Origin of the sequence: Pedobacter sp. 22226 (assembly GCF_052045455.1) — a bacterium.
Taxonomy (GTDB): Bacteria; Bacteroidota; Bacteroidia; order Sphingobacteriales; family Sphingobacteriaceae; genus Pedobacter; species Pedobacter jeongneungensis.
In genome coordinates, this window is record NZ_JBQEPB010000010.1 from 1 (window position 1) to 57,671 (window position 57,671).

At 39.9% G+C, this 57,671-nt stretch carries 34 protein-coding genes and 1 rRNA gene (1 of these 35 running past the window's edge); 9 read left to right on the top strand and 26 right to left on the bottom strand.

The genetic code is table 11. The features are described from left to right. A 5S ribosomal RNA gene (gene rrf / locus ACTJKC_RS20955) occupies positions 1–94 on the top strand; the annotation flags it as partial. Between the two features lie 852 nt (positions 95–946). Continuing rightward, positions 947–1,927, top strand: a complete 981-nt coding sequence (locus ACTJKC_RS20960; RefSeq protein ID WP_025144634.1) for an acyl-ACP desaturase — start codon at positions 947–949, stop codon at positions 1,925–1,927. A gap of 235 nt (positions 1,928–2,162) precedes the next feature. Here the strand turns inward: ACTJKC_RS20960 and ACTJKC_RS20965 are convergent, their stop codons facing one another. The 4 genes from ACTJKC_RS20965 to pafA all read right to left on the bottom strand — a co-directional run bounded on the left by ACTJKC_RS20965 (position 2,163) and on the right by pafA (position 8,932). Next, a complete protein-coding gene (locus ACTJKC_RS20965; protein ID WP_440795005.1) occupies positions 2,163–3,086 on the bottom strand; it encodes an MBL fold metallo-hydrolase in 924 nt (307 codons plus the stop codon). Continuing rightward, positions 3,087–6,476, bottom strand: coding sequence for a methylmalonyl-CoA mutase family protein (locus ACTJKC_RS20970; RefSeq protein ID WP_440795007.1), 3,390 nt, complete (start codon positions 6,474–6,476; stop codon positions 3,087–3,089). A gap of 130 nt (positions 6,477–6,606) precedes the next feature. Continuing rightward, positions 6,607–6,975 carry a VOC family protein gene (locus ACTJKC_RS20975; RefSeq protein WP_440795009.1) on the bottom strand — a complete coding sequence of 123 codons (369 nt, stop codon included), beginning with the start codon at positions 6,973–6,975 and terminating at the stop codon, positions 6,607–6,609. A 298-nt stretch (positions 6,976–7,273) separates the two neighbouring features. Beyond that, complete coding sequence (pafA, locus tag ACTJKC_RS20980; RefSeq protein WP_344850292.1) at positions 7,274–8,932, bottom strand: alkaline phosphatase PafA; 1,659 nt, start codon at positions 8,930–8,932, stop codon at positions 7,274–7,276. 355 nt (positions 8,933–9,287) lie between these two features. On the opposite strand from pafA, the gene ACTJKC_RS20985 reads away from it, so the two are divergent. Beyond that, positions 9,288–10,946 carry a DUF3472 domain-containing protein gene (locus ACTJKC_RS20985; RefSeq protein WP_440795011.1) on the top strand — a complete coding sequence of 553 codons (1,659 nt, stop codon included), beginning with the start codon at positions 9,288–9,290 and terminating at the stop codon, positions 10,944–10,946. Positions 10,947–10,989: 43 nt separating this feature from the next. Here ACTJKC_RS20985 and ACTJKC_RS20990 read toward each other — a convergent pair whose 3' ends face one another. From ACTJKC_RS20990 to ACTJKC_RS21030, 9 genes are all read right to left on the bottom strand, one after another. Beyond that, positions 10,990–12,279 (bottom strand): bifunctional folylpolyglutamate synthase/dihydrofolate synthase, encoded by a 1,290-nt coding sequence (locus tag ACTJKC_RS20990; RefSeq protein WP_440795013.1) that lies wholly within the window; start codon positions 12,277–12,279, stop codon positions 10,990–10,992. A gap of 354 nt (positions 12,280–12,633) precedes the next feature. Continuing rightward, the gene (locus ACTJKC_RS20995; protein WP_440795015.1) at positions 12,634–13,473 is read right to left on the bottom strand and encodes an energy transducer TonB; all 840 of its coding nucleotides are present in this window, start codon (positions 13,471–13,473) and stop codon (positions 12,634–12,636) included. Then, positions 13,473–13,874 (bottom strand): ExbD/TolR family protein, encoded by a 402-nt coding sequence (locus tag ACTJKC_RS21000; protein ID WP_025144642.1) that lies wholly within the window; start codon positions 13,872–13,874, stop codon positions 13,473–13,475. Before ACTJKC_RS21000 ends, ACTJKC_RS20995 begins: the two co-directional genes overlap by 1 nt. Then, the gene (locus ACTJKC_RS21005; RefSeq protein WP_344850298.1) at positions 13,874–14,578 is read right to left on the bottom strand and encodes a MotA/TolQ/ExbB proton channel family protein; all 705 of its coding nucleotides are present in this window, start codon (positions 14,576–14,578) and stop codon (positions 13,874–13,876) included. Before ACTJKC_RS21005 ends, ACTJKC_RS21000 begins: the two co-directional genes overlap by 1 nt. Beyond that, positions 14,578–16,455, bottom strand: a complete 1,878-nt coding sequence (locus ACTJKC_RS21010) for an SPOR domain-containing protein (protein WP_440795018.1) — start codon at positions 16,453–16,455, stop codon at positions 14,578–14,580. Before ACTJKC_RS21010 ends, ACTJKC_RS21005 begins: the two co-directional genes overlap by 1 nt. A gap of 357 nt (positions 16,456–16,812) precedes the next feature. Then, the gene (locus tag ACTJKC_RS21015; RefSeq protein ID WP_440795020.1) at positions 16,813–17,778 is read right to left on the bottom strand and encodes an endo-beta-N-acetylglucosaminidase H; all 966 of its coding nucleotides are present in this window, start codon (positions 17,776–17,778) and stop codon (positions 16,813–16,815) included. A 229-nt stretch (positions 17,779–18,007) separates the two neighbouring features. Further along, on the bottom strand, positions 18,008–19,648 hold the full coding sequence (locus tag ACTJKC_RS21020; RefSeq protein ID WP_440795022.1) for a SusD/RagB family nutrient-binding outer membrane lipoprotein: 1,641 nt from the start codon (positions 19,646–19,648) through the stop codon (positions 18,008–18,010). An 11-nt stretch (positions 19,649–19,659) separates the two neighbouring features. Continuing rightward, complete coding sequence (locus tag ACTJKC_RS21025; RefSeq protein WP_440795024.1) at positions 19,660–22,770, bottom strand: SusC/RagA family TonB-linked outer membrane protein; 3,111 nt, start codon at positions 22,768–22,770, stop codon at positions 19,660–19,662. Between the two features lie 344 nt (positions 22,771–23,114). Then, on the bottom strand, positions 23,115–26,255 hold the full coding sequence (locus ACTJKC_RS21030) for a GH92 family glycosyl hydrolase (RefSeq protein ID WP_440795026.1): 3,141 nt from the start codon (positions 26,253–26,255) through the stop codon (positions 23,115–23,117). Positions 26,256–26,526: 271 nt separating this feature from the next. On the opposite strand from ACTJKC_RS21030, the gene ACTJKC_RS21035 reads away from it, so the two are divergent. Beyond that, on the top strand, positions 26,527–27,819 hold the full coding sequence (locus ACTJKC_RS21035; RefSeq protein ID WP_440795027.1) for a hypothetical protein: 1,293 nt from the start codon (positions 26,527–26,529) through the stop codon (positions 27,817–27,819). A gap of 209 nt (positions 27,820–28,028) precedes the next feature. Here the strand turns inward: ACTJKC_RS21035 and ACTJKC_RS21040 are convergent, their stop codons facing one another. From ACTJKC_RS21040 to ACTJKC_RS21050, 3 genes are all read right to left on the bottom strand, one after another. Beyond that, the gene (locus ACTJKC_RS21040) at positions 28,029–30,371 is read right to left on the bottom strand and encodes a GH92 family glycosyl hydrolase (protein WP_440795029.1); all 2,343 of its coding nucleotides are present in this window, start codon (positions 30,369–30,371) and stop codon (positions 28,029–28,031) included. A 17-nt stretch (positions 30,372–30,388) separates the two neighbouring features. Further along, complete coding sequence (locus ACTJKC_RS21045) at positions 30,389–31,789, bottom strand: sugar porter family MFS transporter (protein WP_440795031.1); 1,401 nt, start codon at positions 31,787–31,789, stop codon at positions 30,389–30,391. Between the two features lie 857 nt (positions 31,790–32,646). Next, the gene (locus ACTJKC_RS21050; protein WP_440795033.1) at positions 32,647–34,491 is read right to left on the bottom strand and encodes a class I mannose-6-phosphate isomerase; all 1,845 of its coding nucleotides are present in this window, start codon (positions 34,489–34,491) and stop codon (positions 32,647–32,649) included. Between the two features lie 260 nt (positions 34,492–34,751). On the opposite strand from ACTJKC_RS21050, the gene ACTJKC_RS21055 reads away from it, so the two are divergent. Beyond that, a complete protein-coding gene (locus tag ACTJKC_RS21055; RefSeq protein ID WP_440795035.1) occupies positions 34,752–35,483 on the top strand; it encodes a GntR family transcriptional regulator in 732 nt (243 codons plus the stop codon). A 418-nt stretch (positions 35,484–35,901) separates the two neighbouring features. Here ACTJKC_RS21055 and ACTJKC_RS21060 read toward each other — a convergent pair whose 3' ends face one another. Continuing rightward, the gene (locus tag ACTJKC_RS21060) at positions 35,902–36,837 is read right to left on the bottom strand and encodes an ROK family protein (RefSeq protein ID WP_440795037.1); all 936 of its coding nucleotides are present in this window, start codon (positions 36,835–36,837) and stop codon (positions 35,902–35,904) included. A gap of 110 nt (positions 36,838–36,947) precedes the next feature. Here ACTJKC_RS21060 and ACTJKC_RS21065 point away from each other — a divergent pair, with 110 nt between their 5' ends. Genes ACTJKC_RS21065 through ACTJKC_RS21080 form a run of 4 tightly spaced genes read left to right on the top strand, consistent with a single transcriptional unit; the run spans position 36,948 to position 43,385 of the window. Next, complete coding sequence (locus ACTJKC_RS21065) at positions 36,948–37,595, top strand: RNA polymerase sigma-70 factor (protein ID WP_440795039.1); 648 nt, start codon at positions 36,948–36,950, stop codon at positions 37,593–37,595. A 47-nt stretch (positions 37,596–37,642) separates the two neighbouring features. After that, the gene (locus ACTJKC_RS21070; RefSeq protein ID WP_440795041.1) at positions 37,643–38,647 is read left to right on the top strand and encodes a FecR family protein; all 1,005 of its coding nucleotides are present in this window, start codon (positions 37,643–37,645) and stop codon (positions 38,645–38,647) included. A 33-nt stretch (positions 38,648–38,680) separates the two neighbouring features. Continuing rightward, the gene (locus ACTJKC_RS21075; protein ID WP_440795043.1) at positions 38,681–41,782 is read left to right on the top strand and encodes a SusC/RagA family TonB-linked outer membrane protein; all 3,102 of its coding nucleotides are present in this window, start codon (positions 38,681–38,683) and stop codon (positions 41,780–41,782) included. 7 nt (positions 41,783–41,789) lie between these two features. After that, the gene (locus tag ACTJKC_RS21080; RefSeq protein WP_440795045.1) at positions 41,790–43,385 is read left to right on the top strand and encodes a SusD/RagB family nutrient-binding outer membrane lipoprotein; all 1,596 of its coding nucleotides are present in this window, start codon (positions 41,790–41,792) and stop codon (positions 43,383–43,385) included. Between the two features lie 205 nt (positions 43,386–43,590). Here ACTJKC_RS21080 and ACTJKC_RS21085 read toward each other — a convergent pair whose 3' ends face one another. The 9 genes from ACTJKC_RS21085 to ACTJKC_RS21125 form a co-directional block, all read right to left on the bottom strand. After that, a complete protein-coding gene (locus ACTJKC_RS21085) occupies positions 43,591–45,288 on the bottom strand; it encodes a hypothetical protein (protein ID WP_440795047.1) in 1,698 nt (565 codons plus the stop codon). 4 nt (positions 45,289–45,292) lie between these two features. Further along, a complete protein-coding gene (locus ACTJKC_RS21090; RefSeq protein ID WP_344850332.1) occupies positions 45,293–48,316 on the bottom strand; it encodes a tetratricopeptide repeat protein in 3,024 nt (1,007 codons plus the stop codon). A gap of 395 nt (positions 48,317–48,711) precedes the next feature. Then, positions 48,712–49,641, bottom strand: a complete 930-nt coding sequence (locus ACTJKC_RS21095; RefSeq protein WP_029279355.1) for an aspartate carbamoyltransferase catalytic subunit — start codon at positions 49,639–49,641, stop codon at positions 48,712–48,714. Between the two features lie 2 nt (positions 49,642–49,643). Continuing rightward, a complete protein-coding gene (gene pyrR, locus ACTJKC_RS21100; RefSeq protein WP_344850336.1) occupies positions 49,644–50,192 on the bottom strand; it encodes a bifunctional pyr operon transcriptional regulator/uracil phosphoribosyltransferase PyrR in 549 nt (182 codons plus the stop codon). Between the two features lie 286 nt (positions 50,193–50,478). Continuing rightward, positions 50,479–50,685: a hypothetical protein gene (locus ACTJKC_RS21105; protein WP_344850338.1), complete on the bottom strand. Its 207-nt coding sequence runs from the start codon at positions 50,683–50,685 to the stop codon at positions 50,479–50,481. Between the two features lie 120 nt (positions 50,686–50,805). Continuing rightward, a complete protein-coding gene (locus ACTJKC_RS21110) occupies positions 50,806–52,470 on the bottom strand; it encodes a beta-N-acetylhexosaminidase (RefSeq protein WP_440795051.1) in 1,665 nt (554 codons plus the stop codon). Positions 52,471–52,895: 425 nt separating this feature from the next. Further along, positions 52,896–54,830 (bottom strand): 30S ribosomal protein S1, encoded by a 1,935-nt coding sequence (gene rpsA / locus ACTJKC_RS21115; RefSeq protein ID WP_010600211.1) that lies wholly within the window; start codon positions 54,828–54,830, stop codon positions 52,896–52,898. Between the two features lie 609 nt (positions 54,831–55,439). Further along, positions 55,440–56,417, bottom strand: a complete 978-nt coding sequence (locus ACTJKC_RS21120) for an SH3 domain-containing protein (protein ID WP_440795053.1) — start codon at positions 56,415–56,417, stop codon at positions 55,440–55,442. 186 nt (positions 56,418–56,603) lie between these two features. Further along, positions 56,604–57,671, bottom strand: partial view of a hypothetical protein gene (locus ACTJKC_RS21125; protein WP_440795055.1) — the 3' portion only. Its footprint extends 3 nt past the window's final position; only the last 1,068 of its 1,071 coding nucleotides appear in the window; its start codon lies beyond the right edge, outside the window; it ends in the stop codon at positions 56,604–56,606.

Below are 57,671 nucleotides of genomic sequence, written 5' to 3' on the forward strand. Positions count from 1 at the left end.
GGTGTCCACCTCTTCCCATTCCGAACAGAGAAGTTAAGCCCACCAGAGCCGATGGTACTGCGGTAACACGTGGGAGAGTAGGTCGGTGCCAAATCTTAAAAGAAACCCTTTAACAGAAATGTTAAAGGGTTTTCTTCGTTTACAGGGGGGTGTATTGCCTTCTCTCCATTAAGGAGTTAAGATAAGTTAAGGGTTGTTCCCGCAGATCATGCTGATCGCCGCAGAGGCCATTCCATCATCCATTTTACATCTTTCAGTGAAAGAGATGAGTTAAGTTCTTTTTCTTAATGCCCTTAACTTCTTAATGATAAAAGGAACCTAAAGTATTTCTCACCATTAAGGAGTTAAGATAAGTTAAGGGTTGTTCCCGCAGATCATGCTGATCGCCACAGAAGCCGTTCCATCATCTGTTCCATCTTCCAATTGTAGCGTTGAGATAAGTTAAGCTTCTTCTTCTTAATGGCCTTAACTTCTTAATGTTAAAACTCATCACGTATTTATCTACCATTAAGAAGTTAAGATAAGTTAAGGGTTGTTCCTGCAGATAGCGCTGATAGTCGCAGAGGCTGTTCCATTATCTATCTTCCATCATCCGTTTTACATTTTCCATCATACCTCTATCCCTGGTTAAATAGCCCTGATGGAAGCGATATCCCTTTTGGGCAAAGATGATTGCTTATGTTAGAATGATTTCCCCAAAAGGATTAAGCGTACAGCAGGACGGAACCCAACCCACACGCACAGAAACCTGCGCTCCAAAAAAATATCAATATTTGATGATCTAAACCCGCTTTGCCCAATCTGTAAACTACGCCTATACCAATTTAAGCCAATGTTAATAATTTAGGTCACTTTTAAAACTGATTTAGCGCTAAATATGTTAATATCATAAGGTTTGCCACAATATTTGGTTATCTTTGTTGTTAACAATATATAAACAAAAATAATGAGTTTTTTTGCAGATAAAAGAAGGGAAGTAATGGTGCATATAGAAAAGTATATGCTGGAGATGATGGACACCTATCTTAAACCAATCGATACTAACTGGCAACCGTCTGATTTCCTTCCTGATTCTACTAGCGATACATTTTATCAAGATATCAGAATTCTAAGGGATAATGCAAAGGATCTTTCTTATGACCTGGTAGCGGTATTAATCGGAGATACCATTACAGAAGAAGCTTTACCTACATACGAATCGTGGTTAGCCATGGTACAAGGCCCGAGTATGAAAGAAGATGGCGGCTGGATGAAGTGGAACAGGCACTGGACTGCAGAGGAAAACCGTCACGGTGATTTGTTAAATAAATATTTATACCTGTCTGGTCGTGTTGATATGCGCCAAATGGAAATTTCTACGCAATACCTTATTGCTGATGGCTTCGATATCGGAACTGGTCATGATCCTTACCGTAACTTTATCTATACTTCTTTTCAGGAGATGGCAACCAATATTTCGCACAGAAGGGTAGCTTCGTTAGCTAAAAAAGATGGCGATACATTATTATCAAGAATGTGTGGTGTAATTGCATCGGATGAAGCGAGACATGCAAAAGCATATAAAGATTTTATGAACCGTATTTTCGAGGTTGATCCTAATGAAGCGATGCTGGCTTTTGAAGATATGATGCGCCAGAAAATTGTTATGCCAGCACATTTTTTACGTGAGGTAGGTTTAAAAATCGGTCAAACCTTTGGCCATTTTACGGATGCTGCACAACGTTTGGGTGTTTACACCGCAATTGACTATGTTGAAATTATGCAACAGTTAATTGTTGACTGGAAAATTGAGGGAATGCGTGATTTAAATGAGGCTGGTGAAAAAGCCCGTGATTATATTATGGCTTTACCTTCGCGTTTATTACGTGTTGCCGAAAGAATGAAAAACCCAACAATAGATTATAAATTTAGCTGGATTGCCGGATAATAGCATTTAACAGATATATGAAGGCCCCGATTTTACATCGGGGCTTTTTTGTGCGTTGCGTATTGTCATCCCGACTGAAGGGAAGTCCAGAATGTTCGGGAAAGAGATCTATCTCGATAGATTTTGCTTCGCAGAGCCTTCGGGTTCTCGTCTGCGCTGCACTCCGCTCTAAATGACGACTTCTTGCGACTTACTATCGCCATTTCATTTTTTTTGAATAAAAGATGATCTCTATTTAATAATAGACATCTCCTTGTTTTGCGAAGTTAAATCCATTTTTCAAAACCTGTTTTTGGGTGGTTGAATCCCAAAGCATAGGATTGGTATGGTTAAAATGGATCAGAAAGATCTTACTTTTAATGTTGCGGGCCTCTTTGCTGAACAATTCTTCCGTTTCGGTTACGAGTGGGTGTGGAACTTCGGCAATTGGCCTGTTTCCAAGCTCGGTATTGCTGTAAAAAGTAGCATCTATCATCGCTACATCGACTTTTTTTACCTCATCAATGATATTTTTATTCCACTTGCTCCATTTATCTATGTCAGGAATAAAGAGATACCTCTTGGTTGGTGTTTCGATTTTAAAACCAGCTGTCTCCGAAAATTCATCTCTATGCAGAACAGTAAAAGCAGTTATTTTATTATCAGCGATGTTTATAGGCTGATCAGCGTTTAAGGTAATCAGGTTAATATTATTGAGTTTTACCAATTGGCTCCAGGGACCGTTCTGTTCGATAAAGGATTTTAATTTAGGCAGCATATAAACCTTTAAACCATTTGTAGACATTACTTCTCTTCCAAATTCCATTAATCCGGTATAGTGGCCGATATGAGCGTGGGTAATAAAAATACCCTCAGGTAAATAGGGATAAGCTTCGTTGGTACTCTTTCTAAAATCCTGTAGCTGTTGTTTTATATCTGGTGTAGCCTCAAACAACCACCATTTTTTTGTTTGTGGATCTACTAATGCGAGTGAAACGACATTTTTTCTTAAATTTTCATTTTTCCATGCCATTTTACAACAGTTTTTCTGACAGCCCATATGTGGGTAACCGCCATCTTGTGCAACGCCCAATACCAGAATAAAAGATGACTTTGGTGCTTCCTGCGCCCAGGTTTTGAATGAAAAACTGAGCATGAAAAATAATACTATTGCTCTCATTTACATGTTTCTTCTATATTGACCGCCTACTTCATAAAGTGCTTTGCTAATCTGACCTAAGGAGCAGATTTTGCAGATTTCCATCAGCTGTTCGAAAATGTTATCACCAGCAATGGCTGATTTTTGCAATTGTTTCAGTAAATCTGCCGAACGATCTGCATTACGGTCCTGGAATTTTTGCAGTGCCGAAATCTGATATTGTTTTTCATCTTCTGTGGCCCGAATTACTTCTCCGGGAACAATGGTGGGGGAGCCATTTTTGTTTAAAAATGTATTAACGCCTACAATCGGATATTCGCCGGTATGTTTTAAAGTTTCATAATACAAACTTTCTTCCTGGATTTTTCCTCGCTGGTACATGGTTTCCATCGCACCTAAAACGCCGCCACGATCGTTGATGCGTTTAAATTCGGCTAGAACGGCATCCTCAACCAAATCGGTTAGTTCTTCGATGATAAATGCACCTTGTAACGGATTTTCGTTTTTGGCGAGGCCCAATTCCCTGTTTATGATCAACTGGATGGCCATGGCTCTTCTTACCGATTCTTCAGTTGGTGTGGTAATGGCTTCATCGTAAGCGTTGGTGTGCAGCGAATTGCAGTTATCGTATATGGCATAAAGTGCCTGCAAAGTTGTACGGATATCGTTAAAATCGATCTCCTGAGCATGTAATGAGCGGCCTGAAGTTTGGATATGGTATTTAAGCTTTTGTGAGCGATCGTTTCCTTTATATTTATTCTTGATCGCCTTGGCCCAGATTCTTCTGGCTACGCGACCAATAACGGCATATTCAGGATCAATCCCGTTGGAGAAAAAGAAAGACAGATTTGGTGCAAAATCATCAATGTGCATGCCCCGGCTTAAATAATACTCTACAAAAGTAAAACCGTTACTCAGGGTAAAAGCAAGTTGCGAAATGGGGTTGGCACCTGCTTCGGCAATATGATAGCCCGAAATGGATACCGAATAGAAGTTCCGTACTTTTTCGTCAATGAAATATTTCTGGATATCGCCCATCATCCGCAAGGCAAATTCAGTAGAAAATATACAGGTATTCTGCGCCTGATCTTCTTTTAAAATATCAGCCTGAACGGTCCCACGAACTGAGCTGATGGCTTTAGCCCGGATCTTAGCATAAACATCTGCCGGTAAAACCTGATCGCCGGTTACGCCCAAAAGCATTAAGCCTAAGCCATTGTTTCCTTCAGGCAAAGTTCCGTTATAAGTTGGTCGCGGTATTTTTTTAGCTTTATAGATGGCATTAATTTTAGCCTCAACTTCTTTGGTTAAATCATTTTCGATGATGTATTTTTCACATTGCTGATCAATTGCGGCATTCATGAAAAAGCCCAGTAACATGGGCGCCGGGCCGTTAATGGTCATGGAAACTGAAGTTGATGGCGCACAAAGATCGAAACCGGAGTATAGTTTTTTGGCATCGTCCAAAGTGGCAATACTCACCCCTGAATTACCGATTTTCCCATAAATATCAAGGCGGACGTGCGGATCTTCGCCATACAGGGTAACGGAATCAAAGGCGGTAGATAAACGGTGCGCCGGCTGACCTAAAGAAACATAGTGAAAACGTTTATTAGTCCGTTCGGGGCCACCTTCACCTGCAAACATCCGTGTTGGGTCTTCGCCATCTCTTTTTAAGGGGAATACCCCAGCTGCATAAGGAAATTCGCCGGGAAGGTTTTCGGTTAGCAACCACCTTAAAATATCGCCCCAATCTTCGTATCTCGGTAAAGATACTTTAGGGATATTCAGTTTGGAAAGTGATTCGTAAAATAAGGGTTGTTTTATCTCTTTATCGCGTACTTTATAAATGAAAAATTCTTCTTTATAAGCCCTTTTGGTTTCGGGCCATTGGCGGAGCAGGCGTTTGCATTCGCCATCCAATTGTTCTTCGAAGAAAGCATAAACTTCCTCTAAATCTCCGCCTGCTGGGGAGACTTTTGATTTGTCAGGTAAATTTGCCTCACTTAACAGATCAATTACACCTTTGAGTTGATACATTTTCCGGGCAATGGTTGCCTGTTTATCTACCCATTCGTTATACATTTGGCTCGCTTCGGCAATTTCTGCTAGGTAACGGATGCGATCGGGAGGAATGATGTAGATTTTTTCGGATTGATCGGAAGTTAATTCCATTTTGGCCTTAAAATCGGTTCCGGTTTTTAATTTAATCTGGTCCATTAAGGCCACGAACAGGTTATTCATGCCCGGATCGTTAAACTGCGATGCCATGGTGCCATAAACCGGAATTTCATCGTCTTTGGCATCGAAAATATTATGGTTGCGTTTGTATTGCTTGCGTACATCACGCAGGGCATCTAAAGCACCGCGTTTATCAAATTTATTGATGGCCACGAGATCGGCAAAATCTAACATGTCGATTTTTTCGAGCTGTGTAGCTGCTCCAAATTCAGGGGTCATTACATATAAGGAAACATCACAGTGTTCGGTAATTTCGGTATCTGACTGGCCAATCCCTGAGGTTTCTACGATAATTAAATCGTAACCAGCTGCTTTACAGATATCGATGCTTTCCTGTACGTTTTTTGATAAAGCCAGGTTTGCCTGACGGGTGGCCAAAGAGCGCATATACACCCGTGGATTATTGATGGCATTCATCCGGATGCGGTCGCCGAGTAAAGCGCCACCTGTTTTTCTTTTTGAAGGATCGACAGAGATAATGGCCAGGGTTTTATCTTTCACTTCTACCAAAAAACGACGTACCAGTTCATCTACAAGAGATGACTTTCCGGCACCACCTGTTCCCGTGATTCCCAAAATAGGCGCCGTGTTATTTTTGGAGAGTTTTTTTAATTCGTCGACAAATTTCTGGGCACCTTCGGGGTCATTTTCTGCAACGGTAATGGCTCCGGCAATGGCTTTAATATCTTTCGTCGGGATGGTTTCGAGCTCGTTGGTGATATGGGTTTTGGTAACGAAATCGGTTTGGATGAGCATGTCGTTAATCATGCCCTGTAAACCCATTTTACGGCCATCATCAGGAGAGTAGATCTTGGAAATTCCATAGGCCTGAAGTTCTTCAATTTCTGAAGGTAAAATCACACCGCCACCGCCTGCAAATATTTTAATATGACCCGAACCCTTTTCCTGCAAAAGATCGTACATGTACTTAAAATATTCGATATGTCCGCCCTGATAGGAGGTCATGGCAATACCCTGAACATCTTCCTGAATGGCGCAGTTTACCACTTCATCTACAGATCTGTTATGGCCAAGATGAATCACTTCGGCACCTGAAGACTGAAGGATTCGACGCATGATGTTAATGGTTGCGTCGTGTCCATCAAAAAGGGAGGCAGCGGTTACAAATCGGATTTTATTTTTAGGCTTATAGATTTCTACCTGTTGCATACTATGGGATTTAAAAGACCGGCATGCTCAAATTACCAATCCTTGTTTCCAAATATATTTGGTATGCAAATGTACTAAAATATGCTGCTTAACGCGCGAATACCCTATACCGTTATGGCTTTTGGTTCAGTTATAAATCCTGCCCGAATTGTAGTAAATAACCGTTATTATCATAAATGGCAAACTCCCTCATGCCATAGTCAAAATCTTCCAGGGGATAACAGATATCACATAGATCTTTTAAATTTTCCCAAAGCGCAGCAACTTCATTTGTATTGATGTAGAGAGAACCGCTCATGATCGGTTTTGGAATGTTGCGGTGCTGGTTAGGAGCGCAGAACATCATTTCTATGCCATCTTTGCTGAGGGTTAACCAGCTAAGATCGTCGGATTTTGCTACGCAGGTGAAGTTTAATATTTCAGAATAAAAGGTTAGGGTTGCCGGCATATCATGCGATTCGAGCATAGGGGTAAGTTTGGTAGCGGTGTATGTTGACATGATCTAAAATAAGGGAAAATATGGAATTTTAACAAGTAGATATCATATCCCCTCAGCACGTCATTTTGAGCGGAGTGAAACGTAGTCGAGAACCCGAAGGCTCTGCAAAGCAAAATCTATCTTGAGATAGATCTTTCCGCTCCGTGTTCCAGCGCACCGTCACCCTGAACTTGTTTCAGGGTCTTTCATGCAAGATAGATTTCTCCCTGCCCGAAGCAGGCGGGCGCTCCACTGCGTTCCGGAGATGAAGGTTGCTATAAAACAAAAAAACTATGCTGGTGGGCATAGTTTTCTTAAATTATTTATTGGTGATTTCTGTAATCGGTTCTCCGACGGTTCCGTTCGGAGTTTGGATATGCAGCAGTGCGGCCAGTGTTGGTGCAATATCTGTCATATAATGCATTTTGTTTGTTGCACCGGGCTTAATTCCCCAACCCATAAAAACCAATGGAATATGCGAATCGTAGGGATTCCAGTTTCCGTGTGTGGTACCTGTGCTGCCACCATTAAACCAGTTGGGCTGTAAAACGTAATAGATATCTCCACTTCTTCGTGCATTGTATCCATTGGTAATCATTTTTTTCTGTATTTCCTGAAGTGTAGATTGCGATATTTTAGCAATATCAACCGCATTTTGGAAACCATCTAATTTTTTCAGGAATTCAACTGATGCCGCTTTAATTACATCGAAACTTACATCGCCTTTATCGGTTTTGTCATGATCGAAAATGATCTGGTTGTTTTGAGATCTTAAAACCACATTATTCACCTTAAATTTATCGTTTAGGTAAGTATTTAACTTGCTTGCAACATCGCGGTCGCTTACTACACCTGAAGGTAATTTATTCTCCTGCATAAAGCCAGGTACATGCGCAGCACCATGATCGGCCGTTAAAAATACGGTGTAATTGCCTTTACCTACTTTTTTATCCAGGTAGTTGAAAAACTCTTCAAAATCTTTATCTAAACGCAAATAGGTATCTTCTGCTTCAATAGAATTCGGACCGTAGGCATGACCAACATAATCGGTAGATGAACAGCTTACCGCTAAGAAATCGGTAATGTTATCCTGACCTAAATCTTCTGATAAGATGGCTAATTTGGCCAGATCCAAAGTGATGGTGTTGCCATAAGGCGTACTTCTGATGGCATCGAAATTTTTATCAACGTTTTGTGTTAACTGGTGAGGAAATGTACTCGATTTACCCTCGTAAGCTTTCTCATCAGCTGTACTGTTTACATAGGTATTAATCGGATATAAAGTTTCCCAGTTTTTTGCGTAAAACTTATTTGCCAGTTTTAATTTATTGTAATCAGCAATCCAGGTAGGTACTTCTTTCATGTAATAGGTACTGGTTATCCAGTTTCCTGTGCTACCCTGGTACCAGTATGCCGCATTTGCAGCATGACCAGCCGGAAGGATTGAACCCCTGTCTTTTAATGAAATACCTATTACTTTTCCCCTGAAATTGGTGGCTAACCTTAACTCATCAGTAATGGTAGTGGTTAACATATTTTTCGGCGACATATTGCCTTCGGATGAAGGGGTACTGCCAACAGTTGATACTGAGGAATCTTCGGTACAGTAAACATTCTTTTTAGTTTCTGGATCATACCAGTCGTTACCGATAATGCCATGAACCGCCGGAACTGAACCGGTATAAATACAAGTATGGCCGCAGGCTGTATAAGTTGGTGTATAAGGAATAAATGTGTTTTCTACAGAAAAACCTTCGTTAATCAATCTTTTAAAACCACCGTTGGTATAGCGGTTATAGTAACGGTATAGATAATCCCAGCGCATTTGGTCGACCACTAAGCCAACCACCAATTTAGGGCGGGCAACTTCGGCGGGGAATGCTTTAGCAGTTGCTGTAGCAGGTTTTTTAGTTTGGGCTGAGGAAAGCGAAATCGAAAAAATAGAAATGGTAAAGATTAGACAGGATATTTTCTTCATTGTGTTTTAGTTAAAGGGCTAAAGTAATAACTTTTAAGTGAAGATATTTTGAAGTTTATGTAAAGATTTAGAAACTATTGCAATATTGACAGGCTAACCGGATATGTAGTATTAATTACGCGCAAACGTTTGCCTTATTGATACAAGTCAAAAAGCGGGTAATTGGTTTAATACTTTGATTTTTAAGTATGGAAATTATCAAATTCGGATTAGGTATCTCATTTTTAAGCTGTTAAAATAATTATTTCAGGTTAAAAAGCGCAGTCAATCGTTTGTGTAGACAAAAAATAATATCAGCATATTTTTATGAGTAGCTTTAATTACCAAATACATTCCCAACCTAATCTAAAAAAATATGAAACCATTTACTTTTTTTCCCTGGTCGTTAACGGCTTGGATGATGCTGTTATTTTCACTGATGTCTTGTCAAAAAAACATTATTGCTGAAAATCCCCAATTATCAATCCCCAAAATGAGTTCGGTAAATACAGCTCTTGTCAGCGGAGAAAACGCTGCTCCATCAGAACATCTCTATTTTTCTTTTCCGTCTGATGCTATTGCCAAAATACATAAGATAAAAATTACACAATCTGCCAATGCCGAATATTTTTCTGTACATAATTATTCGGGTGGCTATGCAGGCTTACAGCAAACGCCTGATAATTCTTTTGGAACGCCAAATATCCTTATTTCTTCATTATGGGATCCGAACACTGCTGGCGGAATCTATTCTGAAGTGGCTTATACGGGCCCACAAACCATTAGCAGCAGATTTGGAGGAGAAGGTGATGGATATAAAACAATTAATCCATACCAATGGGCACTCAACACCTGGTACAATATAGCCTTAAGGGCATGGAAACGTGACGGAAAATTATATATAGGAACTTTTATTCAAAATCAGTCGAGCGGTGTCTGGTTTCATACCAGTACATTGGCTATTCCTGAGCGGACTACCTTTCTGGGTTCGGGTAACGATGCCTTTTTAGAAAACTGGGTTGGAAGCAATCCTGATTATGATGGAAGATATGTTAGAAAGGCATTTTTTAAGGATTGCTGGAACTTAAATACAAGCAATACATGGGAAAAACATACCAGCAGAAGTTTTAGTGCCAATGCAGGAGATGAAGGTAGAAACGGGATTTACGACAGGGCTTTTAATTCAGGTTATGATACTGCCGAAGATGCTTATTTTATGGAGCATGGAGGAAATACGCAACCTGGTGCCGGTTTTGGCACTGGACGCACATTAAGCCTTCCGGCACAAAGCAACCAGGGCACTGCACCTACCTTAACCATTGGAGAAGTACAATCTGCAACAGCTGTTGCCAGTGGTAATACGGTTACCGTGAACTGGGTAAATAATCAGCTGAAAAGTCCGCAACTTTCTTCAAAAATAGAATTACTAAATTCATCAGGTGGAGTAGTTAGTACGGTAAATGAGGTATTGCCTCAAAAAAGATCTGTAACCATTTCCAGTACCCTAGGAACAGGTAGTTATTCGGTTAGAATTACCCTTACAGATATTTTTAACCAGAATTCAACACCACTAACAGTGCCGGTTACCAATGGCATTTCAGCCAGTACATGGTATAAAATAAAAAATGCATCAAGCGGACTTTACCTCGCCATAGAAAATAACAGCACAGCTAACAGTGCCTTTTTAGTTCAAAGTACCAGTGCTACCGGAAATGGCCAGAAGTGGCAATTTAATACGCAGGGAACAAGTTATGTTATTGTTAATGCCAACAGCACTAAAGCATTGGATATTTCAGGAGGGGTACAGGCATTAAATGGGAATATCATTCAGTATACCGTTACCAATGGGGCAAATCAAAAATGGAATTTAATTCCTGTTGGCGCCAATAAATATGTAATTCAAAGTAATCTATCGAATCACTATGTTCTTGATAACCCAGGTAGTGGTACAAGCAGTGGTACTAAGATTGTTCAGTATAGTATGAATGGTACTTCCGGATCATCAAACCAGCAATGGCTACTGGAAGCACAGTAGTTTAATTATAAGCAAAGGAGATGATGGTATTGATCTCCTTTGCTTATATCGCTTCGGCTACCACAAACGTACTTCCACCAATAAAAACCAAATCTTTTGGATCGGCTGATTGAATGGCCTTTTCTTTGGCCTCGGCTACCGAAGTATAACTGCTTCCGATTAAATTAAATGTTGCCGCCTGTTCTTTAAGTTCATCGGCTCTTAAACCGCGCTCTAAATCCGGTTTGCAAAAATAGTAAGTCGCATTTTTAGGCATTAAGGATAAAACTTTCGAAATATCTTTGTCCTTTACCATTCCAAAAACAATGTGCAGGTTTTGATAAGTGGTTTGCGCGATGTTTTTAATCACTTCGGTAATACCCGCTTCATTATGGCCGGTATCGCAGATAACTAAAGGACTTTTAGCCAAAGTTTGCCAGCGTCCCTGTAAACCGGTTTGCTTTTTAACCAGACTGATGCCTTTATAAATTGCATCTTTATTAGTTTTAATTTCAGTTTTCTCATTCAGTACCGCTAAGGTTTCGAGAACGGTTAAAATATTTTTATGCTGATAAACCCCGGTAAGATCACTTTGAAGATCTTTGTATTTAATTTTTTCTGCCTTATAAACGTTTAGGGAAAGTTTACTGTTTTTGATTTTAAAATCCTGAGCAGTTAATACGGCATCGGCAAAAACGATAGGCGCATCCTCAGCTTTTGCTTTTTTAATAAACACCGGTGCCGATTCTTGCTGCGTTTCGCCAATAACCACAGGGATATTTTTTTTAATAATGCCTGCCTTTTCGCCGGCAATTTCTGCCAGTGTATTGCCCAGCATGTTCATATGGTCCAGGCTGATGTTGGTAATGACCGAAATCTGTGGCGTAATGATATTCGTTGAATCCAACCTTCCGCCTAAACCTACTTCGATTACAGCCACATCTACCTCGTGTTTAGCAAAATGATCGAATGCCATGGCCACAGTAACCTCGAAAAAAGAAGGCTCCGTTTTTTCGATCAGTTTTTGCTGGTCTTTTACGAACGATACGACTTCAGTTTTGCTGATCATTTTCCCGTTGATGCGGATGCGCTCGCGGAAATCTTTTAAGTGTGGAGACGTATATAAGCCTGTTTTATAGCCCTGCGACTGTAGCACGGAAGCCAACATGTGCGAAGTTGATCCTTTTCCATTGGTACCGGCTACATGGATGCTTTTAAATTTATTCTGCGGATTATCTAAAGCCTCACAAAGAATAATGGTATTGGTTAAATCCTTTTTAAAAGCAGACGCGCCAACGCGGGTAAACATCGGGAGTTTACTGTATAAAAAATCAAGCGTTTGTTGGTAGTTCATAATAGGTGCCAAATATAAGCGATTGGCGTTTGAAGTTCAAACTGGATTGGGCTCGTCTTCCGAAGTTTTGAAATTGCATGTGGGGTGGCGGAACTTCGGAAGTCTTTAACTGAACTTAGACAGGGACATATATATGCGGTGTTCTGTGAGGACACAGACCACGACGCGGGAACTTCGGAAGTATATGAGTTGATCTGTGAGGACACAGACCACGGCGGGATAAGCGGGGTTGGTGAATTTAGGAAGTATATGAGGTGGTTTTTGAGGAAATAAATCACTGCGTGGTGAATATTATGTTGAACAAAAAAAGGTCTGTGAAAATACAGACCTTGGTTTATATAATATCTTAAAATTTTATTTCACTTTAAAGTTGAACATCACGATCCCGGTTTGTACATCGGGGGCAGATTCGAGTTTATTTAAACTGGAGCCTAATACCGCCTGTTCGCATTTTCGCCAGAGCGCTAGATCAGATAAAGTAGTTCCTTTTGCACCAGCACGGGCCTGAACAACTTTTCCATTCTTATCCACTCGGATCTGAACGGCAATTTTACCTGCGCTTTGTCCATCATCCTGAATTCTTGGGATATCGATAAACTTTCTGCTGGCCAATGATAATTGTACATTTCCATTTCCAGAGCCACCTTCACCATAATTGGATGCTAACGGATCGCCGTCTTTATCACCCTGGTTTCCTGGTGTATTTCCGGTTCCATCACCCTGGCCCTGGCCGGTGTTTTTTTTGCCTTTGTAAAGCGCATTCTGGTTAATCACCGGTTTGTCAGGCTTATCTTCAGTTACCGGAGTGGGTGCCGTTTTGGTCGGTTTTGTAGGCTTGGTATTAACCGCAATGGCATCTTCAGTATTTTGTGTCTGCACTTCTTTATCGCTACTTTCGGTAGAAGTGGTTGGGGTAACTTTTTCCTCGGGTGTTACTTTTTCTGGTGGTTTTCCGTTTGCATCCGGATCTGCTGAGGGTTCTTCAATACTGGTATAATCGTCGCCCATACCTTCAGCCGAAGTTCCGTAATTTACCACCATACCGCCCATACCCACTTCTTCAGGTGGCTGGAATGAACCAATCACAATAAAAAAGCTGATCAACAACAAAAAGCCCATAATACCGCTTGCAATAGCAATGGCTTTAGGATAATTATTTTCCCCGTTAGGTACGTTTTGTGCTTTGTAGTTCATTATTTTTTAGGCTCAACGGCTACAACAAGTTTCAATTTTAATTTATTGGCAATATCGTTTACCACAAATCCATCCTGATAGGTTACGTTACGTGATACATATAACAAAATGGTCATATCCGGTGCCAGTTTCTGGTATGAGGCCAATGTAGGCTCCAATTCTTCAATGCTAACCGGTTTCTTTTCAACGAAATATTTCAGGTTTTCGTCTATGGTAACGGTAACGGCCTTTTTGGCGGTCGATTGTTGTCCGCTGGATGATTGCGGCAATAATAATTTAACTACAGTAGGATTTACCACAGCCGAGGCCAGTAAGAAGAACAGCATCAGGAAGAACATAATATCGTTCAACGCTGAAGTGTGTACTTCTACCGATCCTTTTGTTCTTTTGCGTAAATTCATTATTTGCCTGGTTCTTCTAGTAAATCAATAAAATCAATTGCATCGGTTTCCATTTTAAGGATGATTTTCTCCACCATGATGTTTAAAATGTGGTAAAGTACGTAAGCAATAATACCGATAATTAATCCGGTTGCCGAAGTAATCATTTTGGTATATAAACCGCCAGAAATGGTACCGATTTCAATAGCACCTTTAATGGATACCTGGTGGAAGATGGTAATTACCCCCACAATGGTACCTACGAAACCTAGCATTGGTGCAATACCGGCAACAATACCCAATATACTGATGTTTTTCTCTAATTTAGAAACTTCCAGTTTGCCTACATTTTCAATGGCACCTTCAATATCTTTAATGGGACGGCCAATGCGTTTTAAACCTTTTTGCAGCATGCGCGAAAGGGGAGAGTTATTGTTTCTCAGCAATGACATGGCGCCGTCTAAATTACCCGACTGAATGTAAGACCTGATCTGCACCATAAGGTTGGCTTCGTCTTTAGTGGCCTTTTTGATGGTTAAGTAACGTTCAACAAAAATAATCAAGGCTAAAAAAGCAAGGAAGGTTAACGGGATCATTACCCAACCGCCTTTAAAAAGAAGATCGATAAAATGTAATTGTTCCTGTGGCTGTGTTACTGCCTGGTTAACCGCATTTGCGGTGTCTTGTAATGCTTGTGTGGTGTCCTGAATTAATAAATTTATCATTATGGTTGTGTGTTGTGTTTTTGTTGTACGAAATACCCTTTTCCTTTAAGTTTTTCCTGTAAAATATTTTTTTGTTTCAGTGCTTCCTGTTCAGATGGAAAGCTCGCTATACTTACCTTTTTTAAGCGGCCCGGCACACTGGCAATTTCTGCTTTTAAACCGATTTTTTCCATTTGCTTCACAAATACAAGCGCTTTTTTTTCTGACTGGAATGATGCTGCAATAACATAAAACGTAGAAGGACCGGTGTTTGGTACAATTTTATCTTCTTTTGGTTTTTCAGCAGGTACGGCAGCTACCGGTTTTTCGGCTGTTTTAACAACTGCCTTTTTAACCGTGTCGGCTTTTTTCTGAACCTGATTGGCTTTTAAAATGCTATCAGTTTTAGCGATCGAATCCTGTTTTATTTTAGCTGAATCAACGGCTGTTTTTGGAGAATCGATAACCACAGGTGCTGTTTTTGCTACTTCGGTTTTTCCGTTAAAAAGCTCAGGCTTAACCAGGTAGGTGATCGCTGCAATAATCACCAAAATTAAAATGATGATGGTTACTTTTAACCAGGTAGACATGCCCTGTGGCGGTTCCTGATCGTGTATAATCGGATCGTGACCAAAACGGTTAGGGTGTTCGGCATGCTGCTCCTTAATAAATTCCGGCGCTTCAATTACCGGTTCTTCCGGTTTGGTTTCATCTTCTAAATGAAGGTATGTTTTTGGCTCTTCGGTTTCCGGTCTGAGCGAAAAACGGCTCGAATATTCTTGTTTTGGCGTAGAAACCGACTCTGGAACTACTGTTTCAATAGATCTGGCAGGATTATTTTCAGTCTCTGGTGTGTGCCCAAAACGGTTAGGATTTTCTTCATGCTGTGCCACTACCGACTCCGGAACTTCAACTGCAGCAGGTTCATCAACTACCTGCGTTTCTTCCGTTTCTGTTGCATTTTGTTCTAATTCAGCTTCTTCTTCAACAAGCGTTGTAGTTTCTGCCGCATGATGTTCTGCTGCAATATTTTCAACCTCTGTTTCCGGCGTATGGCCAAATCGGTTCGGGTGTTCTTCATGCTGTGCCAGTATAGATTCGGGAACTTCTATCTCTTTTGGTTCTTCAGCTGTACTGGTTTCTGCAATTGTATCTTCTACCGGGTTTGTTTCATCAGTTTGATCAGTTTCAGCCGCCTGGTGTTCGGCAGCAACATTTTCTACCTCCGATTCTGGTGTATGACCAAAACGGTTCGGATGTTCTTCATGCTGTTCCTTAATAAATTCAGGCGCTTCGGTAACTTCTTCTACAGGGTTTTCAGAATGTTGTAAAGTGTTTTTAAGATCATCTTTAACTTCATCCAACTCTACATTTTCGATTACAGGATGGTGGTACGATTTATTTTCGAACGGAGATGGAGCAACCGGTGCCTCGGCAATTTCATCGTACACTTCTTCCTCATCTTTTTGCGAATCGGGTTTTACCTCTGCAGTTGAAGTTTCTGGTAAAGAAGGCAACCCATAAAATTCAGAACCATAATTGATATTCTTTATTGGTTCGAAATCCAGTCCCTGTTCGGTAAAAAATAAACGGCCGGTATTTTCTAATTCGATTTCGTGGTTTAGCTCCAGTTTTTGATTTATCTCTTCAACAAACTGCGTAATGTAATAATTGGCACTCTCGTTAGAGATATTCCTTTTAGCGGCAATAAAATCTGCCAAGGCCTTTTCTTCGGTTAAATCGCTGGAAAACTGAAGCGTATATCCCGGAGGTAAAAACGTTTGCTTTTCCTTATCGTATCTTCCCGGGTATTTCTTTTTATAAAAGGTGCCCAAGCCGGTAATACCAACTTCTTTGCGTTGCTGCAAGAGTTCTAAAAGGTATGATAAGATATCCATTCGGGTAAAATTAAGCGTTTAAAATTAAAAATTATATTCTACCTTCAAATAGTGTCTGCGGGTGTATTTATACATCCTACTCCAAAAAGGGGACAAAAACGAATACAGTGCTGTTATTTTGAACCTGAAAAAATCATGGTTGTTTAACCTAAACCTGTATCCGTGCAAAGATAACGGTTACAAAGATAGAAATGGTATGTTAGTAAGCAAATGGCTAAATCGATATAATATCGGGATACGATGTTCTGATGTCGGAATTTTGGCTAAAAAAAAGTAGAACAACTCTCGTCGTCCTACTCAAAAATGTTTGCAGCGATTGGAAATTTATTGTGTGCCCGTGATAAATTATTTTATCAGTTAAGGCGTGTAGGTAGTGGTTTTACCGCCGTATAATTTACTTGATATACTCGACAGATAAGTGTGTACATCCGAATTTGGTAAATTATAATACAGGTAAACTCCATAACCATTGTTAACGGTTTGTGTAGCCAGAGATGCTGCTGTAGATGAACTTGTTGCCTGTATATCAACAGCTGCAGGACCCAGGTTTGCTTTGGCCAGGCCTGCAACATTTGGCACAGAATAAGTACCATAAATGGCATTCCAGCTATAATTTACTTTAGAACCAACAGTTACGCCATTATAAGATAATCTTGAAGCCGCCGGGCCATAAAAATAAAACGAAATAATTTTACTTGGTAATAGTTGCCTTAATGCCGTTACAAGGTACACAAATGAGCTGGCATTTGGTTGTCCGGTGCCGTTGTTACCATATTCGGCATATTCATCATCGAAATCGATACCATCAAGGCCATAAGTGTTAACCGCATTTGCCAATTGCTGTGCAAATGCCTGGGCAGAGGCCTGCGAGGTGAAATTACAGAAACCAGCACCCTGGTGATTGCCCAAAATGGAAAGTAAAACCTTTATTCCTTTATCTTGTAAAGGTTTAATGTAGGTGGTTTTGTTGTTCAGAATGTTCGAAACATTGGTGTTAAAACCCAGTTCGGCTTTTTGGGTTGAAGTATTATAATTGATATTGGCGGCGAAAATGATTGCAATGTCGAATAATTGTTCTCCTGAAGAAAGTTTATACTTCCCCACGTTCCGGATATCAGCACCGTTCACTTCTACATAACATACACCCTTTGGACCAGTTACCCCGATGGCAGAGGGAGAGTTAGTAGCTTCTTTTTTAGCAGGACCTGTTAAGGTTTCATCTTGTGCAATGTCTTTTTTCTTACAGCCGCTGATAGCCACGGTTAAAAATAAAGCCACAGATAAAGCGGCATTTTTGCATGTTAACAATTTGGTAGTTGTCATAATTTTTTGATTTAAATTGGTTAGAAATTGGTATTAGGCTTGCAATCGCTACAAACAGATTTTATGTAAAATGATCTTGAAGTTATTTACCAATAAAAAAGGAGGGAAGCTGTTAACGGTAGAATACCGAAAACGGTTAGGTTTCTCATAGGTTTTAAATTTTGGTTAGAAATTGGTTTTTATAAAAAAGGTAGGATAACTTTCGTCATCCTACCCAGGTATTTGTGTGTTAAAAATTTGCTTTGTTTACGTCCCACCATAATCTGGTGCCACCGTTATCTGGTCCTCCAAGCAAGGTTACTGCTTTACGTACCTCATCTTTGTTTCCGTTGCCGTATTCTGCTGTTGGATATGGCAATCTGCGGATCTGTAACTGGGTATTGATTGTGCCACCACTATTGTTATTGGCTACAGTAAACAGTTTTGGATAACCTGTTCTGCGGAAATCGGCCCATGCCTCAGCTCCGTCAGGAAAAATGGCTAACCATTTCTGGGTAATAATGCGCTCTAATTTTACTTCGTTAGAAGCAGCTCCATCCCATTTAACGGTAATGGTACTTACTGCATCTGCGTTGTTAGCCGGGTTTTTCGGATCGACATAAGCAGTTGGCTTGCTTGTTGCATCAGCCAAATAACTACCAATTGTTGCATTCCATTGTTGCATTGAAGTAGTTATACCGGTTTCGTAATTGGTCTGTGCATCTCCTGCACCTGTCCAGCCACGTAGAGCTGCTTCAGCTTTTAAAAACCAAACTTCTGCAGCCGTCATCAGGATCTGTGGGGCTTTTTGTCCGATAGGTGACCTTGAGTTGTCAGGAATAGACGAATTTAAACTCGAATAGGTTTTGTAACCTGCTTTGGCTAAACCATTAAAAGAAGTATTAGCTCCCGATCTGATTCCTACAAACTTTCCTGCAAACAAGGGATCAGTGGCTGGGGTGCAATATATCGATAAACGCGGATCTTTATAACCAACCAGGTAAGATTGTAGCGCTGCACCCATAGCGTTATCACCATCATAATTTACGGTTACATTCCAAAGGTCGTTGTTTCTGTTGCCCGACTGTGCAACTGCCGCATTATCACCTGGTGTGGTCATTAAGCCTCCTGTTGCAGCCATTGCTTTTTCTGCCTGAAGTTTAGCTGTGGCCGGATCAACTTTAACAATGCGCATGGCTAAACGCAAGCGTAACGAATTGGCTAATTTAAGCCATTTTGCAACGTCTCCTCCATAAACCAGATCGCCGGTATCGAAATAAGCTTTTTTGCCAGGATTTGCTGCCATAAAAGTCTGCAGATTATTTGCTGCTGTATCAATCTGTTTAAAAAATTCGGTATAAACCGTTTTTTGGTCATCATAAGCTTGCGAAATCAATGATTTACCTGCCTGCGTATAAGGAATCGGACCAAATTTGTCAGTTACCCTATCCATCGCAATCACCTGTACTAAAAGTGAAATACCCCACGATTCTGGCGCAGTTGTTTTTAAAGGTGATATGGCAATCTTAGAAATTGGCGCCATTACATTGGTGTACTGATCGTTAAAGCCAGTTTCGTTCCAACCGTTGTTAAGCGAATAATTCATATTATTGATACCGCCACCAAAATTGTTTGGCGACATCATGTACCCGCTAAAAGCATCAGAACTTAAATTCTGTGCAATTTGATAATTAGAAAAAATATTCTGTTGGATTGGGCCGATTGCTGATTTTAATAAAGCTAAACTCTGCTCGGTTGTAGGTAAATTATCGTTGGTGTTAAAACTTTCAAAATTCTTTTTACAGCCCTGGTTTAAGCCGGCAGCGGCTAAAAGTAAAACTAAAGACAAACCTTTAATTTTATGTTGAGATGAATGATATATCGATTTCATGTTTGTTCGTATTAAAATAAAACATTAAGGTTAAAACCAAAACTTCTGGTAACCGGCTGGTTAAAAACATCTATACCAGATAAACCATTACCGGTAGACATGGTAACCTCCGGATCGTAAGGTGCTTTTTTGTAGAAATAGAATAGGTTTCTACCAATTAACGAAAGGCGCATGCTTTTAAATGTTCCTTTTAAAGGTAAATTATAACCAATTGAAGCTTCGCGCAAACGCACAACTGTAGCACTATACACATATTCGCCGGTTACACCATTTCTATCTCCTAAGAAAGAATAATAGCTTTGTGGGTTAATGGTAGCCGAAACTGCTTTTCCGCTGGCATCAACACCGTCAATTTTAACACCACCCTGTGCCCTTGCATCACCCGACGCTTTTGAAGCACCAGCCTGATCCATCAATGCTTCAGTAAGTGAAAGCACCTTGCCTCCAAACTTACCATCTACTAAAAAGCTTAAGCTGAAATCTTTATAATTGAAACTGTTGTTCCAGCCCAGCTGAAATTTAGGGTTTGCATTCGCAATTAAACTATAATCTGCACTTTTAACCGGAAAATAAGGATTTGCAGCTGTTCCATCACCATTTAAAATGATGCGGCCATTTGCATCTCTTTGTAAGGTATAACCGTAAATATCACCATATGATCCGCCTGTGGCAATACGCGAAATATAAGCATTGTTACCACCACCTGTTAAATCGATCGAATTTAAACCTTGCGAAGCAGCAACATCAATGATTTTATTTCTGTTCATCGATCCGTTGATGGCTGTGTTCCAGTTAAGGCCGTCGCCTTTTAATACATCAGCACCTAAAGTAAACTGTAAACCCTGATTCTGAACATCACCTGCATTTAAGTAGCCTGTTGCCACAAGTCCTGACGGTGCTGGTTTAACCGGAATATATTGGTTTTTGGTGTTCGTTTTGTAATAGGTAAAGCTAAAATTTAAACGGTTGGCCAGAAAACGCATATCAGTACCAATCTCGAACGATTTTGTTCTTTCTGGTTTTAACTCAGCAAATGCCCTGTTGGTGTTGATGGTAAGTGCACCTCCGTTACCTAAAGTATTCTGGATAAAAGTTAAATAAGCCGGCACTGTGTTACCCACTTCGGCATAAGTACCTCTAATTTTGGCATAGGTAATTGCCTCTGGCAATTTAACCATTTGCGATACAATAAATGATAACCCTACTGATGGATAGAAATAGGAAATGTTCGGTGTAAATGCCAGGTTCGAAGACCAGTCGTTTCTACCTGTTAATGTTAAAAATGCCCAATCTTTATAGGATAAGTTCGCATTTGCAAATACCGCCTGTAATTGGCTGTGGTAAGCATCACTTGCTTTAGTGGTATTCAATACATCTGAAGTATAAGTACCTGCATTTGCCACAATGGTATTGTTTGGGGTAAATAAATCAACAGCACTCAAATCGCCGGCTAAAGATAATCCTGTGGTTTTCTGATCGTTAATGCTACTACCAATTAATCCGTTAATTTTAAAGTCAGATCCTTTCAGTGGCACCGTAACATTTAAAATCGCATCGGCATATTTCTGAATAAAGGTTTGGGTATTTTGAGAAAGATATCCTCTTCCGTTTGAGTTAAAATTTCCGTTTATACCCGAATAACGTCTGTTTTCAAAATCATCAGTCGTACGGTCTATATTTCCCCTTACCTGAAGATTTAACCACGGCGTAAATTCATATTTCACATTTCCACTGAATAAATAGCGGTTTCTGATGGCTGTATTTGGGTTAAGGTTGGTTAAAAACCATGGATTCTGACTAACATCAGCAGAGCCACCTAGCCAGTTCTGGCGGGCGGTACCCACATTACCAGCAAGCAGGTAGTTGTCTTTGTAAGGTGTGATGTCAACTCCCCTTGGAAAAAGATATAATCCGACCAAAGGGTTGTTGTACAATCCAATTGATGGACTATTGTTTATCCGCTGGTTAATGTAACTTACATTTCCATCAACCGTTAATTTGTTGTTTAAAAACTTGGCTGTTTCGCGCAGGTTAATGTTATGCCTGTTTAACTTATTTCCTTCCTGTATGCCGCTTGCATATGTATTGGCATAAGAAAAATAAGTTTGGGCAATTTCCGATCCGCCTGAAAAATTGATCGAATTGGTTGCATTTGTTCCGGTTTGGAAAAACTGATCGAGGTTATCAGTCGTGTTGCTGATAGCACCTCCCCAGCTGTCTCTGGTTGTTGCAGATGCAGGACCATAACTGTTCTGGAATTCGGGTTTGTAAGCAATTTTATCAAAAGTTAAACTCGATGAAAAACCGATTTGTGTTTTACCGGCTTTACCTTGTTTAGTTGTGATCAAGATTACCCCGTTCTGTGCCTGGCTACCGTATAGTGCAGCGGCAGAAGCACCTTCTAATACGGTTAAGCTTTCAATATCATCAGGGTTTAAGTTCGATATTCCATCACCACCATCCTGGCCACCGCCAAAAACACTGTTCTGTTGTGCATTGGCATTACCATTATTGCTGATTGGAACCCCATCAATTACATATAAAGGCTGGTTATTGCCGCTTACCGAACGGCTACCCCTTAAAATTACTTTGGCCGAACCACCAACTCCCGAAGAACTTGGACTAATCGTCATCCCGGCAACTTTACCATTCAACGAATTTACAAGGTTGGGACTTTTAACTTTATTTAGCTCTTCGCCCGATACCTGTTGAGTCGTGTAGGTTAACGACTTTTCTGAACGTTTAATACCCAATGCCGTAACGACTACAGTTTCCAGGTTTTTTGAGTCCGGAGTTAATGTAACATCAAGTGTGCTTTGGGTGCCTACTGTAACTTCCTTGCTTTGGTAACCGATAAAAGAGAATACCAAAACATCGCCGGTTTTAGCCGCAATGCTATATTGTCCTGAAGTATTGGTTTGAGTTCCGCCCTGCGCACCTTTTATCGTAATGGTAACACCTGGAACCGGGTTACCCGTTTCGTCTTTTACAGTTCCTTTAATCGCATCCTGATAAACGGAATGGAATGAAACTGCCCGGTTAAAATGATCTGCTGGAGTAGCTGCATACAGACCTGCTGAAGCGTAAAGCAATAAGCATGTGAGCTGTAGAGATTTTTTCATATTCATTATGAATAATTTTGAATAAGTATTTGGTTAATTGTTTGCCGCCTTCGGGATTTCCTTCCGTCAGGTTTATAGTAAGAGCATTTTACTTACACAAATTGCCTACAAGGAAACTGAATTATTTTTAAATATTTTTTTTAGGTGATTTACTGACTGATAGACAAACAGATAGTAGGAATAATTTTAGCCACTGAAGCACTGAAAACACGAAGAATGATTCTACATTTAACAGCAGTATAAATGAGAGAAATATTAAAATAACACTGATTCAATGTCATAGCGGATGTTTGCGCCTAAATTTGTTATTACGAGGCACGAAGCAACATTTCGAAAAAGCCTTACTAATTAATACCCCATTTGTAATTTGGTTCACTTCCCATAATTAAGGTAAGGTTACCACCCTTTAACAATTCATCGCTGGGAAATGAAAAACTATTCAACACTTTACCGTTAAGTATGGCACTCTGAATATATTTATTGACTCTCGAAGTATTTTTAGCTTCAATAGTAAACGATTTCCCCCTGCCATATTGATTTCCGAGATCAATTACAACTTTACTAAATAGCGGGCTCCCGATTTCGTATTGTGGATTGGTGCTGCAACCGCCATCAGTTTGGAAAAGTCCCAGTGATGCCATCATAAACCAGGCACTCATTTGCCCCTGATCTTCGTCACCTAAATAAGCATTGGCAATGTCAAAGCCGTAATAACGGTCGATAATTGCCCTGCTCCATTTTTGGGTAAGCCAGGGCTTTTCTACAAAGTTGAAAAGAAACGCAAAATGCATTGATTGCTGATTACCCTGCATAATCGGATAATCCCAATAGGCATCATTCGGCGCATTAAAACGCCATTTATAACTTTCATTAAAGCCCCATTCCAGTCTGTCGGTAAATTTTTTCTTTCCAATAATGCTGGCAAGTCCGCGTATATCCTGCGGTACAAAAAAAGTTAGCTGCCAGGCATTCCCTTCTACATAATGTTCGTTGGCGCCTGATTTAAAAGGATCAAAGTTTGGGAACCAGGTGCCGTCGGATTTTTTCATTCGTGCAAAACCCGAAGCAGTATCAATTACATTTTTCCACCAGTTGCCCCGGTCTGCAAATTCTGAATATTCTTTGCTTTTACCCAATGCTTTTGCAAACTGACTTACCGTCCAGTCGTCGTAACTATATTCTAAGCTGTTGCTGAATCTTCCTTTATCATAAGGCACATATTTATGCTCCAGGTAAGGCAATAAATCTTCGTTGCCGGCCCTTCCTTTACCAACTGCTGCTGCGGGTTGCGTTTGCATTTTGTACACGGCAGAAAAAGCTTTTTGCGCATCGTAATCGCGGATCCCCATCTGGTAGGCTCCAACTATAAGTGGAATTTCGTGCTCGGCAACCATCACGGGGATATACTCCATGCCAGCCGGCCCTTTTGCCAGGTATCCGTTTGCATCGTACATGGCCAGTTGCGATTTAACCCATTTGGATGACCATTCAGGCGTAACCAGGTTCCAGAACTGGTTTAAATTCCAGAAGGTATTCCAAAAAGCATCACAGCCTAAAGCCACGTCGTTAATCTTGGCTAATTTTCTTTTCTGCTCCGTAGCATCAATCCATGAACCATCGGTATCGCTCCAGGTGTTGCGGCTGCATAAAGCACGGTACATGTTGTTGTAAAATCTTGTTTTTTCACGGCTATCGTCTGAAGAAACGGCTACTCTATCCATTAACTTATTCCAGGTGTTTACATGCGCGGCACGTACGGCATCAAATTTCCAACCGAAAGGCTGTTCTATTTCCTCCCTGAGGTTACGTGACGCACCTTCGATACTCACTAAAGATATTCCCGAACGGGCCTGCACCACATTATTTTTTTTCGTATCAAATTCAATATACATGCCGGCATTATCTACAGCTGAACCTGTTATGCTGGTTCCCGTTACAGGTTTACCATTAATCCATCCGCCGGTTTTTTTAATGTCCTGATCAAATTCGATCACAAAGTTTACGGTATAATCCTGATCTACTCCTCCTGACCATGCATTTGCCGTTTGCTGTACGCTATAACCCTCTATCCGGCGGTTATTTACTTTAGTAATCTGGAAACTCTTAATCTTGTAATCGTATTCGGCTGGTACCTTAAGATCGATCATTACCCTGCCATCTCTCGATTTTGGGAAAGTATATCGTTGAAAGCCGCACCTGGTGGTAGAAGTTAATTCTGCTTTAATGCCATACTTTTTAAGCATTACTTTATAATATCCGATAGGAGCTTCTTCACTGTTCTTATCAATGTCTGACCGGTAACCATCGTTTTGATTCTCCTGAGAGCCGATCTGATATTTAATTTCACCATTTACAGGCATCATTCCCAAACCAGCCATGGTCCACTCGTGGATGTGACTAAAGGTGCCAATACTTTCTACAGTTGGATCATAACCCGCCATCCAACCCGGGTTTTGGTTGTCGGGACTTAGCTTAACCATACTAAAAGGCATCCATGGACCAGGTGCAATCATCCACCTGGAGTGCGCCGTGCCAATTTTGGTGTCAGCATATCCGGCACTGGTTTTTAATGGTTGATCTGAAACTAATACGGTGCCTGCTGCAATGGTTTTACCTGCAGAAATGACCTGCCAGGTTGCTTTTTGAGCTTGTTTTACTATTGGCATTGGCACTTCCAGTACATAGCGGCCGGTATCAATTTGCGTACTTAATGCATTTTTACCGTTAATTTTTACAGAAACTACAGGGTGATTGGCCAGATGTTCAATATCTACAAGCAAGGGCTGTACTTTATTACCATTTTTGGTAATGGTGTAATCTGCGGCTTTAACATTCCTGATATAAAAATCTTTTGATGCCAGCTCACGGATTTCTGCCTTTCCTTCCAGTCTGATATCGTCAAACACCAGCCACGAACCTTCCAATATCGTAAGTGTAACCGTGTTGCCTCCCTGATGGAGCAAACCAGCCGGAATATCGATTTTATAGGGAGTTGCCTTTAAATTTTTAGTATCTCCGCTAATTCCGTCCGTTCTTTCATTTTGGGTGAATCGGAATTTAAAGTCTTTTCCGTTAACCGTTACTTTAAATAAAGGTGGTTTTTTCCCGTTATAGGCCAAAACATCAGTAATCAACTGAAATTTTTCTGTCGCCTTAAAGGGCTGTAGATCAAATAATATATTTAACTGGTGCGAATGGATGCCCGAGGTAGGACCGGTACCGCCCCAACCATCTGCAGTGCCAGGCAACACATAAGGCCAATCGGTAGCAGGTTTGGATTTTCCAATGAGGTAGTAGCGGTCTTCCCAGCCAAAATCGTTAGCCAGAAATTGCTGATAATTACCCGGGGCCAGCGCAAAGCCATCTGTTTTATTGTCTTTTTCGCCTATTTTCCACACAATATGACTTTGGGCAAAGCTTAAAGTGGAAAAAATCAAAGGAACGATAATTAATAAATACTTCAATAAAACTTTATAATTCTTCATGTTGATTGGTCTAACAGGGACTTGTGATCATCTGCACTTTTTAAAAGTGACAGATATGTATGTACAAACATATGGTGCTGATCGTTAAAATCAAAATTTAAATTTTAATGGATTAAAATGCTTTTATACAGTATGATAAATGATCTTTAGCAGAATATAAAATACATTTAGATATTTATGACAGAAATATTTGAAAATTAAATTAATGTCTATATGTTTGTACATATACAATTTATTCAATCCGAACCAAATAATAGATTATAACATCCTTATGAATAAAAATATTGCACTGGCAGCACTGATTACCCTCGCTCTTCCTGGTATTACCTTAGCGCAAGAAACAACGGCTACGGCAAAAACGCTGCAAAATGTTCAGCCAGAGGTGATGAATAAAGTAAAAACCATGGCCGAAGAACTGATCAGAAAAGGTTTTACTGCCGGTGATGGTTATGGAGAAGTTTGGATAAGGGATTTGAACACCTTTATCGAGCTGAGCTGTAAAGTGAACGATAAATCGCAGATCAGAAAGCACCTGATCACATTTTTTCAGTTTCAGCAGCCAGATGGTTCTATTTTGGATGGTTACATTCCCTCAGAAAAAGCAGGCAGTGAAGGTAAATTTTACAAATCTGACCTGGTTCCCGGATTTCTCGGTCACAAAAATACTGTAGAAACCGATCAGGAAACTTCATTGATTCAGGCCATTGCAAAATATATCCGCGTTACGGGAGATAAAACCATCTTAAACGATAAAGTTGCAGGTTTAACGGTTAAAAAGCAGATGGAAAGGGCGATGGATTTTCTGATGAAAGAGCGGTTTAATGAAAAATATGGCTTAATCTGGGGCGCAACCACTGCCGATTGGGGCGATGTACAGCCAGAGCAGGGCTGGGGAGTGGTAATAGATGAAAATACTCACCGGGCAATTGATATTTATGATAATGCCATGTTTTTAATCGCTATTGAAGATTTTATGGCTGTTGGAGATTTAAGTGCCGGCCAAACCCAAAAATGGAAAGGGATTTACAAGAATGTACGTCAAAATATCAACAAATACCTGTGGGACGAAAAGGCACAAAAATATATTCCGCATGTTTATTTAAACGGTTCACCTTTTCCGGCATCCTTTGATGAATCGAAAGTATATTACCATGGCGGCACAGCGGTTGCCATTGAGGCCGGTTTGTTAACCAAACAACAGGTAAAAGAAGCTTACAAAAAAATGCAGCAAAATGTAAAAGATGCAAATGCGGCAACAATCGGTCTTACACTTTACCCGGTTTATCCTGCTGGTACGTTTCAGAATAAGGTAATGGGACCATATTCTTATCAAAATGGAGGCGATTGGACCTGGTTTGGAGGCAGAATGGTTACCCAGCTTATCCGTTATAATTTATTGGCAGAAGCAAAAGAAGCGCTGGATCCGATGTTGGCCAGGGTAATCAGTAACAATGGCTTTTATGAATGGTACACGCCCGATAATAAACCAAAAGGTTCATCGAGTTTTAGAGGGGAAGCCGGCGTATTGTGGACGGCCATTACGGAGTTAGAGAAAAAGAAATAGAATAGGGGAGAAATTTGATATTAAAATAATCATTCAACACACATACAATGAGATGGGGTAATAAACGATAGGTTTATTGCCCTTTTTTATTGATAAACTATTGAAAAATACTTCGCAAGATCGTCATTCTCAACTCGATTGGGAATGACGACTTATCTTTGAAAATAACAGAATTAATGAATGATCTGATACTCCGGTTACTTTACTCATCAATACACATCTTTCGGCGTTTTATCCATCCTGATCAACAATTTTCCGCCATTTTGAATATCTTTAAGTTTCATAAATGGCGTTTTTAACGGATGGCCATTAAGTGAAAATGAGGCTACATATCTATTTCCTTTGCTATTATTTTCGGTTTCAATTTCGAAATCCTTTCCGCTGAAATATTTTTTATTGCCTTTAATCCTGATGGTGTTAAACACTGGCGCCGATAACCCGATTTCCGGCGAAGCATCGCTAAAACCCTTTACATCAAAAAGCCCCATCGAAGCCATTACATACCAGGCACCAAGCTGACCCTGATCTTCATCCTGCCCGTAGCCATAACCGTGTATGCCTTCGGTACCGTAAAAATCATCCAAAATTTTTCTCACCCATTTTTGGGTAAGCGATGGTTTACCCGCGTAATTGAACAGCCAAGAAATGTGTAAATTGGGTTGATTGCCATGATTATACAGACTTTCCAATCCGGAAAAGGCATCTATTGTAGTACCTCCGCCAAATTTATTTTTTTCGGATACGGTGAAAATACTGTCGAGCCTTTTGTTAAAATCATCTTTACCAATGGCCGATATTAAGCCCATCGGGTTTTGCGGAACATAAAAAGTGTATTGCCATGCATTTCCTTCCTGAAAACCTCTCCATGCGGCTTTGGGATTAAAATTGGCAATAAATTCTCCCTGCTTATCCTTAGGCCTGATGAATTTGGAGCCCGGATCAAAAATGGTTTTCCATGCGTCTGAAAGTGTTGTTAACCGGTTATAATCGTCCGTTTTGTTCAACAGTTTTGCCCATTGGCTTACGGCATAGCAGCTAAAAGCATATTCGAGTGTGTGCGAAGCCGAAAATTTCCAGTTTTCATCTGCTCCATTACCCTGATCTAAATGATTTACATAGCCATATTTTAAAAACCTTTCCAAATCAGGCTTTCCGGCTCCAAAAGGCCGGTTTTTAAATTCCAGTTCGTTTTTAAGTGCTGCTTCGTAACCTGTTTTCACATCAAAATCACGAATGCCAGAATTGTAAGCCGATGCAATGGCCAAACTCACAAAATTTGTACCCACGCCTGATACATAACGGCTATTGGCTATGCCATCAGCCAGCCAGCCTGAATCTTTGTACACCAATAACTGACTTTTAACCCAATCAGAATAATATTCGGGATAGGCGATGGCCCAAAGTTGCGTTAAATTCCAGAAGGCACCCCAAATGGCATCGGTATTATAGTGGTTATGGAGCTGGGCGTTGTTTTTATCAAGTGGGATATGTCCAATGCTACCATCGTTTTTTGGGTAGGCACCATTTACATCGCTCGCTAAACCACGGCCAGATAATGCATGGTACAAGCCGGTATAAAATTTGGTGAGGTCATTTTTATTATCTGAAGTCACCCTGATTCTTCCTAAATAGCTTGCCCAGGTATTGAGCGCCTGCTCTTTTGCCTGATCGAATGAAAGCTGAGCGGCTTCTTGTTTTAAGTTTAGCCTGGCATTTTCAATGCAGGTGTAGGAGAGGCCTGCTTTTAAGCTGATGTTTTCATTTTCCTGAGTTGAAAAAGTGAGGTACAAACCTGCGCCTTTACCACTGGTACTTTTTGTTCCTGTTGAAATACTTTCTCCGTTAAAAGTGCCAAAAGCAATGGGTTTTTTATTGACTTCAGCTGAGAAATACATTTTCACATCGGCCCCGGGCTGATATTTTTGTACGTAAACCGGTTGTGTAATTACATAGCCCTCAATTCTACCATCTGCGGTAAGATACACTTTTGCATCGGTTACCACGCCACTCTCACCTTGTTGATGCCCGATATCAAAAATAATATTCGCCTGGTTTGTTTTCGGGAAGGTATAACGGTGAAAAGCCACCCTTTTGGTCGAAGTGAGTTCGGCTTTAACTTTATAATCTTTTAATAATACCGAATAATAGCCTGGCATGGCGATTTCATCTTTGCGGTCAAAAGTAGAACGGTAACCTGTTTCCGGGTGTTCTAAACTTCCCGCTAATGTTTGCAGTTTCCCTACAGATGGGGCAAAAACCACTCCTCCGATCTGAAATTCGTGAAAATTGGCGAAACCTTCGATAGAAGTATGTCTTTGATCGTAACCTACCGCTTCCCAGCCACTTTTATTGCCGTATGATCCATTGGTTGATGGTGCAGGTTTAGCCATTCCGAAGGGTACCGCTCCCGGCGTAAAATAAAACCACCTGCTGTGCGCTGTGCCAATGCGTGGAGCTGCATAAGCCAGTAAATCGCGGTCAGATTGTGCTTTTACCTGGCTGCCAAAAAGCATGGCCAGTAATAAAACGGTGATTCGAATGTTCAATGTCATGTTCATAATCCATTTCGTTAATGAAAAAATACTGGTTTATCAGTATCCTCTTTCCAGTCGCTTTCTATTTGTTCGAGTGATTTTCCTTTGGTTTCGGGTAACAGTTTATAAACTACAATAAATGCGACAACACAGAAAAAGGCGAAAAACCAAAAGGTACCTGCGCTGCCAATTTGATTGAGCAAAACAGGGGTAATCTGACCTACAATGGTATCGGCTACCCACATCACCATAATGCTGATGGCCAGGGCTCTTCCGCGTATTGCCCCGGGAAATATCTCTGATGCCACTACGAATTTTAAGGGACCGATTGAGCAGGCAAAACAGGCCAAAAACGCCAAAACGCACACTAAAAGCCAAATGCTTGAAGTGGCATTGAAATAGAAACAGATACCGGTGAGGATCAATGAAATTGCCGCTCCCGCAGTGCCATAGAGGTAAAGTGGTCGCCTGCCCCAGCTATCTACTTTCCAGATGGCAAACAGCGTGAAAATCATATTTGCCAAACCAAAAATGATCTGGCTGATCAGCGAATTGCTTAATGATATGCCTGCGTTGCCGAGTATTCTTGGTCCATAATATATAATGGCATTAATACCACTAAATTGTGAAAATAAGGGTAATAAAATGCCGATTAATAAGGCCTTACGCATAGCCGGTGCAAATAATTCCTTATAAGAGCTTTTAGCACTGTTGTTTTCTGTTTTAAGCTGTTCTTGTTGAATTTCGGGTAATGTTTGTCCGGTAATGCTGCTGATGATTAAAGCGCCTTCTGCTGTCCGGCCTTTTTGTATCAGCCACCTTGGGCTTTCGGGAATGAGCAACAGGCCAAATAAAAACAAAACTGAAGGCAGTACGCCCATACCCAGCATCCCGCGCCAAACTTCCTGGTTGAATATGCTGCTTAAAGTGGTAGCCGTATGTTGAGTAGAAACTCCGTTTAAGAGCGCCGCATTGCTCAGATACGCGACTAAAATGCCCAGCGTAAGTGCAAATTGATAGTAAGTAACTAACCTGCCCCTGATGTTTGCCGGTGCTATTTCTGAGATGTAAAGCGGTACCACATTTGAAGCGATACCAATACCGATACCACCTAAAACCCGAAAAGCAATTACGCCAGAGAGGTTAGGTATTAAAGCACAGCCCATAGCGGATGCCACAAAAAGAACGGCGGTTAAGATCAATGGTTTTTTCCGGCCGAACCTGTCGCTCAGTTCTCCTGAAAGGGCTACACCGATAATACAGCCCACCAGTGCTGAGGATACAAACCATCCTTCCTGCGATGCACTTAAGGCAAACTGCTTTTGTACCAGGGGTAAAACCCCGGATATCACGGCCATATCGAAGCCAAATAAAAAGCCACCCAAAGATGCTACAAGGGTTATCAAGAGCACACTGGTTTTCTTTTGCTTACTCATAATTTATAAATTGGTTAAATATCTATTATTTGTGTTTAGCCACAGATATATACAGATAAACTGTTTTTCTTTGCTTAATTATTATGTTTAGCCACGGATGCACCAATAAACACGGATTAATACGCTCTATCTGTGTTAATCTTTTTTATCTGTGGTTAATTGTAAGTTTTAGCCACGGATGCACCGATAAACACGGATAGAATACGCCCTATCTGTGTTCATCCTTTTTATCTGTGGTTAATTGTACGTTTTAGCCACGGATGCACCGATAAACGCGGATAGAATACGCCCTATCTGTGTTCATCCTTTTTATCTGTGGTTAATTGTACGCTTTAGCCACGGATGCACCGATAAACACGGATAGAATACGCCCTATCTGTATTAATCCTTTTTATCTGTGGTTAATTGTACGCTTTAGCCACGGATGCACCGATAAACACGGATAGAATACGCCCTATCTGTATTAATCCTTTTTATCTGTGGTTAATTGTACGCTTTAGCCACGGATGCACCGATAAACACGGATTTAATACGCCCTATCTGTGTTCATCCTTTTTATCTGTGGTTAATTGTACGTTTTAGCCACGGATGCACCGATAAACACGGATAGAATACGCCCTATCTGTGTTCATCCTTTTTATCTGTGGTTAATTGTACGTTTTAGCCACGGATGCACCAATAAACACGGATAGAATACGCCTTATCTGTGTTCATCCTTTTTATCTGTGGTTAATTGTACGTTTTAACCACGGATGTACCGATAATCAGGGATTTAATACGCCCTATCTGTGTTCATCCTTTTTATCTGTGGTTAATTGTACGTTTTAACCACGGATGTACACAGATAAACACAGATTTTATTTTTCTGTGTGGATTATTGGCGCATCAAAATTCACTTCATCTTTTACAAATGCCTTAATTACTTTAGCCCTGCCGGCACCGGTATTAATTAATGTATAACTTCCCGCTGCGGCGGGTATCACAAAAGTTTCGGCATAATGAAAATCAGTAAGCTGACCATCGCTGTTTTTTACTTTAATGGCCGTACCTTCTACGAGCATTAATATATGACAAACATCGTTTGTTTTTACCGTAATTTCTGTATCAAAGTCCAGTCGGTGAACATCATAAAAATGTTCCTGATGGGTTGGAAGATGAATTAGTTCCCAATCTGATCCTTTTTCAATTACCGATGGTTTGGAAATTAATTCTTGGGTAACAACATTCCCTTTTCTGTCGAAATTTAAGTTTTTAAAAGCATGCTCAATATTAATGGGCCTAGGCTGGCCATCTAATCCCAAACGGAGCCAATCGTACATTTTAAAGGTAAAGATGTAGGGTGTTGCACTGATCTCGAGTACTAAGTTATTGGCTCCGGCACTGTGTACGGTGCTATTTGGAATTAAAAAAAGGTCGTGTTTTTTTGCATTGTGCACTTGCACATATTTTTCAATGTCTATTTCCCGGCTTAACTGCTGACTGTCGGTTAAAGCTTTATTAAAATCGGCGGGTTCGATATCTTCCTGAAAACCCAGGTACACTTTAGCATCCTCTTTACATTCCAAAATATAATAGGTTTCATCCTGGGTAATGTTTTCGCCAAATTCCTCCCTGATGTATTTTAACGACGGGTGGCATTGAACCGAAAGATTTCCACCATCCATGGTATCCAGAAAATCAAACCTGATCGGAAATTCAGTCCCAAAAATTGGAGCATGTTTACCCAGTACCGATTCATTTTCGGTCAACATTAAAAAATCAAATGCAACTTCGAGCAGGTAGCCGTCACTTTCGAAAACAATGCCATTTTCTGGTACAATCAGCTCAAAAGACCAGGCATAATTCACCTCATTTTTATTGAGTCCCTCAATATTTTCCTGGAGCCAGTGTCCACCCCATGCACCGGCTTCAAACCATGGCCTCACGCGGAACAAAGATTGACTGATCTGTTTTAAGCCTTTTTTAAGGTCCTTTGCTGAAACCCAGTTAATAGACGATTGACGCTGCACATCGGCTACCACACTGATTCGATCTAAAATTTGAGCTTTATGTGCATTCAGTACTACCCAATCTACAAAATAAAATCTTTTGTACATTTCAGCGGCACTTGTTGGTTTATCTGCGCCAAGGTTGGCAACCGCATTGGCACGCATACGGTACTGGATCTCGTTTTTAGGAATATCAAGGTAAATAGTGGGGGCATCTTGGTTAATTAATGCAGCACCCATTCCGATTACAATGTTTATATCATATTGATCATCAGTCGGGATGGTAAAAAAGCTGTCATCAAAAAAATCTTCGAGTTTAAGGGTCGTTTTTTTTCCCCAAACACTTTTATTTTCTCCCAAAAACGGGTTAACCAATTGTGATAGCTCATCAGTGCTTTTCAGGTATTCTGAAGATCGGATCCAGTTAATTTTTACATTCCTTTTTGTAAATTCCTCTTGTAAAAAAGATTCAGTTTGTTGCCAGAATACGCCAATATAACCATCAATAATCACCGTTTTTTTTTCAATAATCCATGAGGCTAATGATGGATAGCCATTAAATATTTTGTTATTGCCTAAAGCGTGTACAGGATACAGATTATAACCATTTTTTGGTTGATCGAAGTGATCAATGTTTTCCGGTAAAACTCTTTCACCGCTTTTTCTCCACTTATCAATGGACGGTGATTCCTGAACGTTATTTTTTACTTCCATAAATCGGGCAAATCATTGTTTAATAACAAATGTATATATGTATGTACATATATCCTAATTTTTTAAAATAATTCTTTTTGGGGATTGAAATAACGGTATTTTTAATTGAGACAATTATTTTCTGTAGGTGTAATCGTGAAATATAACCTCAGCTAAATAACTATATACCTACATTATGTTTCTGTTTGTAAGTGCTTTTTTTATCTTTGCTAAGATGCATTTCGCATTTCTTGTTGCCTAAAGAGATGCATGATAAAAAAATGAGATTTTCAATTGATCACAAAAGTCCTGTTCCTTTACACATTCAGGCCGAAGAATTATTGCGTAACCTGATTAAAGATCCTGAATATGCGACCAAATTTTTACCGAATGAAGTAGATATGGCTAAACAGCTGGCGATATCGAGAACCACGCTTAGGCAGGCATTAAATAAACTGGTTTATGAGGGCTTACTGATCCGCAAAAAAGGTATCGGGACTAAAGTTGCAGAAGTTTCGGTGAGTTCTAAAGCAACCAACTGGTTAAGTTTTTCGCAAGAAATGCAGGCACGTGGCATTCCGGTCAAAAATTTCGAACTTCACATCAGCTGGGTATTCCCTGATGAAAAACTGGCTCACTTTTTTGATATTGCTACCGATAAAAAAGTGCTAAAGTTAGAACGTTTAAGAGGAAAAGCTGAAGGGGCTTTTGTTTATTTTATCTCTTATTTTCATCCGCGGATCGGGCTCACCGGAGATGAGGATTTTAAACGTCCGCTATACGAGATTTTGGAGAAAGACCATTCCGTTATTGCCAACTTATCTAAAGAAGAAATAAGTGCCAAAGCTGCTGATAAATTTATTGCTTCAAAACTGGATGTAGAGGCTGGAAGTCCGTTGCTCTTTAGAAAACGTTATGTTTTCGATCAGGGGGACAGGCCCATAGAATATAATTTAGGCTATTATCTTGCCGATAGTTTTATATATACGGTAGAGAGCAGGAGGGATGCCTAGTGTTAGATATTATCATCTGATGCAAAGATTAATCTGGTTTTCGATTTTAAGAATAGGCTTTTTGGAAATGAACAGTTCTGTTCTTTTGGAGGTTTTCCGTCCCGCTTTCCGTTCCAGGTCTTCGCTGCGCTGCGGACTTCCACTTTAATCGGGTTTAAAAACAATGGTTATACGCCTGTAACCCTGGCTAGGGACAGGCCATTCGTTATAAGCCTGACAGTAGGTAAGAACCGCTGCCTCCTCATTTCCATATAAAAATAAACCATCAACATGAATTCGATAATTATTTATTGAAATAATATTTTAGAAACGCCTTAACTAATTCAATTCGTTACCCTGAATTTATTTCAGGGTCCACCTAGCAAGAAAGATGCTGATCCCAAAACTCCGGGACCGCAAGAAGGATCGCGTCAGGAAATTACACCTTTCCTACACTTTCTTTCTCCTGCACCGCCCAGCAACCTGCAGCACCAACCAAAGCAGCATCTTCATTCAGCTTGGAAATATGTATCGGACAATTGATGCCCTGCGATTGAAGGTATTTAATTACACCTGGTACAAAACGGCTGGAGGCATTGGCAATGTTACCACCGATTACAATGGCTTCGGCCCCATGAGCCTGTTGAAAATCTTTGAGGAAAAGACCAAGATTATGACCAAATTCGGTAAATATTTTTCGCGCCGTAGCACTTTCATCATAAAGTAGGGCAAGTTCGCGTACATTCAGGATATTTATTCCCGAAAGTTCGTAATAACGTTTCAAAAACCAGCGTGTAGAAAGGTAATCTTCGGCAATGCCATCCAAAAATGGCGAACACCATAAATTCGCGTCTGAAATTTTTCCTTCAGCGCAAATTGCGCTTCCTAAACCCGTGCCTAATGTAATGCCAATCAGGTTATTATAATTACGTGCTTCGCCTGCAAAAACTTCTCCTGCTAAAAAACAAGAGGCGTCATTACTCATTAAAATCTGGTCGCTGCTAATCTGCAGTTCACTGGCCAGCATATCTTTTACATTAAGGCCATAAAATGCGGCGTACTTATCGTTCCCGGCGATGTAAGAAATGCCATTTTCATAGTCAAAAGGCCCGGGCATGGCAATACCTAAACGGCCAATCTGAATATCGACTTTTTTATAGGCAGCTTTAATGTTGGTACACCAGGTTTTTATAATCTGTTCGGTTGTGCCATGTGAGTTTACACGATCGCGGGTATAGGAGTTTTTAAGGATATTGCGCTGCTGCATATCGATTACGGCCGCGGTAATGTGCGAACCGCCAATATCAATGCCCAGTACATAATTGATTTTATTCATCGTTTCAGCTTCAATAGATCTATAAATGGCCAGTGCCATAACCTGGCACTAAAAGAAGAATCCTTTTTTTTGTTAAATTGCCTACAACGGCAAGATTTTTTTATGAAATATTTTTTATTACCTTACATTTGATTCAAAAACTAACCAAGTTGAAAGCAGCTAAGCTAGATCTAGTCGTTTTATGGAAGAAAATTTGCCTCAGTGATGATATTACATCTTTTGAGCAGCTTTATCGCTTTCTATATGGCAGACTGCTTAAATTCTCCGTTTATTATGTCACTGATAAACAGGTTGCCGAAGATATTGTTACCGAAGTATTTGTTAAATGCTGGGAAAACCGGAAGGAAAGTACCCATGTGCTCAACCCCGAGAGTTATTTCTTTATCGCCGTAAAAAATCAATCGCTTAAATACCTTAAAAAAAATTCCTCTGTTACGTTTATCGATTTAGCTGATGCCGGAGATGATGTTTCGGTAAATATGCATACCCCAGAATACCTGATTGAAAATAAAGAACTTCACCGCCAGCTTGATAAAGCCATAGCAGGTTTGGCACCGCAGGCCGCCACAGTTTTCAGGCTGATTAAAGAAAGCGGAATGAAATACAAGGAAGTGGCCGAACTGCTGGATATTTCGCCACGCACGGTGCAAACTCAATTGTTCAGGGCTATTGCCAAACTCCGTGTGGTGCTGCAGCCTTTACATATAAAAGATAAGGGCAGTGATGAAAAAATGATTGGAAAAATCATCTCTCTGGTTATCTTAGTAGGTACTTTATCTTTTTTATATTTTTTGTAGGCAATTTTCTCATAAAAAGGAACATATCATAAAGGACGGAAAACAAAATGACAGATCAAAGATTTACAGAATTGCTTGGAAAACAATTGGCCGGAGAAATTTCGCCGGATGAATCTGTTGAGCTGAAATCTATTTTGGCCGATCACCCCGTGCTGAAAAAAGAACATGATGTGCTGGTTAACTATTTCGAATCAGAACCTGTTGAAGATGAAAATACTGATCCTGTTTTCGAACGGATCAAAGCGCAGATTAAAGTTCCTGAGCAACCAGTTTTAAGGGTTAGTAGACATAAATCTTATGGTACCTGGTTAAAAATTGCCGTTGTTCTGGCGATTGCATTGGCTGCGGTACTGATTTATAACCGCGGAACGATTTTCTCTCCAAAAGCTGATGTATTAAACGTACAAACCAAAGCTGCTGAAGTTAAAACCATTGTACTTGCTGATGGCTCCACCGTTAAAATAAATTCGGGCAGCAGCTTAAAATACCCCGCGCAGTTTAAAGCTGATACCAGAGAGGTGTACCTGTCGGGCGAGGCTTTTTTCGAGGTACAAAAAGATCCTGCGCATCCCTTTATTGTGCATACCAGCCAAATGGCGGTAAAAGTACTGGGTACCGAATTTGATGTTAAAGCCTACGCGAATGATGCTTTTACCGAAACCACTTTGATCAGGGGAAAGGTATCTGTTTCGCTTAGAAATAATGCAGATCAAACTTTTATCTTAAAACCGAATGATAAATTTACTTTATCCAATGGTAAAGGAAGTATAAGCCAGCTGACCCTTTTTAACGGAAGCGGGGCAGATAAAATTATTGAAACCGCCTGGGTCAACCACGAACTTATCTTTAAAAACAATCGTTTTGATGAAGTAGCCAAACTTTTCGAGCGCTGGTACGGTGTAAAAATAAACTTTAAAGAATCTGAACTTAAAGCAGTACAGTTTACAGGTCATTTCGGGAAAGAAAGTCTTACCGAAGCCTTAAATGTGTTAAAACTGATCGAAAACTTTAATTATTCGGTAAAAGGTAAAAATGTGTACATCTACCGTTAGCACACAACGGTTTAGCCATGTATATTTGTGGCCATGAATTTTGTGCAGCGGACCATATTATTAATTGGATTGATTTTTCCACTATGTGTACATGCGCAAACCAAAGTAAACCTGAATTTTAAGGGCGCCAGTTTCGAACAGGTAATCGAGAGTGTACAGCAACAAACTGTTTATCATTTTGTCTACAGCGAATCTAAAATCCCTAAACACCGCGTATCGGTTAAGGTAGAAGATGAAGAAGCCCTGAAGGTAATCGAACAGTTGCTCCACAACAGCGGTTTTACTTATTCGGTACTGCCCAATAACCTTATTGTAATCAGAAAAAATATTGAAGGCAAACTAACTGCTGACAGTGTACATCTTTTAAAAGAAGTGGTGATTACGGCGCTGGGCATCGAAAAAGACAATGAAAAAGTAGGTTATGCCTTAACCACCATAAAAGGTTCGTCTATTGCAAAGGCCAGGGAAAGCAATATGATTATGGCCTTGCAGGGTAGGGTAGCGGGGCTTAACATTACTGGTGTAAATGGCGGGCCCGGATCGGCCGCAAGGGTATTAATCCGCGGGGTTTCGAGCATGACTGCTGCCTCTCCCTTATTTATTGTAAACGGTGTACCCATTGATAACAGCATCAGGGGCAGTGCAAATGAATATGGCGGGGCCGATTATGGCGATGGCATCAGCAACATCAATCCGGATGATATCGAAACCATTACGATATTGAAAGGTTCGGCAGCTTCGGCACTGTATGGTGCAAGGGCCGCTAATGGCGTGATCCTCATTAACCTGAAAAGTGGCGGAGAAAATACCAGGGCAAAACTGGAGTATAATACCAACCTCTCTTTTGATGTTCCTGTAAATGCCACCGATTTTCAATATATTTATGGGCAGGGGGCGCAGAATAAACGGCCCACCGATCAGTATAATGCTGTTTCTACCAGTTTATTAAGCTGGGGAGAAGTGATGGATGGAAAACCGGTTACACAGGTTGATGGTTCGGTAAGTCCGTATTTACCGGTTAAAAACAACATTCAGACTTTCTACCGCACCGCTCCGGCTTTTATCAATACGCTCTCGTTGGTTGGCGGCAATAACCTGAATAATTACCGGGTTTCGGCCTCTAATTTAGATTACAGTTCGCTATTAATCAATAGTGTTTTAAACCGTAGAACCTTTAACTTTTATGGTACAGTAGCTTTAAGCAGTAAGTTATCGCTAAGCCTTACCGGAAATTACATTTACGAAAAGAATAAAAATAAAAGTTATTTAAGCGACGGGCCGCTGAATGCCAATTACGGGATTTCGGCTTTAGCCACAAGTTTGGATCAATCCATCCTGTTACCAGGTTTTGATGCAGAAACTGGTTTCGAAACCCGTTGGAATCCGGATGAATATAAAACCAATCCGTATTTTTTAATGAATAAACAGGCCGATTATGCCACCAGGAACCGTTACATTACTTCGGCGGTATTAAAATATCAGCTGGCCGGATGGGCATCACTTCAGGGTAGGGTTGGTTACGATTCAAGCAAAGATGAGGTAGTAAGTATTTTACCTACGGGAACGGCTTTCTCGATTAACAGGCAGGGTGGAATAAATGCCTACAATCAAAACCATACTTCAGAGCTAAACAGCGATATTTTATTCAGCGCCACCCATGATCTCAGTGATAACCTGAACTTCGAACTTTCTCTGGGGGCAAATTACCGCAACAGAAAAGGTACAAATGAAAAACTTGTTGGCTCACAGTTTAAAATTCCTTACCTGTACGTTCCTGAAAACCTCATCACCAGTACAAAGACACTGGGCGTATCTAAAATTGTAACCGAATCGGCTTATTATACCGCTGATCTCAGTTATAAACGCTTTCTTAATTTCTCGGTTACGGGTCGTTACGATATTTATTCAACCCTGCCTGCAAACAACCGTGGTATATTTGTGCCCGGGGTATCGGGAAGTTTTATATTTTCTGATCTGTTAAAGATAAAGGGACTTGATTTTGGTAAACTAAGGCTCGATTTTGCCAAAACCAGCGGAGAACCTATTGTTCCTTACACCACACAGATTTATTATACGGTAGATAATCAGGTAAATGGTGTTCCTATAGGCGGTTTTTCAGGCGACCTGCCCAATTATAATTTAAAGCCTTTTACCTTGAATGAAATAGAGGCCGGCCTCGATCTTAAGTTATTCAACAGCCGTTTGGATATCGATTTTACCTATTTTAACCGCCTTACCCATAACGAAATTATCAATGCCAAGCAGTCGGTTACCACTGGTTTTACTTCTGCTTACGTTAACCTCGGTGAAACCCGGAATGCAGGGATAGAACTGGCGCTAGGTTATACACCAATCCTCACCCAAAATGCAAAATGGCAGGTAAACCTGAACATGACCAAGGTGAAAAATACCCTGCTTTCAATAGATGGCAACAGTAATTATACACTAACAGGTACTTACAGGCCTCTAAATGCCAATACCGCATTAGTGGTAGGCAAACCGATTACCCAGATTATGGCTTACGATTATTTACGCGATGCCACCGGAAATGTAATCGTCGGATCAGACGGAATACCCAAACGGGGTAATTTTATCCCAATGGGCGGTACTATGCCCACTTTATATGGAGGCGTTACCAACAGTTTTAATTACAAACATTTTAGTTTATCTTTCTTGATTGATTACCGTTTTGGCAATAAAATTTTATCGGCAACTGCTTATTATAGTTATGTGCAGGGTTTAAATAAGGCTACTCTGGTTGGCAGGGAAACCGGGATTGTGGCTGATGGTGTATCGGAGAATGGGCAAAAAAATACCATTAATGTGCCTGCTTATACCTATTATCCAGAGTTGGCGACCAATATTTCGGCATTATCGGTGCTTAACGGCAGTTTTATTAAGTTGAGGCAGGCCACTTTGGGTTATACTATAAATCCGCGTTATTTGAAAAAAACACCTTTTAGCAGCGTAGGGATTGACCTGGTCGCGCGAAATCTGCTTACTTTGCTTAAATATAGTGAAAATATAGATCCCGAATCGGAATTTTCGCCTACTTTAGGTTATGCCGGGATAGAAGGGGCTTCCTTGCCTGCAACACGAACATTTGGGATCAATTTTAACTTTAAATTCAAATAGGAAGGTGATGAAGAATTTTTGTATAACCGGCATATTCTTATTGCTTTTGTTAGGCAGTTGTTCCAAAGCCAGGCTGGATGAGATTAATACAGATCCTACAAAACTCACCGAAAATAATTATGATCCGAATAGCTTGCTGTCGCAGGCGCAGTTAAAATATGCCAATTTGGGTTATTATCAGTTGCTGTACCAGAGTACCATGATGCAATTGCTGGCCTCAACCTATTATTATTACAACAATGGCGATAAGTATATCAATGTTGGCAGTTTTACCGATTATCAGGGGCGTATTTTTGACGAAGGTTATATGGACGCTTCCTACATCAGGGAAATGCAGCGCCTGGCCAGGCTAAAAGATCCTGTAGCTTATCAAAACCTGATTGCCATAGGCGACATCATGTTCGTGCTGATTTTGCAAAGGATTACTGATACTTACGGTGATGTGCCCTACAGCCAGGCGGTTAAAGCTATGCAAGGGATTAAATATCCGGTTTACGACCGTCAGGAAGATATTTATACGCAGATGCTGAATGATCTTGAGGCTGCTACACAACAACTGGATGCCGACAAACCCTTACCAACCGCCGACCTTTTTTACAAAGGTGACATTAACAAATGGAAAAAGTTTGGCTATTCTTTAATGGTGAGAATTGCCATGCGATTAACCAAAGTAGATCCGCAAAAAGCCAGAATCTGGACAGAAAAAGCTGCCGGTAAAACTTTTCAAAACATTAATGACAATGCAATCTTGTTAACCGATGCTTCTTCTTTTAATAGTCAGAACGGAACATCGCTCGCCTTACGCACCTATTCCGATTACCTGGAAGTTCGGTGGAGCAAAACGCTGATTGATCAGTTAAGAAACACTAACGATCCGAGGCTGGGTATTATCGGTGAAGTACCAAAAGATGGGCTGGCAAAAAATGCAGATCAAAACCTCACAGGAAACAGCGATGCCAGTGTTCAATTGGGAATGCCAAACGGATATGACCTGCAGGGCGGAATTACGGATATCAGCCGTTCTCCGGATTATCCTGGCGGCACAGGTACCGGAAGTGATTTTGCACCACTTGGCAAATACTCCAGGCCGCGCACCGGAATGTATCTCAAACTGGGTGGGCCGATTTTTGTGCTGAGTTATGCCGAAATCGAATTTTTACTGGCCGAAGCAAAGGTAAGGGGCTGGAATGTTGGTGGAACTGCAAAAATGCATTATTCAAATGGGTTAACCGGAGCCATCCAGTCACTAGCACAATTGGACCCCCTGGCTGCGGTTGATGCCAACAAAATTATTGACTTTGTGAATCAAAACCCACTTGATGAGACAAATACAGAAAATGCGTTGAATGCTATCAACACGCAGTATTGGGTTACCACCGGAACTGATTTTAATTTTATTGAGGCCTGGTTAAACTGGAAAAGAAGTGGTTATCCTAAACTTGTACCTATAAATTACAAGGGCAATGTAACCAATGGCACCATACCAAGACGCCTGATTTACCTCTCCACAGAAATCCTGAACAATCCGCAGAACTATAAAGATGCAGTGGCCAGGCTTGCTGGAGGCGATGTGCTAACGGCAAGAGTTTGGTGGGATAACTGATGCAAAAGAATAATTTAAGATAGGACACGTACGATAGATAAACTCTGTCGTCATTCCCGCGCAGACGGGAATCTTAATGCAACATGCAAAGCCTGCTAAGGCATTATTCTATTGGTCGGCGTCTCACCCCGATAGGAAAAATGGGACCAAACAAAAAATGCCTCTGATTTTATCAGAGGCATTTTTTATTCGTATGAAGATCTACTTAAAAAGAATAAGTCAAACCTCCGAAAATATTAAATCCGTTTACCTGATAATATAAATACCTGCTGTAATTGCTATTCAAGATATTGTTTGCTTTAGCAAAAACAGAGAATTTATTGTTAATCCTGTATTCTGCACCAAGACCTAAATCTACATAACCTTTAACCGTAGCAATCGATTCGATAGCCGGGTTCGGAATCACATATTGTGAGGCAGGAACCGGGTTAGCAATATTTACTTTCGCTTTTACATCATCCTGAATCACTACACCCGCATTAAAACTTAATTTTTTGTTGTAGGTGTACACAAAGTTAGAACTTACTTTTAAACCAGGTTTAAACCAGGAGTAGGTTTCGGAGGCTGGCTTCCAGTCATCAAGATTTAATTTACCTGTCCATTTTAAGGCATCGCTCACCTGAACTGAAATTTCGCCTTCCAAACCGGTTAATTTCGTTTTACCGAAGTCGTAGATTACATCGAACTTGTTAAAATCAGTAAAGTTGTTTACGAACAAAGGCATATCATCAAACTGTTTTACATAAACACGCGCTTTGTAACCAAATCCAGGACCTCCGGTACCTTTAATACCTGCACTAAAACTTAATTTTTCTACGGTGTTCTTTACAACGATATTGCTGTTTAACCAGGGGTTTTCATCAGTAAAGCCTTTCAACGAATTTCTGTTAACATCACCTTTAACTTCTCCAAAAACCTGTAAATAATCAGGGATCAGGGTAAAGTCTGCGGTAACTGCAGGGAATATTTTAGAGCTGCTGTATGCGCCAAACTCCTGTACAAAATTAATTCCGGCAGTAATTTTAGCACCTTTCACCTGTAAACGGATATATGGGTTTAAACGCAGCAGGTTATTGCCAACACTGGTTAAAGCATCTTTAGTATTCCCAAATTCGGTAGACGCAGCTAAGCCCAGGTTTAACGAATTAATACGTTTGTTTACATAACCGTTTAAGCTCAGGTAATTTTCTTTAGCGCTGAATTTATCGTTCCAGATATAACCATTTGCTTTTAAAGCATAACTGAATGCATCTTCATCTTCGGTAAAGTTTTTTACCAGCTCACCTTCCAGTTCGATAGTGGTTAAGGCCTGCTTATCTGGATTAGGATTTAACAAAGGTCTGGTATCATCAATCCCATAAAAATGAACGCCATTACGCTCAAAACTAATTTTACCGCTAACCGTATTCTGATCTAAAATGCTACGACCAAAAACGCTTAACTGCTGGTTGCTGCTGTTTTGTTTGTTCAGCTTACCTTCCTGACTAAAGTGTTTAAAATAACCACCCAGCTGTAACCCTTCATCTTTTCCGGTATTAAAATAAGCTTCGCCTAAAAGCGTAGCCAGCGAACCGAATGCCCCTTTAACGTAATTATTAACCAAAATGCTTGCTTTTTCTTCAGCAAGGGCCTGCGCCTGTAACTTTTGGATATCACTGTTCAGTTCTAATTTTCTATCCAGAATGCTGTAATTTAGTTTTGCCTTATAGGTTTTAACATCATCCAGGTTCGGACTTCTTCTCAACTTCACCGCCTCAGCCAAAATAGGTTTGTATGGGCGTACTACTTCAATCTCTTCGTTTACAACACCTTTTTCGTCGGCCTTTTTATCCTGCGCCTGGGCAGTCATTAATCCAGCAGCTAAAAAAAACAGTGAACTATATATATATTTAATCGATTTCATAATGCTACTTCTTCTGGTTTAGTTTTTCTAGTTTTTCTTTGGCTGTAGGGATGATATCATCCTTGCCGTCGTAATTATCAATAATACTTAGAAGTGTGCTCTTTGCCTGTAAATTGTCTTTCAGGGCAACATAATTGTCGGATAAAAGGATAAATGCCTTCGCCACCCAATAATCGTAAGCGGCCATGTTGTTGATCAGATCAAAACAGGTTTTTGATGAAGTTTTGAAATCACGCTTATTGTATTCTAACAAAGCCAGGTTGTACTTCGCTTCGGCAGCGGCAATGGTTTTTGTTTTGGCTACTACATTTTTAAATTCTTTAATGGCGGTAGTGGTATCGCCTTTTAACAGATAAGCTTTACCCGAATATAAGCTCGAACTGTTTTTCTCTTCCTCTGATGCTTTTTCTGATTCTTTGGTCAGCTGTGCATATTTAAGCATATCATCAGGCATGTTTAAAGCGGTATAAGCTTTTAACAGATTGTTGATGGCGAAACTATAGTGCGATTTATAGTCGGTGGTTGTTTCCAATCTTTTCAGGTACACAATGGCCTCGTTATATTTCTTCTGGTTTAAGAAAAGCTGAGAAATACTTACCAATGAGCGCTCGGTATAATCGCTGGTCCAATCATTTAAAATAAATTCATAATCGGCAATGGCCTCATCCGGACGACCGAGTTTAACCAACGATTCTGCCCTGATAAATTTAGCTTCTTTCTCATGGTTCGCTTTCGGGAATTTATCAAAATAAGCATTTACCGCCTGGAATGCGCCGTTTGCATCGCCTTTTAAATAGGTATTGTTAACTGCGGCAAAAACGATGTTATCCTGCTCAGAGCCTGAATAATTTCCAAGAGGAGTTGTAGCAGCATAAGCAATAAAGCCATTTGCATCGCCACGATCAACATAGATGTTTTTGATCGATTCCATGGCTTGCTTTGCTTCATCGGCAGTAGGGTAATCGCGGATTACTTTTTTAAACGATTCTAAAGCGGCATCATCCTGATCCTGATTGTATTGTACCAGGCCAATGGTTACCAATGCTTTAGCAACATAGCTACTGCGTGGATATTTAGCTACCAGTGCCACAAGGTCTGATTTAGATTTATCAAAATCGCCCTTATTAAAGTAAGTATAGGCTGTTTCGAAACCGGCATCATCTGCATAATTCGAATTAGGGAAAGCCTTTAACAAGCTTTGCATGGTCGAAATCTTTGCATCGTACTGGTTCTCTAAACCCTGGATCATCCCTTTCTGGAAAGTTGCATAATCCTCAGAAGTAGTATGCCTGTTGATGATCTTATTATAATTTGCCATGGCATCACCATAATTCTTATTTACGAAATAGGAGTCGGCTAAACGTATGGTAGCATCATCAATTGTTTTCTGATCTTTATCGTTACCAGCCAGGAATTTTTCGAAATAAGTAGCTGCTTTGCTGTATTTTTCATCTTCGAAAGCCGCGTAAGCCAAAGCATAATTTGCGAAATTGTAAACACCGGTTTTGTCGGCATCGGGCATTTTCAGGAATTTCTCAAAAGTGCTAACTGCTTCTCCGTATTTACGCAGTTCGTACATCGATTCTGCCTTCCAGTAAGTATTTAAAGCGTTGATCTCATTATCTTCAGGGAACTTTTCGGAACGTAAGAACATTGATAAAGCATTAGGAAACGCCCTTTCGTTGTAGAATTCCAGTCCGCGGAAATAAGTTACTTTCTGATAAGCTTCTTTAGCTTCCAGTGTTTTATCAGGAATAGGCTCTAAAATATCTACAGCGGCCTGGTAGTTTTTGGTGGTTAATAAAACCTCGCCCAATAAAGTTTTCGCTTCGTTTATTTTGCGCGATTTAGGGAAAGTTTTTAAGAAACCCTGCGTAGCCTCCAAAGCCTGCTGGTGAAACTCGAGTTCGTAGCTTAATTTGGCATAATTTAACCAGGCTTCTTCCTGAATCACTTTATCAAAACTTAAACGCGAAGCCCTGAAAAATGCGCTCTGGGCTTTTTGTTTATTGCCCAGCTGGATAAAGTCTTTACCCAGGGTAAGCATACCATTTTGCAGGTAAATATCGTCGTTGTTCAATTTTTCTAAAACAGCAACAGATTCTTTGTACTTTTTATTCTGAAATAAAGAGTAGCCATATTGGTAAATGAAGAGGTTGTTTTTGGCTTCGCTCTTATCTTTTGCATAATACTCGGCGAAATACTTTTCGGCGTTTTTAAATTCAGATTTTGCGAAGTAAGATGCCGCCACCAGGCTCAACATTTCGGGTTCGAACTGTTGTTTGGTTTTTTGCATGGCAGGCAAAGCATAGCTGATTACATCATCATAACGCTCATCTAAATAGTACATCGAAGTGATGTAATACGGATAACTTGCCTCGTAAGTAGGAGAACCTTTTAGCTTTTCGAAATTGGCCAATGCCGTTTTATACTCCTTGTTTAAGTAGTTGATATAGGCAAAATAATAAGTAGCACTTTCCTGAAAATCGCCTTCTTCTTTTTTAACTTTTTCGAATAAAGGTTCTGCTTTTTCGTAATCTTTTAATTCAAAATAGGCATAACCCTGTTTAAACTGGTACTCATTCCTTTGTTTACCCGAAAGGGTAGAAGGATCGGTTTTTTCGAACCATTCTAAAGCTTTTTTGTAGTTTTTCTGGTTGAAATAAGTTTTTCCAACATAGAAATAAGCCAGTTTGGTGTTCGGATTTAGCGGATAATCGCGGATAAATGACTGGAACAAACTTTCAGCATCGCTGTTGGTCAGCTCTAAAGCACAAACTGCCGCATAGAATTTTGCGTTCTCTTTTAACAAAGAGAGTTCGGCATTGCTTTCTGTCTGGGTAGAAGGTTTATAACGTTGCAGCTCAACAAGTTTAAACTGTTGTGCAGCTGCAGTGTATTTCTCTTTGTCTAATAATTCTAAGCCCGTTTGATAGTTTTTATTGAGGTTTTGCACTGCGCTAACTTGGGCATAAGTGCTAAAACTTCCAGCTAAAAGTAGCGGAATTAGTAAGTATTTTTTCTGCATTGGTTTCAAATATGGTTGGTACTAAATTAAAGATAGTATCAGAGCTTATCAACATAAGTAATTAACATCTGTTAATAACACAAATTAACGATAGGATTTTTGGTTTGGTATCAGGGGTGGAGCGAATGTGGAAAAATGATGAGGTTCATTGGTTCAGTTGTCATTAGTTCAATGGTAGATTATATCTGGTAAACCAAATTGGAGAGTTTGGTTAATTGTAATGAATAATAATCAATCACCAATAAGCAATTATCAATGGGCTGTACTAATCTATGCATCCTGTACTAATGAACCAATGACAAATGAACTAAACTATGAATCATTTAACTGGAACTCACGACTAGGCTATCAACTATGAACTAATAAACCATTGACAAATGAACTATTGAACCTAACTACCCTTGGCTTGCCAGTAAATATAGCACTGCCATCCTTACCGCCACACCGTTTTCAACCTGTTCTAAAATGATAGATTGTTTGCTGTCGGCTACATCGCTGGTAATCTCTACACCGCGGTTAATCGGCCCCGGGTGCATCACGATAATTTCCTTATCGAGGTTATCTAAGATCTGTTTATTTAAGCCATACATCATGGCATATTCCCTTAAAGATGGGAAATATTTTATGTCTTGACGCTCCAACTGGATACGTAGCATGTTGGCTACATCGCACCAGTTCAGGGCTTTAATAAGATTGTGTTCAACCTTTACTCCAAGTTGATGAATGTGTTTCGGGATTAACGTGGTTGGTCCGCAAACCATAACCTCTGCGCCTAAACGTTGCAGGCAAAGGATGTTAGAAATGGCCACGCGGGAGTGTAAAATATCGCCAACAATCACCACTTTTTTACCTGCCACATCGCCCAGTTTCTGGCGGATCGAGAAAGCATCGAGCAAAGCCTGGGTAGGGTGTTCGTGCGCACCGTCGCCGGCATTTACTATCTGTGCTTTTACGTGTTTGCTTAAAAACTGACCCGCACCGGCATAAGGGTGACGCATCACCACCATATCAACTTTCATTGATAAAATGTTATTTACCGTATCAATAAGCGTTTCGCCCTTGCTTACCGACGAAGATGAAGCTGCAAAATTAACCACATCTGCCGAAAGCCTTTTTTCAGCCAGTTCGAATGAAAGTTTGGTACGGGTAGAGTTTTCGAAGAAAATATTGGCGATGGTAATGTCGCGGAGCGAGGGGACCTTTTTAATCGGTCGGTTAATCACTTCCTTAAAATTATCTGCAGTTTCGAAAATCAATTCGATATCATTCCGGTTAATATCTTTAATGCCTAAAAGATGTCGGGTTGATAGTTTTTCTGCTGCCATTTTTATTTATTATTTTCGGATATTAAAATCACTTTATCTTCACTTCCTTCACTTGCCCAGGTTACTTTTACCTGCTGCGAGTTTAAGCTATCTACCTGATGCCCAATGTAATCGGGTTCGATAGGTAAATGCCTGCTAAACCTGCGGTCTATCAAAACCAAAAGTTCCACTTTCTCTGGTCGGCCATATGCAAGCAGGGCATCAAGTGCTGCCCTTATGGTTCTGCCGGTCCAGAGTACGTCATCAATTAAGATTACTTTTTTGCCTTCGATAATGAAATCGATCGAGTTGCTGCTGGCGGTAACCAAACCATCTTTACGCCTAAAATCATCTCTAAAGAAAGTAATATCAAGATTTCCTTTTAATATTTTCTTGTTTTTTAGAATGATCTGAAGTTCCTGGTGTATGCGGTCTGCCAAAAAAATACCCCTCGGCTGGATGCCAATTAAAACGGTATTCGCGAAATCGTCGTGGTTTTCAATTAATTGATGGCAAAGCCTCTTAATTGTAATCTGAATTTTTTGTCCGTCAAGAAGTGTTTTCTTTTGCATTGAAGAAGGATTGGGCAAATATATAAAAATGTTTTAAGGTTGTAAAGTTGAATGTAGATTGTTTTGAGGTTTCATTGTTAAATTGTTCTTTATCAAAACGTAATGCGTAAAATAAATTTTTTGAAGAGCAGAAAGGATAAAACTGAAAGATAAAAAGAACAGGGACCAAATAGAAGATTCATAGCAGGGTTAAAATAACCCATGCGCCTTTAGTCTTTGCCTTCACCTCTGGTCTTTCTGCTTTAAGCTTATCATTCTACTCTGGCGATCAAGAGAAAATAGGAGTTTATTTTTGCAGGTCGTTGTTTTTTTTACGCGGCGACCATAACCATAGCGAGAGCAAAATTAAAGGAATACAAATACTTAGTGCAATTATAATCAGGATAGGTTTTTGCTTAACCATATCTGGCTCGGTAGAAATAAAAACATATACCGCTTCTTTAATGGCAAATATGGTAATGATGGTAGAAAGTACGGCAAGTAGTTTACGCATGATTTTGTTTTAAACGCAAAGATTGCATTTATTTTTAATTAGTGAAGAATCTTCATGACGGTAATAATTAAAGTCCTAATGGCAGGCGGATGCCACTTATTATATGAAACAGCTCATACATTAGTTTTCTAAATACCTTTTCGAATAAGTAATTCCCATTAAATCATAGCGTTTAAATTGTGCTTTAAGCCTTTTCCGGAAATCAGGATAATTGCGTTTTTCTTTGGGGCTCCATAAAATTTCGCTCAAGGCATCCAGTCTGGGGAAAAGCTGGTATTGTACTTTAGCCGGATTGGTGATGTATTCGCTCCAAAGGCAACCCTGACCGCCCCAGATGTACTTTGCCTGCTCGGCAGTTAATTCGGCAGGTACAGGTTCGTAGTTATAAACCTCAATTAGTGGCGAAAATTTATTGGCCGTTGAGCTATCTTCTTTCGCGAACTGTGCATGGTTAAAGTACATTTTAATTTCTGGTGTCATAATTACTTTGTGCTGTTGTTTAGCGGCTTCAATACCACCTTTTTCGCCCTGCCAGCTCATTACCACCGCATTTGGTGCCAATCCGCCCTGCAAAATTTCGTTCCAGCCAATAATGGTTTTGCCTTTGCTATTTACAAATTTTTCCATTCTGCGGATAAAATAGCTTTGTAGTTCGCTTTCGTTTTTTAGACCATTGGCTTTCATAATATTTTGTGAAACAGCAGATTGCTTCCACCAAACTTTCGAAGCTTCATCACCACCAATATGGATGTATGGCGAAGGAAATAAGTCCATTACCTCAGTTAGTACGTTTTCCAGGAATTTAAAAGTTGTATCCGATGCCTGTAAAACGTTGTTGTATTTATTCATCATTCCCCAGGTTTGGGCTACCTCATATTTTTTATTGGGTTCGGTACCCAGCTCCGGGTAGGCAGCCAATAAGGCCATGCTGTGTGCAGGCATTTCAATTTCAGGGATAATGGTGATGTATCGTTTGGCCGCATAATCAATTACCTCCTTAATCTGCTCATGGGTATAATAGCCGCCATGTTTAATGCCATCAGTTTTAAGTACGGCGTCTTTTGGTGTAATTTTTACTTCTGTTGGTAAAACCTGATATTTAATATTTTCATTTCCTTGTCCCGGCCATAAGCCGATAATGCTTCCGTTGCGCCATGCACCGATTTCAGTCAGTTTTGGGTATTTTTTGATTTCGATCCTCCAGCCATGATCGTCGGTTAAGTGCCAGTGGAAATAATTCATTTTATGTAATGCTAAATAATCGATGTACTGTTTTACGAAGGCCACATCAAAAAAATGGCGGCTCACATCGAGGTGCATGCCACGGTAATCGAAACGGGGGTAATCAGTAATTTCGACCGCAGGAATTTGTAATAATTGAGATTTTGTTTCTGGTATTAACTGAATTAATGTTTGGATGCCATAAAACAGTCCGTTTTCTGAGCAGGCATAAACCATTGTCTGATTGTTATTGCTTATAAGTTCGTATTCGTTTAGACTTTTTAATAACCGACTAACTATTTCTAATTTGATTATATTTTTTTTGGCCGTTGAATTAGGGTTGATTCGAAGTTTTATATTATAATATTGTTGAATATAATTTTGTAGAAATAAAGCTGAATTTGATAAAGAATCATTTGAAATAATTTCTGTGTTTTTATCAATGATAAATTTTTCCGTGTTTTTTCCTGTTTTAATACTTACTGGCTGCGGTATAATATTAATTTCCTGTGCCGAAAGCTTTAAGGAAGTAATCGTTAAAAACAAAAGGATAATTTTTCTCATGCTGAAAAGGCTTGGTTACGCTTTTCAAAAGTAGTCATTCTATACGGTTGAAAGGAAAAGGTTTGGCAGGGCGAATTATTTTGTTACATAAACCCGATGGGAGCGGGCAAGAAGTGTAACGGAGTAAAGCGGACAGCGGGGCAGGAGTTACCGATATAGGATTGCGTTCGTTTTCAAATATGGAACCATATAAGACATTTAAGAAAATATAAGCTCATGTTGCAAATTTCTTCAATGTTCTTACATTTCCTATATGGTGAATGAAAACGAGATTGCTTCCCCAAAAATCGGGGCAGGCTGTCGGCTGAGAAAGCCTGCCCACAATTGACGATCCATCAAAGAAATCCATGTTTCCGTGGCAAAAAAAAGCAAAAAAAATCCCGATAACTTTCGCTATCGGGATTAAATTATTCAGTTAAAAAGAACTAGCCTTTTTTAGCTTTGCTTTCTTCGCCTTCTAATTGCGATTTCAATTGAGCCAATACGTCTAAATCTCCTAAAGTAGATTTCTCTACAGAATCTTTAACTTTTTTAACCGCAGTTACAGCAGCTTTAGCTTCTTTTTTCTTAGCATTTCTTTCTTCTGCTACAGCTTCAGCTTTAACCTCTTCCCAGATACGGGCGTGAGATACTACGATACGTTTTGCTTCTTTGTTAAATTCAATGATTTTGAAGTCATTGGTTTCTTCAGCTTTAACCGAAGTACCATCTTCTTTAACCATGTGTTTAGTTGGTACGAAACCTTCTACACCATATGGTAAAGCAATAACAGCACCTTTATCAGTTACTTTAACAACTGTACCCTGGTGAACCGAATCTAAAGTGAAGATCGTTTCGAAAGTATCCCAAGGGTTTTCTTCCAATTGTTTGTGACCTAAGCTTAATTTACGGTTATCAACATCAAGTTCTAAAACAACAACGTCTAATACATCACCAACTTTAGTGAATTCGTTAGGGTGGTTAACTTTTTTAGACCAAGATAAGTCAGAGATGTGGATTAATCCATCGATACCTTCTTCGATTTCAACGAAAACGCCGAAGTTAGTCATGTTTTTAACAGTTGCTTTGTGCTTGCTTCCAACAGGGAATTTAGCAGCAACTTCTTGCCATGGATCGTTAGATAATTGTTTAATACCTAAGCTCATTTTGCGCTCGTCTCTGTCTAAAGTTAAAACTTCAGCTTCGATCTCATCACCAACTTTTAAGAATTCCTGTGGATTTCTTAAGTTTTGTGACCAGCTCATTTCAGAAACGTGGATTAAACCTTCAACTCCCGGGATGATTTCTAAGAAAGCACCGTAATCTGCAACAGTTACGATTTTTCCTTTTACTTTAGAACCAACCTGAATGTCGGTGCTTAAGTTCTCCCAAGGGTGTGGAGTTAATTGTTTTAAGCCTAAAGCGATACGTTTTTTCTCATCATCGAAATCTAAAACAACCACGTTGATTTTTTCATCTAATGATAATACTTCTTTCGGATGCTCTATGCGGCCCCATGAAATATCAGTAATGTGAAGTAAACCGTCAACACCACCTAAATCGATGAACACACCGAAATCAGTAATGTTTTTAACAGTACCTTCAAGTACCTGACCTTTTTCTAATTTAGAAACGATCTCTACTTTTTGGCTTTCTAAATCGTCTTCAATTAACACTTTATGAGAAACTACAACGTTTTTAAACTCATGGTTAATTTTAACAACTTTAAATTCCATTGTTTTACCCACGTACACATCGTAATCGCGGATAGGTTTAATATCAATTTGAGATCCTGGTAAGAAAGCCTCAACGCCCATGATATCAACAATTAAACCACCTTTAGTACGGCTCTTAACGAAACCGTTGATGATTCTATCATTTTCAAGAGCCTCGTTAATCGCTTCCCATGATCTTTGGGTTTTTGCTCTTTTGCGGGAAAGGATCAATTGACCGTTAGCATCTTCTGGTGCTTCAACGAAAACGTCAACTGAATCGCCGATTTTTAGATCCGGTGTATCACGGAATTCTGAAGTAGAAACTAAACCGTCTGATTTGAAACCTACGTTTAATACTACATCTTTGTTGTTGATTGAAACAACAATACCGCTGATGATCTCACCTTTAGTGATCTGGTTGAATGTTCCGGCATACATATCTTCAAACTTTTTACGGTCTGCATCATTGTAATTACCGAAAACTTTTTCATCTGCATCCCAGTCGAAATCTTCGGTTGGTGTTGCTAATGATGATTTGATCGATTCGATCGAAACTGAATCAGCTTCTGATTCAATTGTTTCTTTTTCAGTAAGGCGTCCGCCTTCTCCCTGAAGTTCAGCTGTTTTTGCTGCTAATTCTTTTTCTGCTACTTGTTTTTTAGCCATTAATTAATTATCTCCTTTTTCCCCTATTTAGGGACTGCAAAGGTAAAAATATTTTAATTAATAGAAAAGATTTTTTTAATAAATGTTGCTGATTTTTAGCGTTTTATAATTCCCCTCCCATGGAGGGCCTGCTCCGATTCCTTCTGAGAGTGCCTGAAAGGCGGGGTGGTTATTTGATTTTGCCTGTTATGCTTTTAGAATGTGAAAGCATAATATAATGATTTTTAATCTAATGATTTGAAAATGAGCGTGCAGTATTTCTTCTTAAACAGCAGCCCCGCTATCGCTTATAGTCCTCTCCCGATGAAAAAATCGGGATGCGGGCTATTCCGCTCTATCGGGTTTATAAACAAAGGATAGTGTAAAAAAACACCAAACGTTCCTACGGAACGTTACGCAAATAACAAAATGTTATTTGCTACCCAGGAGGCGTCCCGATGGGACGTGCTAGGTTGAAGTTTATCACAATTGTTTATAATTTGTTTGAATGGAAGGCTAGATTTAAAATTCACTGCATTCGTTTATCATTCGTCCCATCGGGACGGATCACGGGTAGAAAAAAATGACAATTTTTTTTTCGTTCCATAGGAACGTTTTGTGATTCTTGGATTATTTTTTCGTAAACGTTCCCCTCGTAAAGCCTTCGCCAATTAAGGTATGGTCATCTCTGATCAGCAACATAATGGTATTTTGCTGATCATACAATTTAATCATATCGCCATCAATTACATACTTAGAGGTAAAAATCGAATCTTTATAGGCATCGGCAACCGTTACCGAATCTTTCGATTTAAAATTGAAGGTTTTGTATTGTATGTCTTCAGTGCTTGCAAAAGTGCCCGAAACTATTTTTTCCTGTATAAAGGTAATGTAACAGAAATAACCAATCACGAGGATTACAATAACCGCAAAACCGATTAAAAATTTATTTCCACTCGCATATTTGATCGAAAAATATAATATGGTAATCAGTATTAAGGCAACAACGGCAAAAAAGATAATGTTGGTATAACTCCTGGTTTCTAAAGGCACCGATGCAGCAACTGTTGCTTTATCTACAGGTTTATTTACTGGAGAAATTCTGACTAAAAACTCTTTACTTACCCAACCTTCGCCATTGGTTACTTTTATTTTATAGAAGCTTGTATTTGATGAATCGATAACAGCAACATTTTCATTTTTAGGCAGGTGTCCAACTATTTTGCTATTCGGATCTGCTTTTTCCCTCACCCTTAAATCGTCGGTTGTGGTACGGTACATATCATTGCTTGTAGCTGCCGGCGTTGTGGTTGGCTGTGCCGTGTTTGGTTGTGTAGTGGCTGGTTTAGTTGCCGAAGCAATTTTTTCCAGGAAATCTTTACTGGCCCAACCTTCGCCGTTTTTTAATTTTACTTTATAAAATTTAGCATCACTAGCATCTAATACAGCTACATTTTCATTTTTCGGGATAAATCCTACGATTTTACTATTGGCATTTTTGGCTTCCCTAACACGTAATTTATCGGCGGTAACACGGTACATATCTTGCGCATTTACGCTGGTAGAAAAGATAATGAAGGCAAAAAAGAGGAATAAGATTCTAGTCATGTTGTTATTTTTGGTAGATGCTTTAACAGAGCGTTAACTGCATAAAAGGCATCAAATTAAGATGCATAACGAGCCATTATTATGCCAAAAATAGAAATTCTTTTAGTAATGGTTCCAGAAGATTGGAAAAGATTTCTTCACAAATTTTATCCGATACCAGATCAGGTACTAAAAAAGGACTGATTATTATTTCCTTTTAATCACATAAAGTCCGTTTCCGCCACGGTCGCCAATGTTTGTTCCGTAAGAAAGGATAATAAAAGCAACATCCGATTTATTTTCAAATGCTTTTGGTACCTGGTATAAATCGAGGTTAATTTGTGGCTCAGCAAATCCAACATCTTTAACCGCAATTTCTTTAAACCTGATCAGTTGATTTTTATGTTTCAATGTTAAATAAGCGTCGCCACCCCAGGTTTGAGGCAGTCCGGAATATGGCGCCCGGCCCTGCAGGTTTTCCTTTTTGAAATACATTAAGTTGACGGGGTTTTTAGAATCTTTCCAGTTATAAGGCTGGTTTTCGATATCGCTACGGTTTTTATAACTCAGCAATGGATATTTTCCGGTAATACTGCTTTTTAAAGCAATAAATCTGTTTCCCTTAAGCGGATACCCCTTAAAATCAAGCTCATTTTCCGAACCCACATCCTGAAAAATCCGCTCATCATTTTTAAGGCTATTCATGGCCATCCAGCCTTTCTCCGTTTTAAAATAAAAAGTTAAAGAATGCCAGTCTTTTGATGGTTTATAAGTTACTGCCGATGCATTTTTGTAATGGGTTTCAAAAATTTCCGCCCAGGCCTTTTCGTCCATTTTAAAATCATGGTTCAAAAAATCAACAAAAGGTTGTTTGTTTTTATTGCCTGATGTACACCAATCGATAAAATAATCTTCGCCAAAAATAACACCTTCATTGTGAAAAGTGTGGATGGCGCTGGTATCATTAACCAGTGAATCTGTCGAATTTCCCTTTGCATCGAGTTTATGGTACACTTCAAAAGCCTGGTTTACATGTGCTGTGGTAACAATAAAACCATTTGTTTTGGTGTCGTAATCTATATTTGCCGGATCGTAGAAAAGATAATCCACCTCAAAATTTTCTGATTGGGCGCCCTCATTTAAATAGGGGTAATGTTTAAGCCGGCTTGGGAATGATAGATTAGACAGTGCTATATGAATAGCCGTAAACTTCGCCAGGTAGATAACGAGCAGAACAAGGAGTATGGCTATTGTAATCAAAATATTTTTTCTGGT

What these genes read in the sequence shown, in the direction of transcription:
- ACTJKC_RS21075 (WP_440795043.1), top strand. Translation starts at nt 38,681, where the DNA reads ATGAATTTTGTGCAGCGGACCATATTATTAATTGGATTGATTTTTCCA.
- ACTJKC_RS20995 (WP_440795015.1), bottom strand. Translation starts at nt 13,473, where the DNA reads ATGAACTACAAAGCACAAAACGTACCTAACGGGGAAAATAATTATCCT.
- ACTJKC_RS21015 (WP_440795020.1), bottom strand. Translation starts at nt 17,778, where the DNA reads ATGACAACTACCAAATTGTTAACATGCAAAAATGCCGCTTTATCTGTG.
- ACTJKC_RS21005 (WP_344850298.1), bottom strand. Translation starts at nt 14,578, where the DNA reads ATGATAAATTTATTAATTCAGGACACCACACAAGCATTACAAGACACC.
- ACTJKC_RS21080 (WP_440795045.1), top strand. Translation starts at nt 41,790, where the DNA reads ATGAAGAATTTTTGTATAACCGGCATATTCTTATTGCTTTTGTTAGGC.
- ACTJKC_RS20975 (WP_440795009.1), bottom strand. Translation starts at nt 6,975, where the DNA reads ATGTCAACATACACCGCTACCAAACTTACCCCTATGCTCGAATCGCAT.
- ACTJKC_RS21025 (WP_440795024.1), bottom strand. Translation starts at nt 22,770, where the DNA reads ATGAAAAAATCTCTACAGCTCACATGCTTATTGCTTTACGCTTCAGCA.
- ACTJKC_RS21050 (WP_440795033.1), bottom strand. Translation starts at nt 34,491, where the DNA reads ATGGAAGTAAAAAATAACGTTCAGGAATCACCGTCCATTGATAAGTGG.
- ACTJKC_RS21010 (WP_440795018.1), bottom strand. Translation starts at nt 16,455, where the DNA reads ATGGATATCTTATCATACCTTTTAGAACTCTTGCAGCAACGCAAAGAA.
- ACTJKC_RS21085 (WP_440795047.1), bottom strand. Translation starts at nt 45,288, where the DNA reads ATGAAATCGATTAAATATATATATAGTTCACTGTTTTTTTTAGCTGCT.
- ACTJKC_RS20965 (WP_440795005.1), bottom strand. Translation starts at nt 3,086, where the DNA reads ATGAGAGCAATAGTATTATTTTTCATGCTCAGTTTTTCATTCAAAACC.
- ACTJKC_RS20985 (WP_440795011.1), top strand. Translation starts at nt 9,288, where the DNA reads ATGAAACCATTTACTTTTTTTCCCTGGTCGTTAACGGCTTGGATGATG.
- ACTJKC_RS21055 (WP_440795035.1), top strand. Translation starts at nt 34,752, where the DNA reads ATGAGATTTTCAATTGATCACAAAAGTCCTGTTCCTTTACACATTCAG.
- ACTJKC_RS20970 (WP_440795007.1), bottom strand. Translation starts at nt 6,476, where the DNA reads ATGCAACAGGTAGAAATCTATAAGCCTAAAAATAAAATCCGATTTGTA.
- ACTJKC_RS20960 (WP_025144634.1), top strand. Translation starts at nt 947, where the DNA reads ATGAGTTTTTTTGCAGATAAAAGAAGGGAAGTAATGGTGCATATAGAA.
- ACTJKC_RS21070 (WP_440795041.1), top strand. Translation starts at nt 37,643, where the DNA reads ATGACAGATCAAAGATTTACAGAATTGCTTGGAAAACAATTGGCCGGA.
- ACTJKC_RS21090 (WP_344850332.1), bottom strand. Translation starts at nt 48,316, where the DNA reads ATGCAGAAAAAATACTTACTAATTCCGCTACTTTTAGCTGGAAGTTTT.
- ACTJKC_RS21105 (WP_344850338.1), bottom strand. Translation starts at nt 50,685, where the DNA reads ATGCGTAAACTACTTGCCGTACTTTCTACCATCATTACCATATTTGCC.
- rpsA (WP_010600211.1), bottom strand. Translation starts at nt 54,830, where the DNA reads ATGGCTAAAAAACAAGTAGCAGAAAAAGAATTAGCAGCAAAAACAGCT.
- pyrR (WP_344850336.1), bottom strand. Translation starts at nt 50,192, where the DNA reads ATGCAAAAGAAAACACTTCTTGACGGACAAAAAATTCAGATTACAATT.
- ACTJKC_RS21035 (WP_440795027.1), top strand. Translation starts at nt 26,527, where the DNA reads ATGAATAAAAATATTGCACTGGCAGCACTGATTACCCTCGCTCTTCCT.
- ACTJKC_RS21110 (WP_440795051.1), bottom strand. Translation starts at nt 52,470, where the DNA reads ATGAGAAAAATTATCCTTTTGTTTTTAACGATTACTTCCTTAAAGCTT.
- ACTJKC_RS21045 (WP_440795031.1), bottom strand. Translation starts at nt 31,789, where the DNA reads ATGAGTAAGCAAAAGAAAACCAGTGTGCTCTTGATAACCCTTGTAGCA.
- ACTJKC_RS21000 (WP_025144642.1), bottom strand. Translation starts at nt 13,874, where the DNA reads ATGAATTTACGCAAAAGAACAAAAGGATCGGTAGAAGTACACACTTCA.
- ACTJKC_RS21120 (WP_440795053.1), bottom strand. Translation starts at nt 56,417, where the DNA reads ATGACTAGAATCTTATTCCTCTTTTTTGCCTTCATTATCTTTTCTACC.
- ACTJKC_RS21040 (WP_440795029.1), bottom strand. Translation starts at nt 30,371, where the DNA reads ATGACATTGAACATTCGAATCACCGTTTTATTACTGGCCATGCTTTTT.
- pafA (WP_344850292.1), bottom strand. Translation starts at nt 8,932, where the DNA reads ATGAAGAAAATATCCTGTCTAATCTTTACCATTTCTATTTTTTCGATT.
- ACTJKC_RS21030 (WP_440795026.1), bottom strand. Translation starts at nt 26,255, where the DNA reads ATGAAGAATTATAAAGTTTTATTGAAGTATTTATTAATTATCGTTCCT.
- ACTJKC_RS21060 (WP_440795037.1), bottom strand. Translation starts at nt 36,837, where the DNA reads ATGGCACTGGCCATTTATAGATCTATTGAAGCTGAAACGATGAATAAA.
- ACTJKC_RS21020 (WP_440795022.1), bottom strand. Translation starts at nt 19,648, where the DNA reads ATGAAATCGATATATCATTCATCTCAACATAAAATTAAAGGTTTGTCT.
- ACTJKC_RS20990 (WP_440795013.1), bottom strand. Translation starts at nt 12,279, where the DNA reads ATGAACTACCAACAAACGCTTGATTTTTTATACAGTAAACTCCCGATG.
- ACTJKC_RS21095 (WP_029279355.1), bottom strand. Translation starts at nt 49,641, where the DNA reads ATGGCAGCAGAAAAACTATCAACCCGACATCTTTTAGGCATTAAAGAT.